Annotated in this window: 47 protein-coding genes (2 of these 47 cut by a window edge); 13 read left to right on the top strand and 34 right to left on the bottom strand. The window is 34.1% G+C overall.

The features are described 5' to 3' along the window. Positions 1–96, top strand: the end of a protein-coding gene (locus LJY09_RS09480; RefSeq protein WP_228307692.1) for a hypothetical protein. The gene continues 150 nt to the left of window position 1, outside the view; 96 of the gene's 246 nt are visible here — the last part of the coding sequence; the start codon falls outside the window, past its left edge; its stop codon occupies positions 94–96. Between the two features lie 10 nt (positions 97–106). Here LJY09_RS09480 and LJY09_RS09475 read toward each other — a convergent pair whose 3' ends face one another. From LJY09_RS09475 to LJY09_RS09460, 4 genes are all read right to left on the bottom strand, one after another. Further along, complete coding sequence (locus LJY09_RS09475) at positions 107–304, bottom strand: hypothetical protein (RefSeq protein WP_014460478.1); 198 nt, start codon at positions 302–304, stop codon at positions 107–109. A 601-nt stretch (positions 305–905) separates the two neighbouring features. Next, positions 906–1,106 carry a hypothetical protein gene (locus tag LJY09_RS09470; RefSeq protein WP_223260161.1) on the bottom strand — a complete coding sequence of 67 codons (201 nt, stop codon included), beginning with the start codon at positions 1,104–1,106 and terminating at the stop codon, positions 906–908. Positions 1,107–1,744: 638 nt separating this feature from the next. After that, a complete protein-coding gene (locus LJY09_RS09465; RefSeq protein ID WP_014460480.1) occupies positions 1,745–1,933 on the bottom strand; it encodes a hypothetical protein in 189 nt (62 codons plus the stop codon). Positions 1,934–2,017: 84 nt separating this feature from the next. Then, the gene (locus LJY09_RS09460) at positions 2,018–2,428 is read right to left on the bottom strand and encodes a hypothetical protein (RefSeq protein ID WP_028413657.1); all 411 of its coding nucleotides are present in this window, start codon (positions 2,426–2,428) and stop codon (positions 2,018–2,020) included. A 160-nt stretch (positions 2,429–2,588) separates the two neighbouring features. On the opposite strand from LJY09_RS09460, the gene LJY09_RS09455 reads away from it, so the two are divergent. Then, positions 2,589–3,320, top strand: coding sequence for a polysaccharide deacetylase family protein (locus LJY09_RS09455; protein WP_028413658.1), 732 nt, complete (start codon positions 2,589–2,591; stop codon positions 3,318–3,320). Positions 3,321–3,784: 464 nt separating this feature from the next. Then, the gene (locus LJY09_RS09450) at positions 3,785–3,949 is read left to right on the top strand and encodes a hypothetical protein (RefSeq protein ID WP_013056680.1); all 165 of its coding nucleotides are present in this window, start codon (positions 3,785–3,787) and stop codon (positions 3,947–3,949) included. 122 nt (positions 3,950–4,071) lie between these two features. Here the strand turns inward: LJY09_RS09450 and LJY09_RS09445 are convergent, their stop codons facing one another. After that, a complete protein-coding gene (locus LJY09_RS09445; protein WP_028413659.1) occupies positions 4,072–4,767 on the bottom strand; it encodes a peptidoglycan-binding protein in 696 nt (231 codons plus the stop codon). 135 nt (positions 4,768–4,902) lie between these two features. Continuing rightward, positions 4,903–5,652, bottom strand: coding sequence for a Cof-type HAD-IIB family hydrolase (locus LJY09_RS09440; RefSeq protein ID WP_154972853.1), 750 nt, complete (start codon positions 5,650–5,652; stop codon positions 4,903–4,905). 245 nt (positions 5,653–5,897) lie between these two features. On the opposite strand from LJY09_RS09440, the gene LJY09_RS09435 reads away from it, so the two are divergent. After that, a complete protein-coding gene (locus tag LJY09_RS09435; protein WP_028413661.1) occupies positions 5,898–6,740 on the top strand; it encodes a sulfurtransferase in 843 nt (280 codons plus the stop codon). A 75-nt stretch (positions 6,741–6,815) separates the two neighbouring features. On the opposite strand, the gene LJY09_RS09430 is transcribed toward LJY09_RS09435, so the two are convergent. From LJY09_RS09430 to LJY09_RS09415, 4 genes are all read right to left on the bottom strand, one after another. Continuing rightward, on the bottom strand, positions 6,816–7,460 hold the full coding sequence (locus LJY09_RS09430; protein WP_228307691.1) for a FusB/FusC family EF-G-binding protein: 645 nt from the start codon (positions 7,458–7,460) through the stop codon (positions 6,816–6,818). Positions 7,461–7,602: 142 nt separating this feature from the next. Continuing rightward, positions 7,603–7,881, bottom strand: a complete 279-nt coding sequence (locus LJY09_RS09425) for a CD3324 family protein (RefSeq protein ID WP_285852074.1) — start codon at positions 7,879–7,881, stop codon at positions 7,603–7,605. Between the two features lie 366 nt (positions 7,882–8,247). Next, positions 8,248–8,376, bottom strand: a complete 129-nt coding sequence (locus LJY09_RS09420) for a YuzL family protein (RefSeq protein WP_013056674.1) — start codon at positions 8,374–8,376, stop codon at positions 8,248–8,250. A gap of 65 nt (positions 8,377–8,441) precedes the next feature. Then, positions 8,442–9,122: a class I SAM-dependent methyltransferase gene (locus tag LJY09_RS09415; protein ID WP_028413664.1), complete on the bottom strand. Its 681-nt coding sequence runs from the start codon at positions 9,120–9,122 to the stop codon at positions 8,442–8,444. Between the two features lie 104 nt (positions 9,123–9,226). On the opposite strand from LJY09_RS09415, the gene LJY09_RS09410 reads away from it, so the two are divergent. Both LJY09_RS09410 and LJY09_RS09405 read left to right on the top strand, forming a co-directional pair. Beyond that, positions 9,227–9,451 carry a DUF3892 domain-containing protein gene (locus LJY09_RS09410; RefSeq protein ID WP_013056672.1) on the top strand — a complete coding sequence of 75 codons (225 nt, stop codon included), beginning with the start codon at positions 9,227–9,229 and terminating at the stop codon, positions 9,449–9,451. Positions 9,452–9,463: 12 nt separating this feature from the next. Continuing rightward, the gene (locus LJY09_RS09405) at positions 9,464–9,610 is read left to right on the top strand and encodes a hypothetical protein (RefSeq protein ID WP_013056671.1); all 147 of its coding nucleotides are present in this window, start codon (positions 9,464–9,466) and stop codon (positions 9,608–9,610) included. A gap of 303 nt (positions 9,611–9,913) precedes the next feature. Here the strand turns inward: LJY09_RS09405 and LJY09_RS09400 are convergent, their stop codons facing one another. The 3 genes from LJY09_RS09400 to LJY09_RS09390 form a co-directional block, all read right to left on the bottom strand. Next, positions 9,914–10,789, bottom strand: a complete 876-nt coding sequence (locus tag LJY09_RS09400; RefSeq protein ID WP_014460489.1) for a helix-turn-helix domain-containing protein — start codon at positions 10,787–10,789, stop codon at positions 9,914–9,916. 249 nt (positions 10,790–11,038) lie between these two features. Further along, a complete protein-coding gene (ribD, locus tag LJY09_RS09395) occupies positions 11,039–12,130 on the bottom strand; it encodes a bifunctional diaminohydroxyphosphoribosylaminopyrimidine deaminase/5-amino-6-(5-phosphoribosylamino)uracil reductase RibD (RefSeq protein WP_033578754.1) in 1,092 nt (363 codons plus the stop codon). Then, a complete protein-coding gene (locus LJY09_RS09390) occupies positions 12,127–12,876 on the bottom strand; it encodes a GTP cyclohydrolase II (protein ID WP_028413666.1) in 750 nt (249 codons plus the stop codon). Before LJY09_RS09390 ends, ribD begins: the two co-directional genes overlap by 4 nt. Before the next feature lie 356 nt (positions 12,877–13,232). Between LJY09_RS09390 and LJY09_RS09385 the strand changes: the two genes are divergently transcribed. Beyond that, complete coding sequence (locus LJY09_RS09385) at positions 13,233–13,556, top strand: winged helix-turn-helix transcriptional regulator (protein ID WP_014460492.1); 324 nt, start codon at positions 13,233–13,235, stop codon at positions 13,554–13,556. 118 nt (positions 13,557–13,674) lie between these two features. Here the strand turns inward: LJY09_RS09385 and LJY09_RS09380 are convergent, their stop codons facing one another. The 4 genes from LJY09_RS09380 to LJY09_RS09365 form a co-directional block, all read right to left on the bottom strand. Continuing rightward, a complete protein-coding gene (locus LJY09_RS09380) occupies positions 13,675–14,886 on the bottom strand; it encodes an MFS transporter (protein ID WP_028413667.1) in 1,212 nt (403 codons plus the stop codon). Positions 14,887–15,159: 273 nt separating this feature from the next. After that, entirely contained in the window at positions 15,160–16,215 is a 1,056-nt protein-coding gene (locus LJY09_RS09375) for a tartrate dehydrogenase (RefSeq protein WP_028413668.1), read from the bottom strand. A 149-nt stretch (positions 16,216–16,364) separates the two neighbouring features. Beyond that, positions 16,365–17,864 (bottom strand): glucose-6-phosphate dehydrogenase, encoded by a 1,500-nt coding sequence (zwf, locus tag LJY09_RS09370; RefSeq protein WP_034268269.1) that lies wholly within the window; start codon positions 17,862–17,864, stop codon positions 16,365–16,367. Between the two features lie 125 nt (positions 17,865–17,989). Beyond that, positions 17,990–18,901 (bottom strand): AEC family transporter, encoded by a 912-nt coding sequence (locus tag LJY09_RS09365; RefSeq protein WP_028413669.1) that lies wholly within the window; start codon positions 18,899–18,901, stop codon positions 17,990–17,992. Positions 18,902–19,157: 256 nt separating this feature from the next. On the opposite strand from LJY09_RS09365, the gene LJY09_RS09360 reads away from it, so the two are divergent. After that, on the top strand, positions 19,158–20,675 hold the full coding sequence (locus tag LJY09_RS09360) for an alpha/beta hydrolase (RefSeq protein WP_228307690.1): 1,518 nt from the start codon (positions 19,158–19,160) through the stop codon (positions 20,673–20,675). A 23-nt stretch (positions 20,676–20,698) separates the two neighbouring features. Here LJY09_RS09360 and LJY09_RS09355 read toward each other — a convergent pair whose 3' ends face one another. Continuing rightward, a complete protein-coding gene (locus LJY09_RS09355) occupies positions 20,699–20,878 on the bottom strand; it encodes a hypothetical protein (RefSeq protein ID WP_081732878.1) in 180 nt (59 codons plus the stop codon). Between the two features lie 119 nt (positions 20,879–20,997). Continuing rightward, a complete protein-coding gene (locus LJY09_RS09350; protein WP_228123063.1) occupies positions 20,998–21,687 on the bottom strand; it encodes a DUF421 domain-containing protein in 690 nt (229 codons plus the stop codon). A gap of 136 nt (positions 21,688–21,823) precedes the next feature. Here LJY09_RS09350 and LJY09_RS09345 point away from each other — a divergent pair, with 136 nt between their 5' ends. Next, positions 21,824–22,453: an NUDIX hydrolase gene (locus LJY09_RS09345; RefSeq protein WP_028413672.1), complete on the top strand. Its 630-nt coding sequence runs from the start codon at positions 21,824–21,826 to the stop codon at positions 22,451–22,453. Between the two features lie 4 nt (positions 22,454–22,457). Here LJY09_RS09345 and LJY09_RS09340 read toward each other — a convergent pair whose 3' ends face one another. The 8 genes from LJY09_RS09340 to LJY09_RS09305 all read right to left on the bottom strand — a co-directional run bounded on the left by LJY09_RS09340 (position 22,458) and on the right by LJY09_RS09305 (position 37,338). Then, positions 22,458–22,856 (bottom strand): PaaI family thioesterase, encoded by a 399-nt coding sequence (locus tag LJY09_RS09340; protein ID WP_098626762.1) that lies wholly within the window; start codon positions 22,854–22,856, stop codon positions 22,458–22,460. Positions 22,857–22,973: 117 nt separating this feature from the next. Further along, on the bottom strand, positions 22,974–25,133 hold the full coding sequence (locus LJY09_RS09335) for a DNA topoisomerase III (protein ID WP_228307689.1): 2,160 nt from the start codon (positions 25,131–25,133) through the stop codon (positions 22,974–22,976). 544 nt (positions 25,134–25,677) lie between these two features. Continuing rightward, positions 25,678–29,196, bottom strand: a complete 3,519-nt coding sequence (locus LJY09_RS09330; RefSeq protein ID WP_228307688.1) for an SIR2 family NAD-dependent protein deacylase — start codon at positions 29,194–29,196, stop codon at positions 25,678–25,680. 268 nt (positions 29,197–29,464) lie between these two features. Beyond that, positions 29,465–30,196, bottom strand: a complete 732-nt coding sequence (locus tag LJY09_RS09325; RefSeq protein WP_221818152.1) for a hypothetical protein — start codon at positions 30,194–30,196, stop codon at positions 29,465–29,467. Continuing rightward, the gene (locus LJY09_RS09320; RefSeq protein WP_221818153.1) at positions 30,189–32,048 is read right to left on the bottom strand and encodes a hypothetical protein; all 1,860 of its coding nucleotides are present in this window, start codon (positions 32,046–32,048) and stop codon (positions 30,189–30,191) included. The genes LJY09_RS09325 and LJY09_RS09320 overlap by 8 nt, the downstream gene beginning before the upstream one ends. Further along, positions 32,029–34,680, bottom strand: coding sequence for a DNA-binding protein (locus LJY09_RS09315; RefSeq protein ID WP_228307687.1), 2,652 nt, complete (start codon positions 34,678–34,680; stop codon positions 32,029–32,031). Before LJY09_RS09315 ends, LJY09_RS09320 begins: the two co-directional genes overlap by 20 nt. Then, positions 34,667–36,016, bottom strand: coding sequence for a hypothetical protein (locus LJY09_RS09310; protein ID WP_228307686.1), 1,350 nt, complete (start codon positions 36,014–36,016; stop codon positions 34,667–34,669). Before LJY09_RS09310 ends, LJY09_RS09315 begins: the two co-directional genes overlap by 14 nt. A gap of 107 nt (positions 36,017–36,123) precedes the next feature. Further along, positions 36,124–37,338 (bottom strand): GIY-YIG nuclease family protein, encoded by a 1,215-nt coding sequence (locus tag LJY09_RS09305; RefSeq protein ID WP_221818156.1) that lies wholly within the window; start codon positions 37,336–37,338, stop codon positions 36,124–36,126. A gap of 122 nt (positions 37,339–37,460) precedes the next feature. On the opposite strand from LJY09_RS09305, the gene LJY09_RS09300 reads away from it, so the two are divergent. After that, positions 37,461–37,697, top strand: a complete 237-nt coding sequence (locus tag LJY09_RS09300) for a helix-turn-helix domain-containing protein (RefSeq protein ID WP_221818157.1) — start codon at positions 37,461–37,463, stop codon at positions 37,695–37,697. A gap of 78 nt (positions 37,698–37,775) precedes the next feature. Here LJY09_RS09300 and LJY09_RS09295 read toward each other — a convergent pair whose 3' ends face one another. Both LJY09_RS09295 and LJY09_RS09290 read right to left on the bottom strand, forming a co-directional pair. Next, entirely contained in the window at positions 37,776–40,499 is a 2,724-nt protein-coding gene (locus LJY09_RS09295; protein ID WP_221818158.1) for an amidohydrolase family protein, read from the bottom strand. 11 nt (positions 40,500–40,510) lie between these two features. After that, positions 40,511–44,020: a hypothetical protein gene (locus LJY09_RS09290; protein ID WP_221818159.1), complete on the bottom strand. Its 3,510-nt coding sequence runs from the start codon at positions 44,018–44,020 to the stop codon at positions 40,511–40,513. 1,209 nt (positions 44,021–45,229) lie between these two features. Between LJY09_RS09290 and LJY09_RS09285 the strand changes: the two genes are divergently transcribed. Then, a complete protein-coding gene (locus tag LJY09_RS09285) occupies positions 45,230–45,814 on the top strand; it encodes a GNAT family N-acetyltransferase (protein WP_221818160.1) in 585 nt (194 codons plus the stop codon). 184 nt (positions 45,815–45,998) lie between these two features. Here the strand turns inward: LJY09_RS09285 and LJY09_RS09280 are convergent, their stop codons facing one another. The 3 genes from LJY09_RS09280 to LJY09_RS09270 all read right to left on the bottom strand — a co-directional run bounded on the left by LJY09_RS09280 (position 45,999) and on the right by LJY09_RS09270 (position 54,205). Next, positions 45,999–52,007, bottom strand: a complete 6,009-nt coding sequence (locus LJY09_RS09280) for an ATP-binding protein (protein WP_228307685.1) — start codon at positions 52,005–52,007, stop codon at positions 45,999–46,001. A 533-nt stretch (positions 52,008–52,540) separates the two neighbouring features. After that, on the bottom strand, positions 52,541–53,839 hold the full coding sequence (locus LJY09_RS09275; protein WP_033578744.1) for an arsenical efflux pump membrane protein ArsB: 1,299 nt from the start codon (positions 53,837–53,839) through the stop codon (positions 52,541–52,543). A 15-nt stretch (positions 53,840–53,854) separates the two neighbouring features. Beyond that, positions 53,855–54,205 (bottom strand): ArsR/SmtB family transcription factor, encoded by a 351-nt coding sequence (locus tag LJY09_RS09270; RefSeq protein ID WP_028413676.1) that lies wholly within the window; start codon positions 54,203–54,205, stop codon positions 53,855–53,857. 292 nt (positions 54,206–54,497) lie between these two features. On the opposite strand from LJY09_RS09270, the gene LJY09_RS09265 reads away from it, so the two are divergent. Both LJY09_RS09265 and LJY09_RS09260 read left to right on the top strand, forming a co-directional pair. Next, positions 54,498–55,184, top strand: coding sequence for a hypothetical protein (locus LJY09_RS09265; RefSeq protein ID WP_228307684.1), 687 nt, complete (start codon positions 54,498–54,500; stop codon positions 55,182–55,184). Between the two features lie 72 nt (positions 55,185–55,256). Further along, positions 55,257–55,958, top strand: coding sequence for a hypothetical protein (locus tag LJY09_RS09260; RefSeq protein WP_155010197.1), 702 nt, complete (start codon positions 55,257–55,259; stop codon positions 55,956–55,958). A 145-nt stretch (positions 55,959–56,103) separates the two neighbouring features. Here LJY09_RS09260 and LJY09_RS09255 read toward each other — a convergent pair whose 3' ends face one another. Beyond that, positions 56,104–56,880, bottom strand: a complete 777-nt coding sequence (locus tag LJY09_RS09255) for a YibE/F family protein (protein ID WP_155010198.1) — start codon at positions 56,878–56,880, stop codon at positions 56,104–56,106. Continuing rightward, positions 56,877–57,671, bottom strand: the 3' portion of a protein-coding gene (locus LJY09_RS09250; RefSeq protein WP_033579521.1) for a YibE/F family protein. The gene runs 198 nt beyond the window's last position; 795 of the gene's 993 nt are visible here — the last part of the coding sequence; its start codon lies off the right edge, out of view; its stop codon occupies positions 56,877–56,879. Before LJY09_RS09250 ends, LJY09_RS09255 begins: the two co-directional genes overlap by 4 nt.

Raw genomic sequence — 57,671 nt, 5'->3', positions numbered from 1 at the left:
TCGGGAGATGATAATCAACTATCCTACAATACACATCTTGTTCTTGGTGAAGATGATGTAAATGACTCTTTTAAGCAGGCTGCAAAAGAAACTTAACTCTAGGATTTTACTCATCATTTTTTTTAGGGGTTTTCGCCACGGTGGTATTATTTAAAATTTTATTAGAATCACCAACTATTTTTCCGAAACCGTCAGAAATTCGACTTTTATGACTCCATTTATATTGAATATTAACGCCATAAAATAGGCCTGAACTGTTTTGGATTTTATTTACTTTGATGGAATGATAGTGAATATTAGACATAAAAACACCTCACAGACAGCAGTTTACTTCATCTGATTCAATATAAAACTGAAAATACATTCTCTTATGTTTAAATTCTTATTTGTTCGTCTCAAATTGAACGTCTCTTTAATCATTTAAGCTTTTACGCCTTTTCTATGATACTTACTCCATTTACTATAAAAGTATTCCTCTCATTCCCCTTGCAGTGTATATTAATAGCTTTCCCTCTAAAATAAGCTAGCAAAAAAACCATCTGTATAAAAGATGGTTTAAGCCTGTTACTCATATATCCTCCCCACTCTGCCAAAATAACCGATTGATAGAATGCCTAATTACTTTTACTTCTTTAACTTTGTGTAACAGGAGCATTGTTGAAATCTATGTGTTCAGAAAAATTGGAATCAACGACGTCATTATCGTTAATAACATTTACCATTTGAGAGGCGAAGTTATTATAGCCAATTATTTCACCAAACCCCGTATTACTTTTCCAATTCACTTCCCAATCTGATTGAGTATTTTCTCCTGTGAAAATACCAGAGTTATTAGAAATATACGTAACATTAAGATTAGTAAATTTTATAATCAACTTTTCTCAACTTCTTTCATCTTCTTTTTCCTAGAACTGAGAAACTGGCTGAGGATTAATATTTTCAGGCTGAGTAATTGGCGTATCACAAACATCCTGATCATTAATGATATTCGTGCTGCCCAATATAGCTGAATTTATAGCAAAACCGTTTCCTAAGTTAAATTTACCTTGGGAATTCCAATCTGGCTGGCTATTTTGACCTGAAGCAATTACTGAATTGGACACCATACTTACCACGTTTATTTGGTTGAAAATGACGGAAACAGGCATTAGTCCATTCCTCCGCTTTCTAAAATTTTAATGTAGTATATGCGTCCGTTTAAAGTATGGTTCAATTGATTTTCTGCAATTAACATGTTCGTTAAATCTATCGCCACTAAATTCATATATGTTCTTCTCGTAAACCCTTTGTACTCCCCTACCTAGTAAGTTTAAAACGGGAGTTTTTTAATCGCCCTGAATAAGGTGAAGCATTCAGGCATCACTTCTTCTTTGTAAGCGGCCATGTCTTGTAGTTTGTATTTAGAACATAGTTTTATCAAATAAAGAAAAGAGATTGAGACATCACGAGATCAATCCAATCCCAGAAGAAACGAACGGGATAAAAAATCGAGTATGAATCGCCTATGACACTGCTGTTGATTTCGGTGCAATACCTTACTTTTTATAGGATGATGTTGAGCTTCCTCGCCGTTTGCGCTCCTGCGGCGAGTTCTTATCTATTTAGCTTTTCTAGACCTTGTCCTTCAACCAATCGCTAGAATCAGCTACATACATAAGGTCTACGTTCAGCCTATCCATGAAAAAAACCGAACGATTCACCGTTCGGATTTTTCTTCAACTAATATACGTTTGTCTCAGCCTCTTTAAAGTTCTTTAATATATTCAATGACCGAATCTGGAAATTCGTTTCGAATTCCGCAATTCCCACAATAAAATCCGCTATATTCGTCTGTCGCAACGTACTGTCTTAAAAGAAACAATGTTAACCTGTTTGGGAGACCGCATTCTGTGCAAAACGCCAGGTATTTGCTGCGCTGTCTGTTTGCTGACATACGTTTCATCCTTTCGATTAACTATAGAAAGCGTTTTCTTATTTATATGGAGCTTTCTTATTAGTTTATGACAGCAATTACGGTCTATCTCCAATTATTGTCGCGACGAGAAGGGCGGAATAAACGCAGAATTAAATTAATTACAAGTACAATAGCCAAAATGTTAATTAATAACCCAAAAATCCCGCCCAGTGCACCCATATGACCAAGCAAACCGCCAAATAACATCCCTGCCAGACCGCCGTACAGCAGTCCACGAGCGAATCCTCCTCGTTTTGAACGGGTAACGCCTCGATTTACAGTTCCATTTCTGCGATTTGAAAAATTAGATCTCGGCTCATTTTGTCTAACGCTTGGCTGTCTATTAAACGACCGCTTCCCCGAACGATACGACCTTGCACTTACGTTATAGTCGTCGTGATAGGAAATATATTCAGCTAAGGGAGATAAACTTAGCGAAAAAATCAATGCTACGGCAATCATTATTTTTTTCATCTGCTTTTTCCTTTCTTCACCTAATAGTAACTGTTTATTATAGTGCGCTGTTTCATGCATATCATACGTTTTGACACAAAAGGGCATTTCAGCTTCATACAAAATTTTTAATCGGGTATCATAACGTTATACTTTGCCCTAGAAAGGAGCGTGCGTGTACATGATACGAAGAATTAGTATACTGCTGTTCACACTGTGCTTCTTATTGAATGGAGCCCTTCCTGCACTATGTAAAGCGGAACAAGTAAAAAATATAGCTGTGCGTGACCGTTTGCTTTATCAAGGTAATAACCACCTAAAGGAAACCGCCCTAACATTTGATGATGGACCAGATCCGCGCTTTACTCCACATGTATTGGATCAATTGAAAAAGCATGGTATTAAAGCAACCTTTTTTCTTATTGGGGCAAAAGCTCATGAACATCCTGAGCTGGTGAAGAGAATGGTAGCTGAAGGTCATGCTGTTGGAATTCATACCTATTGGCACCCCAATTTACTAAAAGAATCGACTGAAAAGTTTCACTGGGAAATTGCCAAAACTCAGGCTATTATTAAAAACATTACCGGTTTTGAAACACAGCTGTTTCGTCCTCCATATGGAAATTTAACGCAAGAAATGATCAGCGAGCTGCCAAATGAAAATGTCTATGCGATTAACTGGTCTTCTGATTCATTAGACTGGAAGCAAATCCCAGAAGCAGAAATCACCAAGAATGTATTTAAGAACATGCACGCCGGAACAATTGTTTTGATGCACGACGGAGGCCATTGGACCATGGACCTTTCCAACACCGCAAAGTCGCTGGATACCATCATTCCTAGACTTAAACAAGAAGGATATCATTTTGTGACCGTCCCAGAACTTTTGCACATCCCTTATCCAAAAAATTAAGCTCCAACGAGTTTCTGATATAGAAACTCGTTGGAGCTTTACGATTTCCCTTAATAGAAAGTAAATATGCCCCTCCTACAAAAAGTGCGTGTCAAAAGATCTAATTCAAATCCATCTTAAAACTCAAAGATATGCCTTATTTCTTCAAAACGTTATCATACTAAAGATACAAAATGAGGCATTCTTTTTTTGTTCCATCGCTCTACAATAGAGGGAATTTAAGGATAACCTCTAAAATAGGTTTTAAGTTGCATGATTAGGAGTAAATATTACTATAACTACTCTCATATTTTTAGACAAGCTGCATATGTATAAAATGAGAGAGTCGAACGCATTCCACATATCCCTAAATTTCTTCTTCTCACAAAAAAATTGACGAACTTTTTTTGTCAACAGGTGCGTATAGATATGATAGAATTCCTATATAATGACCTGGATTCATTTCTAAACAAGGAGTTTTGACTATGATTAATGAACAAGAGACGTTGTTATTTATTAAAGAACTTGGCCGCTTGTTGAAAGACTATCAAAACTGTTCAAACGCCTCTGTAAAAAGTGAAATATATAAAGATATCGTGTTGTTGAGCAATGTTATCCAGTTAGATCACGTGAACGTTTCTTACGCTTAGAAAATCCTTTTTATTTCTTTATAAATTTCAGTTTTTCTACTATAACTACAGAAAAGGAAGAAAAGAGACGATTTCCATCCATCTCTTTTCTTCCTTTTCTCGTTATCGTTTTTTATGGTTATTCAGAACATAGTTTTATTAAAATTGCTATAGAGTTTTTCTAGTGTCTTCGGTCCAACTATTCCATCTACCTGCAGATAAAGTGCTTGTTGAAAAGCTTTTACCGCTTTGAGAGTGGCAGACCCGAATATACCGTCTGCGCCTCCAGAAAGAGAATAACCTAAGTGAATAAGCATACGCTGGATTAACTGTACGTGATTTCCTCGATCTCCGTATTCAATTAGCACTCTTGAAGCCTTTTTCGTCTGTTTCTCAGGTTTTTTTCCACTTCGAAGCTCCGACAAAGATAAACCGAATGTATATTGAAAATGAGGGTAATCTTTTAAGCTTGTCCAATCTCCTCCCCATTCCAACCCGATCCTTTTTCCTACCTCTCCCGCTTTGTTCCATCTTCGATCAATGGTCCAGTCAACTTTTCCGTCGTTATCAAGCAGCGCAATATCAAAAGCTAGTCCATAATTATGATAAGAATAGCCGCCTTTAGCATTAGTCACGATACTTCCTGGTGTTGTTCGGCCTTGTGAATATAGTTTATGCTGCTGCTCTATCGATCTAAATCCTTCAGTGATCACAACAAATATGCTTTCTTTATATGCTTGCCTAATGAGCTCGTACGATTTTTCTTGCACTATTTCATGTACATTCTGCAGCTTATTTTCTGCTTTTTGTAACAGCTTGTCTAATGATAAATCACTCATACTCCCCACTCCTTAACTAGATGGCTTCTCCTTATATATACGTATAAGACAAACTCTAAGGGAGGCATCCAGTATCAGTTTATGCGAGAAGTAGTAAAATGGTGCAACAGTGCCGCCTGCTGTGTAGAGCTGCTGTTATTTCAGTACCCAGTGGCTGATAGCCTTCGCTACTCCGTTGTTGACATTTGTATCTGTCACCCAGTCCGCTGCTTCTTTTACAGCTTCCTGAGCATTTCCCATGGCGATTCCACAACCTGCCGCTTCAATCATAGCCATATCATTTAAGCTGTCTCCCATTGCAATGACTTCATCCATTGAAATGCCCAAACGTTCACATACAGTCATGATCCCTTTTGCTTTGTTAATACCAAGTGCATTAATTTCTAGATTCGTTAAACTAGAATTGCTGATTTCAAAATCTGAAATGCCTGCTATTTGTTTCAGCACTTCTTTTCGTAAAGCATCATCTGGAATATCGTAGCCAAACTTCAGCCATTCCTGTGAAGCAATATCTTCTGGAAATTCATCTCTCCATACTTTATCCGTCGTCACAGCCCAGAAGTTAAGCTTATGCTCTTGCGTTAGATTCCACATTTTCTCAATGTGTGAAGCATCAATTAACTTTCGTTCTACAAGCTGTCCAGATTCATCCCAAATTTCACTTCCGTTTACTGTAATAAGGTAAGAAGACAGCTGAAGAGACTGCGCGTATTCACGGCATGTTAAAAGAGATCGCCCCGTGCTTAATACCACATGAACACCTTGTTCTTGAGCTTTAGCAATGGCCGCACGATTTTCTTCAGAAATTTCTTGCTGATCGTTCAGCAGGGTTCCATCCATATCTAGTGCAATCAGTTTAAATTCTTTCTTTTCATTTGTTTGCATCTTTCTCTCTCCTTCTCATCAATAGTAAGTATGACCTTACGGTGAGCATTTGGCTTATACTATGTAACTCTTACTATAACTGTAGCACAGGAGCATTTCACTCTGCATCAGATAAGCGCTAAAATGGTCAATTATTCTATGGGGAATAATTGAAGGAAAGCAGCATACCTTTGCCGTAATTTATATTTAAAGCTTTTCATTTTTATTTATTTCAACTAGAATTTTGGTAAAAGGATGTGAATGTTATGAACACTATTATTTCACCGGCTGACTTACATACTGCATTACAGCAACCCCAACACTCCATTGTGTTGCTTGACTGCCGATTTACCCTTGGAAAGCCTGAGGCAGGAGCAGATGCTTATCAAAATGAGCACCTCCCGGATGCTCATTATTTGGATTTAGAAAAAGATTTGTCCTCTGTGGCTACTTCTCACGGAGGCAGACACCCGCTGCCCGATGTTCAAAAGCTCGCTCAGAAGCTCGGCAGCTTAGGAATTAATGCTGATTCCAGAGTCGTCGTTTATGATGAACAAAACGGAATGATGGCTTCAAGAGCATGGTGGCTACTGCGATATATAGGAATTGAATACGTACAAATTTTAAATGGAGGTTTTACTAACTGGAAAAAATCGGGATATGAAACAACTAAGAGCGTTCCAGCAGCTTCTCCTCAAACTTTTGTACCTTTCGTTCAACAAGACTGGGGACTTGCAGGAGTTGAATACGTAAAAGAAAACCTTCATAATCCTAATGTCGTTCTTATCGATTCTCGTGAAAAAAAGAGATATCTAGGCTTAGAAGAACCTATTGATTTTATAGCAGGACATATTCCAGGCGCCATTCATTCTTTTTGGCAAGATGTGTTAACTTCAGAAGGTTTATGGAAAACAGATAAAGAGTGGAAGGAGATGTTTTCAGCTATTGATTCTCACGCTGAAATCATTGTATACTGCGGATCGGGTGTATCTGCTTGCCCTAACGTTTTAGCTTTAAAATCAGCAGGTTTTCCAAATGTAAAATTATATGCCGGCAGCTGGAGCGATTGGATTAGCTATCGTGACAATCCAATCGAGAAAAACAGATAGACAAAGAAGGCTCAGTCTCACCAAAAGTATAGAGACTGAACCTTCTTTTTTTGTATTTTTCTTATTAGCCTCATGTTATTTACTAAGCCTCAACATAAAATCATGAAGCCGCTCTAAGGTAAGCAAGTTTTGATTACACGCTTCGCTATCTTGACAAATATAATTTCCTCGTTGGGTAAATGTTCCTTGAACAGTTCCTTTGATTTCAGCAGTGAACATACCGACTTCTTCGTAGCTGTGACAAAGCGTGCATATTCCCTTCTGGTTGATAGGTTTAAACGTTCCTTGAATACCTTTTAGCTTCTGAGTATAGAGATCCTGCGCTACGATAAACTTTTTGTTTGAGCCTTTATCGACCCAGCTAGCATATGAAATGCTCCCTAGATCAATGGTATCAACTGAAGGAATCTTTAACTTTTTCACTTTCGGAAACAATTTTTTCACGCCAGCTTCTGTAAACGATTTAAATGGAATCACGTAAGGCTTTATCGTTTCTAAAAACACCTCTGCTTGTTCTTTATTTTTAACTTCAGCAACCGGTAGCAATAACTCTTCCTGTTCCTCAGTAAGAACTTCAAACGCGTTTAATACTTTTTCTTTTGCAAGAGCTTTTAAAGCCTGCAGCACATCGGAATTGTTCACTGTTCCATACCCATTGATAAGAATTTGCGTTTGGCTTTTGATAAAGTTATATTGATCATTTCTTATAAACGCTTCCACGATCTTCACTCCTTCTTCAGGTAATCAGCTACTTTTTACTTTTTACTTTACCGTATGGATTCCTTTTACGAAATGTAAAAAATAAATCAGAAATAAACTATACCTAAAAAAGCGCGGGCATTCAGTCGCCCGCGCTTGATTTTTACCGTTGCTTTTTATATACAATTTTTTTGATGGTTTCGGTTGATAAGAAGTATTCACGGGCTAGCTCCTCGATTGAAGCTCCTTTTTTGAACAACGTCTTAATCTGTTCGTTTCGCTCGTCAATCAACTTTCTTCCACCAGAGCAAGTGCCCCATTTCTTCCTTGCCTTCTGCGGCTTCGGAATATAAATGGTTTCTCCTTGAATATATTTTTGAATTTCACTAATCAGCTCTTCAGGTAAAATATTTGTTGCTTTTACATACGTCATTTCTGCCAGCTCCTTATGTGATTTTGCTTATACAATAAGGGGCAAAGCCGTATATATTAGAAATGAGATATGCTCGGTTAGGCGATGTCTATTACTAAACCGTCCACCCCATGCAAAGTATCGCCTCTCTAATATCAGGCTTTGCATGAGACGCTGCAGTATCCGGTAAATATCTTTTATTCACCATTTATTACACCTCCGCTTTACATCGAATGGAAACCAAGCTTGTAGAAAATTACAATTATTGGCTCAGATTTTATTATAAGCTATCTGCAATCTTGCAGACAATACCTTCTTACTTATAAAGATGACACCGTAAATAAAACGAACTTGCAGTGAGCTCGTTGTTCTCCCTGCAAGTTCGTTTTATTTTTGTTATGAACGCTTCTGCTTTTTGTTAGCTGAACTGCTTTGAACACCTTGTTCAGAAGTGGTCGTCCCTTGTCCTTCTACATTTGGTGAACCTAGCTCTGATTTTGAGCGGTCTTTTTTAATTTTACTCATGTCACTCACCTCCAGTTTGTAGTGTACCCTTTGTACAGCTACATATAAGGAGACGCGTGCTGTTTTTATTGTTTCTTGAGCATAAATAGCCATAGAAACGTTAAGGCTTGCTTTAATTCATTTGGGAGCTGTCCAATCAGCTTATCAGTAACATTTCGCTTATATACACCTTCGCCATCGATTACTTCCCAACCATTTTCTTTTGCAAGCTGTTCAAACTCCCACGGCATCATCGTATTGCAAATAACGTCTTCCCCATATAGCCTTTGATAACTGTTGGTACGAGGCTGAGCAGTTGGCCCAAGAATACCTACGCATGCATATCCTCCTGGTTTTACAACTCGGTACAATTCCTTCAAAGCTAATCGAGGATGCTCAGTCCATTCTAACGCATTGATTACCATAACCCCTTCTACTGATTCAGAAGACAGCGGGAGCTTCATAATATCAGCTTGAGCGAACGACAAATTTTCACTTTTATGCAGCTGCGATGCTTTTTGAATCATTTCTTCCGATAAATCAAGACCGATTGTTTTGTATCCAGAAGCAGCTAGAAGAGATGTCCCAAACCCATCACCGCAGCCCACGTCTGCCACTATACCACCTGATTTAAGATGTTTTTGAACAAATGGAATCACTGTTTTCCGACTTCCGTTTTTCCACATTTCTTCACTTCGGCTATTCCAAAATGATACTTTTTGGTTCCACTCGTCTTGAGCTTGATCATGCCAATTAAATGTTGTCATTTTTTATCCCCTTTGCACTCTTTTCTTTACCTTATCACTTTTTATAATGAATAAAAACGACTATTTCAGCAACCATATAGATGTAAAGGAAGGTGTTTATTTGTATGAAAGAACGTTTCGTTGCAGTACGTAAAAATGCAGACGGTGACCTCTTAGAATTCCAAACGGCTTCAGGAGACGTTTTAACCTATGAAGAAGCGTTAAAGAAAGTAGAAGCTGGGGACGTTGAGCATGTGAGTACCTTTGTAGGGAAAGACGGCGGTACGTATATTCGCAGCATTCCTGACCATGACAAAACAAATAATCTCGATGCATTGCCATCGTTTTAAAGGAGAATGGATATGACAAAAAAGAATAACAAAGGAAGCGCTAATCAAAGTAATCCAAAAACGCAGCACCACCTTGTTGAAATGGGTGAAGAAATTTCAAGCGGGGATAATTCAAAGGGAAACAAACGCAACAAAGATCAGTCTAGTAAAACACAATAAAAAAAGCCGTGCTTTTTAGCACGGCTTTTTTTATTAATGTTGGCTTGGAAGACCTAATGTTGAAAAATCTCCTGTTGCTACGCTTGTTCCAACTGAAGCAACACCTGCTACTAATGTAAACGCTAATGCCATACCGACTAATACTTTTTTCATAATTATTTCCTCCTCTTTCTTTGATTTGACTCTAGTGTATCACAGGATAAAAGTAGATGAATTCCTTTCTATCAGCATTTATCACCTTAAAACCATGGATTTCCTCCATTTTGATAGAAATTTCTCAAAAATTATAATGATAGGAATATTTTAAACAAATAGAGCTTCAAGTTCTTTTTCTACTAGCTTGACGAATCGCTCGTTTCGCTGCAAGGTGAAAATGGTCATAGACTTTTCCATATATTCTTTACCTTGTTCAATTTTACCTAATTTGATTAAGCTCTCTCCTGCTTGGTAATGAAGTTCTCCAAATAAATACATTGATTCATTACTAATGCACAAATCGATTCCTCGGTTGCTATATATCAATGATTCATCATAGTTACTCATATCTCCAAGCGTTTTGGCAAGTGCATTTAAAATTCTAATTTTTATATTTTCGTCTTTTGTTTGGGGCAGCTCATTTAAGCTTTTGAGTGCTGTTTGATATGTATCTAGAGCCTGTTCATACTCTTTCTCTTCATAAAGAATAATCCCAATGCTATTTAAAATTTCAATTTCTCTTTCTTTATAAAACGTTGCTGATTGCTTAGTAAGCTCGATCGCTTGGTACATTTTAGACAGCGCATCTTCTTTGTTGTGATGAATGTAATACACGCAAATACCTTCGTGCCACATTAAAAACTGCTTGTTCAGCGGATTTTGAAACAGGGGACTTTCTTTTTCTTTTACAATGATATTATGAATAGCATCATAATCTCTCTGACGAATATATTGACGAATTAACGATTGAACCGCATCTACGTAATCAAGTCGAGGTGATTCTACACTATCAAAAAAGTAGTTAACATCTACGCCAAGGCGCTTAGAAATTTTATAGAGGGTAATGCTTGATGGATATTCTTCACCATTTTCAATTTTGCTGATTTGCGCTTGTGTACAAATGTCTCTTGATAATTCTTGTTGTGTCAACCCTGCCATTTTGCGAAGGTCTCTCATAACACTCCCAATTCTATACTCTCTCATCTCTTTTCTCACCCTTACTTTCACATAATATATTCTCTCTATAAACATATAGTGCTTTTATTTAGATAGTCAACTGTAAACACGTTAAAAATTTATACACTGTTTCGAAATTGACCATTCCCTATAATAGCAAATTAATCTATAAGAGTAAAATAGTGTATTATTTTTCTTCTCTAAAAAATCCGAACGATAAATCGTTCGGATTTTCCTTCAACTAACATATTTTTGTTCCAGCCTCATTTACATTTTTCATTTATAAACAGGATATCCAACAAATTTAAAGTCTTTACCAATTGAAGTAACAGAAAGACGCTCCACGTCCACTGCATCCCACATCTTTTCTACGCCTTTTCCTTCTAGAAAAGTAGGAGCTTCTTTTCCTCCTGAAAGCTTTGGAGCCATATACAGCACCAATTTATCAATTAAACGATTTTCTAGAAATGCGGCATTCACTTCGCCGCCTCCTTCAATTAAAAGAGACGACACAAATTTCTCACCTAGTATAGAAAGCATATCTTCAAGATTTACTTTGTCCTCACCGCTTGTGACAAATACTTCGACGCCTTGTTTCTCAAGCTGTTCTTTTTTTTCTTTTGAATAGCCCTGACTTGTAAATACCCATGTTGGGGCTAAAGAATCCGTTGCTAGCTTGGAATCAAGGGGCATACGCAACTTCGAATCCATCACAATACGAATCGGGCTTCGGCCGCCTTCGATGCGAGTTGTCAGCTCGGGGTTGTCCTTAATGACCGTGTTCACCCCTACTAAGATACCCGCCGTTTCATGACGCAGCTGATGTACATCCAAACGAGCTGCCTCAGACGTAATCCACTTGCTGTGAGAAAAAGCAGTAGCTATTTTACCGTCTAACGTAATCGCTGACTTTAACGAAACAAACGGCTTCTTCGTTACAATATACTTATTGAAGACTTCGTTCATTTGACGTGACTCTTCTTCACATACACCTGTTATGACCTCAATGCCTGCTTTTTCTAAAATTTCAACTCCATTACCTGCTACTAAAGGGTTGGGGTCTAAAGTTGCTATGACCACTTTTTTTACACCGGCTTCAACCAGCGCTTCAGCACAAGGACCTGTACGTCCGTGGTGTGAACAAGGCTCTAGCGTTACATAAGCAGTCGCTCCTTGTGCTTGTTCGCCAGCCATTCGCAGCGCATGAATTTCAGCGTGAGGCTCTCCCGCTTTTAAATGCGTACCGATTCCAACGATTCGATTATCGTTTACAATGACAGATCCTACAAGCGGATTTGGATCTGTTTGTCCTTTTGTTGCTTTTGCGTTTTGTAAAGCTATATTCATATAAAATTCGTGATTGATCAAAGAAGAACCTCCTCTTTTAAGTGTCCTGAACGTTTAACTTTGGTGTCTAGATACTTTTCATTAAACTGAGATACATCTCCCCAAAGTGGAACGCGCCCTGATAAAAGTGCGCCGTTTTTCTCAAGTGCGATTAGCTTTTTCGGATTATTCGTAATCAGCGTAACAGGTTTTTGACGCAGTACTTTTAACACACTGATGGCCTCGCTATAACTGCGAGTATCATCTTCAAATCCTAACCCTTCATTCGCCTCTACCGTATCAAATCCGTTTTCTTGAAGAACGTATGCCATTGCTTTGCTGAATAGGCCAATGCCGCGTCCTTCATGATTTGCTAAATAAAATAGCGCTCCGCTTCCATTTTCGACAATCATTTTCATCGATTGTTTTAATTGAAAACCACAGTCGCAGCGTTTGCTTCCGAATATGTCTCCCGTATGGCAGATACTGTGCATACGAATGAGTGCCTCATGCGATTCTTGAAAATCTCCGTACACAAGAACACTCGATTGCTGCATGTCAGCTAAATTAGCTCCTTGCATTTTTTCAATAAGCTCTTCCGTACTTAAAGATCCTTCTTTTACATTATCAGAACGCAACCATGAATACCAACTAAATACTTGTGTCTCTCCATCTAGATTCACCGGAAGCGTGATAGGTCCTACTATATAAATAAAATGATCATCATTTTTTACTACATTAATTTTATCTTTTAAAATTGAAACAACTTTTTCGTTAATCACAGTCATTTCCTCCTCTTATGTGTCTTTCACTTATCTACTCTTTTCACATTGTGCTCAATCTCTCACATGAACAAATATTTTTTCTAGCACTTCACTACATTTATCTTTTTTAATTGATGTATTAGCTTACTAAAAGTAAGTAACTTTACTTGCTTAAAGTATTATATGACGATACATTTATCTTGTAAAGCTTTTATGTTCTCTTTGTTACTTTTAGTAATTAAATTCTTTAATTATATAAATTATATAATTAAAATATAAAAACTTAAAGTAATTTATGTTCTTTAAGTAATTAAATTACACAACACTAGATAAAATGCTGACTTTGTTTTATAATATAGGAAGAGAATGGAGGTAATAACATGGACGGTTTAGCACTCTGCCCGCGTTTTGAAAAGGCTGTTACTATACTAACGAAACGTTGGACGAGTTTGATCATTTTTCAGCTACTTTCCGGCTCACAGCGGTTTTCTCAAATGCAAGAAGCACTTCCAGTAAGCGGAAGGCTCTTATCCGAGCGCTTAAAAGAATTAGAGCATGAAGGAATCGTCATTCGTACGGTTATTCCGGAAACTCCTGTTCGAATCGAGTATTCGCTATCCGACAAAGGATTAGCACTGGCGCCGGTAATTCAGGAAATTCAGACATGGTCCAGTGAGTGGATTACAAAAGAAGAAGTGGAATAAAAGAAATCTCTAAAGAAATCAGGAAGGCTTCAATATCGATGTGCTCACAGCCGTTTTCTTTAGAGCTCCATAAATAAAAAAGGCATGCTCTCCTTGAGCACGCCTTTTTTTATTTATATTATTTTCCTAATGATTCATTTTGAGAAATAATACGCTGTTTCTGGCTTTTTCGGCCGTGCAATACAAGGTATACTGCTATAGCTAAAAGAGCAACAATGGAACAGAATACATACATTCCTTTATATCCGGCTGCTGTAGATAAAATACCTAATAAAAAGGACCCTAACCCCATTCCAGAGTCAAAAAACACAAAAAACGTAGCCGTGGCGACACCTCGGCGATGAGGAGAAGCTTTTTTTACAGCAATGGATTGAAAACTTGATGTAATCGTTCCAAATCCTAATCCAATCAATGCTCCAGCTAATAAAAACACCCAGCTTGTTGTCGCTTGGCTAAGCAAAAAGATACCGATAGCTAGAGATAAAATGGACGGATATACCACGCTGTTTTCTCCGTATTGATCAAACCATTTTCCAGTAAAAGGTCTAGAAGCTAATAAGCACACCGCGTATACAACAAAGAAAAAGCTTGAAGCTTGCGTAAAGCCCATTTCTTTTGCATACATAGACACAAACGAAATAACACTTGCATATGAAAAAGCTACCACAAGGCCAGCAACAGAAATAGGCAGCGAACGGTATTCAAAAAACGCCGCAAGACCTTTAGCTGGCTGTATTTTATTTGTTGCAGAAGAAGCTGGCTCCACCTCAGGTACACGAAGTACTAAACTGCATAATGCCGCTAAAACAGAAGATACAATCGCAACGGTAAAGACCGCTGTATGACCCAAAGTATTTGTTAACGTTAAGCCTACAAACGGACCCACTACCATCGCTAAATTCATGAACGTCGCATAGTATCCCATCCCTTCTCCTTTTCTCTGTTCAGGGATTACATTTGCAACAATTGCTCCTGTAGCAGTTGTGCTCATTCCAAAACCAATACCATGAAGCACACGCAGCAGCAGCAGCGCTGATAATGAGTGGATATTCATATATAAAATAGAACCAATTAAAAAGATGAAGACACCTATTAATAGGACTTTCTTTTGTCCTAATGTTGTCATCCACTTACCGGCTAGCGGTCTGAACACAATGCCGGAGACTAAAAAAATTGTCACAATTAACCCTAAGCTTTGCTTACTTGCATGAAGTTCATCCGTTGCAAACAGCGGCAATGTGACAGTTAACATATAAAAAATGACAAAAACAAAAAAGCTAGTCAGTGAGACCGCTAAAAAATCTTTTGTCCATAATTTCGATTTCTGCATGATTTTCCTCCTTTTATCTTTTCATTCGTACCTATTTATTAAAACAAACTAAAGCATAGTCCATAAATAATATGTATACGAATTATCTCAACTCAAACTATTATAGGGTTCATATATGTAAGTGTCAACATGTATTTATCGATTTCATTTTTCTATAGAAACAAATCGATAAATGAAACCTACATTCACCATCACAATGAAAAAATCCGAACGATTAATCGTTCGGATTTCCCTTCAACTACATTACTTTTATCCCAGCCTCTTTTAGAAGCGTCACTTTTTTAAATGAGAAATAATTTGATCCGTTACTTCACCAGTAGTTGCGCTGCCTCCAACATCTGGTGTAATGATACCCGATTCCGTCACTTGCTCAATAACCTCTAACAAATGACTGCCTAATTCTTGTTCACCGAAATGATCCAACATCATTTTAGCCGTCCAAATCTGTCCGATTGGATTTGCAATTCCTTTTCCGACAATATCAGGAGCAGACCCGTGCACCGGTTCAAACATCGAAGGATATTTTCCGTTCACATTAATATTTGCAGCAGGAGCAACGCCAATACTCCCCATAATAGCAGCTCCGATATCTGTTAAAATATCTCCAAATAAATTGCTTGCCACAATGACATCAAAACGACTTGGATTTGTTACGAAGAAAGCCGCCAGCGCATCGATGTGCTGGGAATCTGTTTCAATATGAGGATAACTCTTTGCAACATCTTGAAACACTTCGTCCCAAAACGGCATGGAATGAACAATTCCGTTTGACTTCGTGGCGCTTGTAACTTTGGCTTTTCTTTTAGAAGCTAATTCAAAAGCATAGCGCATCGCTCGTTCTGTTCCTTTTCGAGAAAAAACCGCATTTTGAATCGAAATTTGATCTTCTCCTTGATATATCCGGCCTCCTACTTCACTGTATTCCCCTTCACTATTTTCACGAACAACAATTAAATCAAAGTCTTTTGGGTTCGTTAGTGGAGATGCGATGCCTTTTAGCCTCTTGGCCGGACGAATATTAATTACCTGCTGAAATTCTCGACGAATCTTAATAAGCAGACCCCATAACGACACGTGGTCTGGCACAAGATTTAAATTTCCTACGGCTCCTAAAAAAATTCCGTCAAAGTCTTGAAGCTGCTGTAGCCCATCTTCCGGCATCATTTGTCCGTACTTCAAATAATAATCACAGCTCCAAGGAAATTCTGTAAATTCAAATTTTAATCCCCCGTGAAGCTCTGCAATCGTATGAAGAACTCTAACTGCCTCTGGAACAACTTCTTTCCCTACTCCATCTCCTGGTATATTCGCTATTTTTAACGTTTTCATCAAAAGTCCCCCTGCGTCTTTTTATATAGATCTATACACAATACTTCATGCATTATACTCTTTTGATTATACGCAGGGAAAATAATCATCTCAAGAAAATTCAGAATATACAAACCGTGAAAAAGACATCCCTCAAAGAGATGTCTTTTTCAAATCGGCAAAAACACTCCAGGTGCTTCCCCATGTTCATCGTCATCGAGCCACCATTTAAAGCCTTCCTGTGCAACTAATTTTTGTGCTTCTTCAGGGCCTTGTGAACCAGATGGATATTCATAAAGCGGCAGCATATCAGCTTCAAATGCATCTAATACTGGCTGTACCCACTGCCAAGATAGCTCTACTTCTTTCCAATGGGCAAAAAATGTGGAGTCGCCGATTAATGCGTCGTAAATAATTCGTTCATATGCCTCCGGCACACTTTCTTCTTCTCTTGAAAACGTAATACGAACCGGCTCAATCACACCATTTTTTAATGGATTTTTGCTATTAAGCTGCAAAGCGACGTTTTCGCTTGGGCTAATTTCAATAATAAATAAGTTTGGCGCTACTTTATCATAAGGAGTTTCATACAGACCTTTTAACGAATCTTTAAATTCAATGACGATACGAGTTGATTTTTCTTTCATTCGTTTACCCGTTCGAATATAAAAAGGAACACCTTTCCAAAATGGATTATCAATCCATAAGCGAGCGGCTACAAACGTGTCATTTTTAGAGTTTGCTTCTACGCCGGGCTCTTCTTTGTATCCTTTAACAGATTTGTGATCAATTTCTCCGCTTCCGTATTGTCCTCGTACAACATCGCGAGCTACTTCTTGTGCTGGAATTTTCCTCAGTGACTCCATTACTTTTTGCTTTTCTTCTAAAATGTTTTCTGAGCAAATTCGTTTTGGAAGATGCATGGCTGTCATCATGAGAACCTGCAGCATATGATTTTGAATCATGTCGCGTATGGCTCCCGTATGATCATAATACCCTGCACGATTTTCAACACCGACTGTTTCACTTGCTGTAATTTGGACATTCGCAATGTGTTTGTTATTCCACAATGATTGCAGTACAGGGTTCGTAAATTCAAGCGCTTCTAAATTTTGCACCATCGGTTTACCTAAATAATGATCAATTCGATAAATTTCTTCTTCTTTAAACGTACTGCTTAGCTTTTCATTAAGCTTTCTTGCAGAAGCAAGATCATGTCCAAATGGCTTTTCAATCATAAGACGCTTCCAGCCGCTCGTTTGGTCTAAGCCGCTTTTTTTTATATGCAGCGCAATTACATCGAAGTATTCTGGTGCTACGGACAAATAAAACAAACGATTTCCTTTACTTCTATGAGTTGTTTCTTGCTCATTCACAAGCTTTAGCAGCTGTTTGTAATCTTCTGTTTTGCTTGCGTCTACTGCTTGGTAATGAAACAGCGACAAAAAATCTTCCTCGTTACTTTCCATTTTCCGTCTTGAAAAATCGTTTATAGATTGCTTTACACGCTCTTTAAAATCCTCATGAGATAGCTGCTCGTATCCTGATCCAATAATAGAAATAGTATCAGGGAGCTTTTTGTCTGTAAATAAATTATAAAGAGCAGGAAAGATTTTTCTTTTTGCTAAATCACCCGTTGCGCCAAATAAAACAAAAGTTAAGGACTCCACGTTTTTTCCTCCCGTCAGGTTGTATGTATGATGGATTTTCTCTTCTCCTAGCTTACCTCTGTTTATTTGGGAATATCCTTTTTTCATCAAAAAGGACGCTCACAAGTGCGAGCGTCCTTTGTTATTCACATTAAAATATTTGTCATTCCCCACAGCAGCAAAAAGCTAAGCAAAATGGTCATATTTGAAACGGTCCCGACAAATTTCTGATCGTATTTGAATTCTACTGCGTAAGGTAAAACGGATCCCGCTACGGGTAGAATGAAACAAACTAAAATTGTATACCGGAACATATCTTCAAATGGAAGCAAGAAAAACAGCGCAATTCCTACGCCAAGTCCGATCACGTAGCGAATGCTTAAAAACATGATAATTTTTTTTAAGTAGCTTTTTTGGAACGAAAAATTTAAATATACGCCTAAAAGCAAAAGAGAAAGCGGCATATTCGCTTTAGAGATAATACCTGAGACGTCTAATACATATGCTGGTAAATGAAGGCCTATAATCGCAAGAAGACAAATGATTACATAGGTCAGAAGCGGCATCGATTTTAATACTTTGTATAAAATCTTTTTAAATTCAATGTCAATATCATCCCCTGAGTAGTAGCTGCCAATTACGTAGCATAAAACAAAAATAACAAAAGCATTTCCGACATCAAACATACCAAAGTATTTAAGCCCTTCTTTTCCCCAAATGCCTTCTACTAACGGATAGGCAAACATTCCAATATTAAACCCTGGAATCATCATCGTCAGCATGCCTTTCACCTTTCGCTCATCTTTTCGAAAAACAAAAATTCCGACTGCAGCTAACAGCAAGCCATAGACAATCCCAATAACTAATAGTAAAATAAGCGATCCATCAATTTTAATACTGCTGAATGTAACAATAATCAAGCAAGGCATTGTAATATTAAAAATAATTCTTGCTAAAGCTTCCCCGTCTTTTTGCTGAAGGAGGTTTGTTCGTTTTAGTATGTATCCTAATAGAATAATTGTAATGGAATACAAAAACTGACTGTTAAAGCTACTCATAGACCTACTCCCTTACCTTCTTTTATACTTATTTAATCGATTGTTTTACCCTGTCTTTTTTAATCCTTGTTTCATTATAATATAAGCAGCCTAAAAAGAAACTAGAGAATTGGATGCAGTTTACCTATTTGTCAGACAAAAACAGCTTAGAAACAAACGCAAAAACTTTCTTCTAAATTGATTTTAAAACAGGACATTTTTCTTTTTTATGGAATTTACTTAAAAGGTATGAGTATTTTCATGAGGAGGAAGAAACGTGAAACGAAAAATGATAGCGCTTACTTTTTCTGCTGCTCTTTGTTTTTCCGCTTCAGGATCTCTTGCTGAAGCTGCTAACAAAACAGATGTCATTCCAAATGCTGATCAATCAGCAGAAACCTATTTTGACGGAGCGAACGGGAACTGGCTGACGACTAAAAACCTGGCTCAATATCAGCAGGCTACGCTCTATGGAAACATCGGGCTTACTCCTTATAACTGGGGAAAAGCTGAAAATGAATCAGGCTGGTATCGAATCAATCAGCCCGCTGCGGTTAAAGGAACGCAAGTAAATGGAATTTTTGAAGACGCTCAATTCGTCATCCGGGTTCCTGATAACTGGAATGGAAAACTTGTGGTAGCCGGCATTCCTGCTACGCGCAACGAAACGTCCACCGATTTATTATTCAGCGATTACGTTCTTAAAAAAGGCTATGCGTTTGCTGCAATTGATAAAGGAACACAAGGAGAAAGTGATCCTACCGATCCTTTTGCTAAAGTAAAAAATGCGCTTGCTAATGAAGACGACAGCGTAGCAGAATGGAATATGCGCTATCGTCAAATGACAAAAGCAGCTCAGCAATACTTGACTACTCATTACTCAGACAAACTAATCAATCCGGCTAATCGAAAAAACCCTGCAAGCGATTTGATTCGAAACGATCATAAAGTACCCACGTATGCAATTGGCATTTCAAACGGCGGATACGTTGTCAGATACGCACTTGAACACGACGATCCAAAACAAACCAAAGAGCCTCGTTTATTTGATGGAGGCGTCGATTGGGAAGGCGTATTGTGGAGTGCAAAAGCGCCAAATTTAATCAGCTCACTAACACCGGTTGTAAACAACGCGGAAGAAGCGCTGTACGGAACGGGAAAAGAGCAGAAAAAAGCTATTAAACAAATGTATAAAGCCGGCCTTCCGAAAGGATCAGAAAAACTGTGGAGTTATCATGATCAAGTGTACTGGGCGGTCACTTTAAACATTTACCGTGACCACTTTGATCCGACAGCTCCAGGAAGAACAAACTGGCACAACTATTTAAACTTTACTTCATCAGGCCTGCGCGACCGTTCATGGGACTACATCTTTGAAAACTATCGCTATCAAACCCGTCCAAAAAGCGTAAAAGAAAATGTAGCAAAAGTAGAAAATACGGGCGATATCGATGTGCCTCTTATCAGTATGACTGGCTCTCTCGATTCACTTATCTTCCCGTCTATTCACGCCGAAGGCTATGAAAAACTCGTTAAAAAAGCTGGCAAGGCAAATCTTCATCGCCTTTATACTGTGAAAAACGGAAATCACGTTGATAGCTTAGTGTGGAATAAACAAACGGATCCAAATCAAGAGCTTCAGCCCCTGCTCCCATATGCTCATCAATCTTTTGATTTGTTAGTAGACTGGGTAGAAAATAAAAAAGCAGCGCCTGCAAGTAAAGATATTAAAGCACCAAAAGACAGCCTTAAAGTCATCGACATAAAATCTGGACGAGAAGTAGATCCCCGCTGAGGCTGAGACATAACGAAATGAATTCAGCCTAAAGGCGAACAAATGAGATACATGAGCTGGACTGCTTGTGACACCGAAGTTGATTTCCGTGCAAGACTTCGCTTTCTGCGGGCGGCCGCTGAGCCTCCTCGTCGCTTGCGCTCCTGCGGGGTCTCACCTGATCCGCTTTTTCCGCAGGAGCCTTTACCTTGCCCTCCAATCAACTGCTAGAGGGAACGAAACAGATAAAACGATATGTACCATCACAAAAAAACGAACCACTATTCAACATGTTGATTAGTGGTTCGTTTTTCACTTGGGCTAAAATACGTTTGTCCTAGCCTCAGTCTTCATAATAATCAAGATAGAGATGACCCGCTGAGTCTGCTTGCCCTAAAAATACTTTGTCGACTGCAGCACCTTTCTCTTTGAGCTGTTCTTTAACCCACGCTACGCTATACCCCAGCTCATGAACCGCTTCTTTCATTATATTTCCGTCCATGATAATCGTTTGAGGTAATCTTGTATGTTCTTCTTTCAGTACTAAATCTTCACGCGTAACGTTCTGCTTTTCTTTTTTTAACAGCACGCTTAATTCGCCGTTTGTTTCGAGCATGGCAAAAGCGACGTCTTCCACATAAAAGATGTCTTTTTTCCGAAGCTGTTCCATGAGCTCATCTACGGTATATTTTTCTTTTTTTACATTTTCCTCAAGAATTTTTCCTTCTTTAATGAGGATCGTCGTCGTCCCTTCCACCGCTTTTCGAAAGCTAATACTTTTTAACGATACGTTTGAGACAAAAATAAGAAACGATGCCCACACTAAAATCGCGACTACCCCATGACTTGCCTGTAAATCTACGTCCATTGAAATGGTTCCCGCAATATCTCCAATCGTAATGCCAACGATATATTCAAAAAAAGAAAGTTTGGATAACTGTTTTTTTCCTAACAGCTTTGTAATAAAAAACAAGCCAAGTAAAATCAGCACCGAACGAAGTACTACTTCCATCCAATGATTCAACGCATGCACCTTCTTTACTAAAATTGATGTATCTTTTATTTTGTGCATATTTGTATGTATCAAAGCAGATTTTCATCTTCCATTATTTACATACCTTTCACGGCAGGTTAGAGTAGAAAGAAGTAGGAAACAAATTGGGGGACTTATGATGAACGATGAAGTGTTAACCATATTTAACAACCAACAGCAGCGCATAGGAACAGCGTCTCGCAAAGAAGTTCATGAAAAAGGCTATTGGCACGAAGCGTTTCACTGCTGGTTTGTCAGCCGCGAAAATGATATAGACTATATTTATTTCCAAATTCGCAGCGAGCAAAAGCAAGATTACCCCGGTGCACTCGATATCACAGCTGCCGGACATTTGCTTCATACAGAAACCGCTGAGGACGGTGTAAGAGAAATTCACGAAGAGCTCGGCGTCAACATTTCATTTGATGAATTGCTTCCTTTAGATGTCTTTAAATACGAAGTATCTCAGCCGCACTATGTTGATAAAGAATTTGCACATGTATTTTTATACTACAGCTCTCACCCTCTTAGTGCGTTTACGTTGCAGCAAGAAGAAGTATCAGGACTTGTAAAAGCGCCTTTTTCTAACTTTTGCGAACTGTGGCTTGGAAATCAAACAGAACTGATCATTGAAGGGATAACAAATGAAAAAGAGCCAATTCACCGTACAGCACATAAAAGTGAATTGGCTCCCCATCCCAAAGCTTACTATAAAACAATTATTGCATGTATTAGTCAGCAGCTGAATTCAGCAAAAAAAGCTTAGAATCCTAAGCTTTTTTTGCTGAAAAAATCATATATGTTGCACTGCCAAGCGCAACAAGCTTGCCGCTGCTGTCTTCAATTTTCACTTCTCCAACAGCAAGCGTTTTGCCGCGGTGAGACAATGTAGACTTTGCAACTAAATATTCGCCTATACCCGGCCTTGTGTAATTTACTTTTAACTCAACTGTACTGGCACTTTCCTCCTCAGAAAGAGAAGAACGCACAGCCGAACCAACAGCCGCGTCGATAAGCGTGGCAATAACGCCTCCATGAACCGTTCCTCTTCCTTGCAGAAGCTGCGGTTGAATCGTAATTTTCAACTCTGCATATCCTTTTTCAAGCAGCGTTTCTTCAATGCCAATATAATCCCAAAACGGAATCATCCCTTTACTCGTTCGTTTCATTAATCTCATCCTTTACATAAATAAGCTATGTAGGAAATTCTAGAAAGGCTGGAAAACTCCTGTTTTTACATACAAAAAGCGCCTGCTCTTTATCTTTAGCAAGCGCTTTTTATTTCTCTACTTTTCAAATAAAAACTGCACTTTGTTTTCTTTCCATTCTAACTTCGCATTAAAGGTCTTATCACCTTTTTTAAAGCCTTCAATCAAGTCTGTCTGCCCTTCGCCTAACAGTTTTTTTAAATTAGCCTGCGTGACTGTTTTACCTAAAATCTTTTTCGATACGGTAAACGTACATTTTGTTTTTACATAGTTTGAGCATCCGTAAAATGAACCTTTATCGACTACTTTTCCGTCGCAAAGCTTACATGGACCAAACGATTTAGAGGAAAAACTTTTACCTTTTCCCTTGCCTATTCGCTGAATGGATTCAGTGTCGTATCCGCTGAAATTCCACTTGCTTTCTGCTTCGACAGCGTCTTCAATAATTTTAGCTGACAGTTTCTTTGTTTGTTCCATAAAAGTAGCGGCCGATGCTGCTCCTTGCCCAATTTCAGCTAGACGCTGCTCCCACTTAGCCGTCATTTCTGGTGAAGCTAAAATTTTATCTCCAATCGCGTCAATCAATACCTTTCCTTTATCAGTCGCAAACACTTGGTTTTTTTTCACATCAATATATTTACGATCTTTAAGCATTGTAATGATTCCAGCGCGCGTAGCTTCTGTTCCTAAGCCTTCTGACTTTGCTAAAATTTTCTCCAGCTCATCATTATCTAAATGCTTACCCGCTGTCTTCATCAATGTAATCAACTGACCTTCGGTGTAGCGTTTTGGAGGCTGTGTTTTGCCTTCTTTTACGTCTACTTTAATAACTTTACCTTCTTCGCCTTCTTGAACATTAGGAAGAATAACGTCGTCATCTTTCTCATTTTGAAAAATTACCTTACGCCAGCCTTCTTGAATTTGCTGCTTTCCTTTTGAAATAAAAGCGGCTCGCTTTTCCACAAGTGTCGTAATGGTTGTATAGTCGAAAATCGCTTTTTCGTAGTGTGCCGCAATTAGACGTCTTACGACTAAGTCGTAAATTTTCTGTTCGTCTCCTGACAGTTTGCTAGGGTCCTTCACTTGTTCCGTTGGAATGATCGCATAGTGATCGCTCACTTTTTTTGCATTTACGTAGCGTTTATTTCCTAAAATTGAAGGGTAAGGAAGCGGAAATAAATGCTCATATTCAGAAAAAGCACTCAGCTTTTCTAAAATCTCAGGAAACGTTTCCGCTTCGCCTTCTGTTACGTAGTTTGAGTCTGATCGTGGATAAGAAACAATTCCTTTCTGGTACAGCCCTTGCAGCACATCAAGCGTCTTTTTAGGTGAAAACTTAAACGCTTTATTCGCCGTTGCTTGAAGTGATGATAAGTTAAATAATAAAGGCGGCTGGAACTCTTTTCGCTCCGTTACGAGTTCATGAACTTCCGCGTCTTTGCCTTCGCAAAACTGAGCAATTTTATACGCCATTTCTTTTTCTTTAAGACGCGACTCTCCGTCTTGATGCCATTTGCCTTCATACTTCTTTCCTTCAATATCAAACTTAGCAAGCACTTCCCAAAAAGGCTCTGATTTAAAATTATCAATTTCTTTTTCACGCTTTACAATCAAAGCAAGCGTTGGTGTCTGCACGCGTCCTGCTGAAAAAACATCTGACATGCCATGCTTTTTTAACAAGATGCTATACACGCGTGAAGCATTCATCCCAACGACCCAATCCGCACATGCTCTTGTATATGCTTCATAATAAAGGTTGCGCGTGTCGCTTTCGTCTTTTAACTGTTGAAATCCATCATAAATGGCTTTTGGTGTTAAAGAAGAAATCCACAACCGTTTCATCGGCTTATGCACACCTGAGAGCTGGATGATATTACGGACGATTAATTCTCCTTCCCGCCCCGCATCTCCCGCATGTATAATTTCTGTGACCGTCGGCTTTTTAAGCAGCTTTTTTACCACTTGAAACTGCTTCGCTTTTGAGCGCGTCACTTCATATTGAAAACGGTCTGGAATCATCGGCAGCGTGTCAATTGACCACTTTTTCCACTCCGGCTTATAATCTTCCGGACTTACAAGCTGACATAAATGCCCCACTGCCCACGTTACATATGCTCCGTCTGTAAACACTTCATTCGGTGGAATCTCTAAATAGCCGTCGTGACGCTTCGGCTTGAACTGTGAAGCGAGCGTCGATCCTTGATCCGGCTTTTCTGCTAGCACTAATACTTTCCCCATTTTTAAGTCAATCTCCTTTTCTACAGAATTTAAAAGGTATAAGTATTGATTGACCTTTCTAAAAGTCAAACAAGTCTCAATATAAGCATCAATAACTGAAAATAATCTCTTCAAGTAATTTATTTTTAAATTTCAAATATTATTTTCTCTCTTCAATAGGAAAATCTTTCATACACGGATCCGTTACAATATCACTTAGAGAAGTATGCATCTCAATTTTCTATTATTGCTTTATTAAAACACTTTCCTAAAATTTAAAATAACCTATTATTACCACATGTAGCGTTTCTAATTTTTTTATCAGCTATAATATTATAAAGTAAAGTAAACAATAATGCTTGTAAATTGTCGATGATTCACTTTATTAAACAAGTATTTTTAAGGATAATATAAGAAGATACATTAGAGATAAAAAGATGTACTTATTTAAATAACCAAAATAAAGAAGCCTTATCTTACAGAAGACAGACTTCTTTATTTTTATTACTGATATATTACTATCGTAACTTCAAAAGCCTTATTCCAAGTTCAACAAAACCTCTATTTATAGCAGACTTTGGAATAAATCTCTATTTGTGTTTACTTCCGGCAAACGATGATTTGAAATATAGTCTCTCCAATCGTTTAACCTTTCACCTACAATCGTAGATTTGTTTTTGGTAACACAAGCAATCATCTTTGCTAAACTAGAAATTAATTCAAAATCTTCCTGTGTTAAAGTCTTAAAGTAGTCTTCTTTGACCTTTTTCAAATAATTATTAACATAATTAATAATGAAATTACAATCATTATCATTAATTACTGACGGAATATTTTTAAATACAAGATAAAGTACGTTAGTCGCTATTTTTAGCACTTCACCTGCACCATATTTCATCATATTGAATAACTCTGTTTTTATAACCGTATAATCTCTTTCAACCTCTCCTCTTTCCATAAATACTAAATAATCATATAAAATATTGCCTAGCATTTCTACCTTTGAAGTGTCACCATCAAAGAAATCAGATAACAAGTCTTTTAAAGAATAGTTGAGATCAACTTTTAACCTATCCAGGCAAGGAACCAAATACGCAGATACGTCAGGCCTTCTCTTATTAATTTCAACATATATTTGTTTCGCTTTAAATTTATCTTTTTCACTTAAATAATTCTCAGGAATAGTGCCCCATATATTATTTTTTAAGACTGTAATTATTGGAATTATGTAATCTCTATCTGGAATTAAAGAATCTGTTTTTCTTGAATTTATTAACACCCCTTCTTTTTGAGAATCCCACCATAAATAAAATTTTTGCAACCATTCTTCATATAATGTAAAATTTGAGATTTCTTTTTCTATAATACCTATATAATCAGGTAGAATCCCTTTTAATTCATTAAAGTAATCTAATAACGTAAAATTATCGCTAATTAAACCGTTTTGATAAAAAGTAGGGATATCCTTATTTATAAATTCATCCTTTGTCTCCTTACTTATTAACCCTTTTGAATTAATAAGCTTATCAAATGTGGCACTGAATACAAAATCACTTATACCTTGATCTTTATCTTTGGGAAGTAGCTGGATAATAGATATGAAATCTTTATAGTATTTTTCTGGGAGACTGTTACCTAAAGCAAGAAAGGTTAACCTAATTAGAGCACTTTCTTTAATACTATAATCACTCTCTTTATTAAGTTTCTTTAATAACTTCAACAATGTTTCTTCAGAAATACTCATCCCATGCACTTTCTCTTTTATTGAAAAAATTTCAATAAAAGGCTCGAAGAAACTTCTTTTATAAATAGATTTATCTTTATGCTTTTGGCTAATAATCTTAGTACTTATTAATTGCTCACAAAACACTTTAGAATCCTCATTACCTTTTGCAAAAATAAACCTTTTTATTACTTTACTTAAAACATTCTTGTCCAACATTTGAAAGCTTTCTCTTTCATTAATAAACTTAATAATTAGTATATCAAGTTCTTTCTGGACTTCTAGTGGGAGCGCAAAATATATTCTAGATAAAACCTCTAAAGACGTATAAATATTTACATTGCTTTTAGTTTCATTGATAAATGTATTTTTAGCTATAGTTACAAGTATATTAAGATTATAGTCACTTAATTTATACACAACTTCCCTTGAATAAATTTTATCTATATTTTTCGCAGTTGCACGTGCTATTCTTTTAATTTGAGAGTATATTGGATGATTTATATCTAAGTTTTCAAGTGCTAAGTTATATCGACTTTCATTATTTATGAATAAATTAAATGCCTCTTGTATTTCGGATACAGCAAATGAATCTAAGATTTCTTGTTTTATAGGGTCCCCAAAACTCGTTAAAGAGCTCTCTACTCCAGGATCAAACTCTCTTTTTTTGCTAGTTCCAAAAGTTTTCTCATATTTTTTTATAGATATAATGGTTCTTTCGAATTCCTTGTTAGCGTTACAATGCTTACTACTTAGATACCTCAACCTATCGTAACCATAATCATCGTTACCTATAATTCTATTACGATGGTATAAAGCTATACTTTCTAGAGAAAGTAATCGAAAATCATTTGACTTAATCGCTAGTAAACTTCTAATTGTTTGTAGATATTCTTCAAACATTTTTTGTGCTTTGCTTTTTTCATTGATTCTATAAAATATTGACCCCTTCTTAATTCCCCACTCTATCTCTTTTGAGCTTACAAGCCATTCATTCATAAGTTCTTCAACTGCACTTATATCATTGAAATTCAAACTGTATAGTATTTGCTCATACGCAAATCTATGTTGCTGCTCTTTATTTAAATTAAGCTCTTTTAACAAACCTCTATATTTATTAAAATCTTCAATATTACAATCTAGCCTAGCTTCTTTCAATAACCGAAGTATTAGTGGAAATAACTCTTCGCATATTTTTTCTTGATTTTGTTGATCAATTATTTGTTGAAATTTCTCATGTATATGCGAATCAAAAGGAATAGAGAACTTCTCGTAACACCATAGAACCTCATTTATAAAATCTGTAACCTGGTTATTCAATTCTCTTATATCACTTATAAAATCATATAAAGATACGCGAATTAAATTAGCATATTTTCTCCTAATTTCATCTGGCATTACTACCCATCCTGGGTAGGTCTCTCGGTTATATTTTAAATCATTTATATTAGTACTTCCGTAACTCATATGTGGCCACTTAGTTTTTTCTTCTCTTTTTCTATACGATAAAAATTCAAACAAGTCAGCGAACATGGAATAAAATGGTCTTTCACAATCTTTGTATAATTCTTCAAAATCTATTAAAGTAATCCCCTTTTCCTCAAGTTCAGATTTGCGATGTTTTTGTCCATATCCTATCATATAGATCTTTGGCATATGTTCCCCTAAGTTCTCTAATACCCAAGTTGTCCACTTATTAAAGTTTGGGTCTTCACCGGAAAATCCAATTAATACAAATGTAGTTTCCATAATGGATTGCTGGACCATATTTACGAAAGGGCTAAATTTTTCAGGGTACTCATTATAGTCATTAGATGTGAAAATAAATGGTCTATGAGCCGGAAAGCTCCCATGTAACTTAATAATACGAGGTTGAATAGAACTAGGGATGTCACTAATATCGTAAATAACTTCATAATTTCGTTCATATATAAGCTTTTTTGCACGTTCTAATAAAGTATCATAATTTGTAGTGTACACATCAGACCAAGGTAACTGTAATAAGTTATAGTGTAGTTGATCTGGCTCATAATTTTCGTCTGGAATTGCCTCTTTTAAAATTTCATCTAAACTTGCTCGGCCGTATTCTTTAACATATATTTGACCAATCTCTAAAACATCCTTATATTCTATATCAAAATGATGTGTTAAGTCTTGAACTAGCCTATTTTTCAAGTCATTCCAGACTGCCATGCCTTCAAAAGAACCTTCAATCTTTTTAGCATTTAAGCTAAAACCTGCACCGACCATCAGTGATACTCCACTTTTTTTATCGTTTGCCCACAGTTTATCACGGATATTTTTTAGATGTGGATACATTACTAAGTTTTCTTCAAATAATTTTTCAGGGTCTTTATTCAACCTTATTCGCTCCTAACCAAAACTGGGTTTATATAATATTAAAAGTAATTCATTAATTGGAGAAATAGAGTGTAAGATTCCGATTACTTTCTATAATTAACATAATAGTGACTAAAGAAAGAACTTCATTACAATCTATATTTTCTATTCTAAACTCCACTTAATACTTCCTTTTTCACTTTCATGTCAAGATTATTTTCTTTAAAATTCAAGAGAAATATTTACTTCTTGGTATTCTATAACCAAAAATAATGTCTTATTAATTTTCTTAATAATCGTAATCATCTTCTTCAAATGCTTGGTTTTTAATTTCAAAATTCACAACATTATTTTTTGTTGTTTCTAATAACGAAGGGCTCTCAAATATACGTTTCTTATATTCTTCAATATAAGCAGCTGGATTTCCAAAGGTTTCGGATAAAGCACAATTTAACATTTCCGATCTTACATCGTTTCCCTTCATAATCTCTTCCAAATTCTTATTATCAACAATAATATTATAAAATAAGCTATCCAATAAAATTTGTTGACTGTTATTAATTTGCTGTAGCTTTTGTATCTCTGTAGTCTGTGCTTCAATTCTATTGATGTAATTTTGACTATTACTATGTAGTTGGTTAATTTTACTTAATATTCTATCCAATAAATCATTATAAGGCGCAAGGTATTTTGTCAGAGAAGGTTTATCACCGTAATGTTTTTCAACAACATCTAGAATATCAAAAACATCTAGCTCTTCTTTTTCTGACAAATAAATTGTTCTTTTTTTCACTATATTATATTCATCTACCAAGTGCTTACCTTTAGTTTTCCACCAAGTATATCCAGGATAGAAGTCTATTTTACCATTATTAAAGTTAGTCTTCACAAACTCATATATATTTTTATATGTTATTTTAGACTTCGTATTAAATTCCTCATCATATTCAACGATTAATTTCCTCAATACTTTTTCCTTATTTACATCATGTAGAATGCCTTTAGTCCCACTCCTATTCAATCTCCCCAACCCCTAGCATAGATTTTAATTTAGCAACTCTTTGAATTCCTTCCTGAATTTCTCTAGACAATGAAGTTAAATCATCTTTCAACTTATAGCTCTCATTTAGCTCATCTCCGAGTTGCTTCTGAAAAAGGCTCTTTAGAAAACCGACCTTATCTTTTGTTTCTTTATACAATGAACGTAAATCATTACTAATAAAATTCCTTTTCTCTTCTAGCTCATCGGATGATATATACCAATGTTTACAAAAATAACAACCTACATGTTTCCAATTCGCACTAGGACAAGGCATACTTTCGTCTGTACAATAACCAAGATTCAATTTTATATAGCTTTCTTCCTCATTTTTTTTCACGTTTGCATTTATATAATTTTTTTTATTCTGATTTTCAAAGAAGTCTTTAATAGATGGATGTATTGCTAATTCTTTTTCATTGTTGGAATTAGAAGAATTATTTCGATATTTCACTAAGTCTGCTTCTATTTTTTTTATTTCAGTATCCATCCAACTATCCATGTGATTATAGTAGCCATATTGAGTATTCTCCGTAATATGCCCAGCCAACCTTTGAATTTCAACTTTATCGTAACCTTGCATCATCATGTTAATAATAGCTATATGTCTTAAATCTCCTGCTTTGATTAAAGTTTCTACCTTACCTTTAGAATCTTCGCACTCGAATGATACTGTGTGATTTAGTTTAGTAGAGTAAGAATTTGTTGATACACCATTTATAGAATTAATATTAATCTTAAATCTTTTGTGCAATATATTCCGGTAAAAGCTCGCCAATGTTCTATTCAAATCATTATAATTAAACATATAATTTTCAATGTTAGGTAGTTTTTTATGGTTAGGAAAATAATGATTGTATGCTCTATACGAAATTAAGTACCTTGAAAAACCATAATTTTCTGATATCTCTTTATAATGTTGAAAAAGATTATATAAATTTTCAGGGATAGGCAACGTATCGTAAGTTGATATAACTCTATATATTCCTTTTCTATCATGCTTCATTCGTGGAAATGTTATATAGTAACTATCTTCTTTATAAAATAAGCAATCTCTATCAATATGACAGAATTCGATTACTCTTAGAGGTATAATTGCAGTTAAGTTCCACCACAAAATTAAGGGATAATATTTTAATAGTTCTTCGCTTCTTTCTTTTAATTCTTCTTCAAACCAATAATCCAAATAACTTTTTATTGTAAGGACATCTTTAAAAGCTGGTAGTTTTTTATACTTTTTTTCTTTTTTTAAGTTGGTTTTTATTTCATCAAGCCTTTTAATAAGTTCTATAGATTCTTTACTATTATAAAAGCGTAAAAAATCTGCAAAATCTGTAACAAATATCAGAGCAGCTGCATTTGATACAATACTATAGTTAAACTGTCCTTCTTTATTAATTCGAATAAGTTTAGAATACTTTAGATTTATAAGTAATTCGTCTGGTTTTTTTAAAAATCTTGTATATAATAAAGCACAAGTTATATTAGTAAATTTATGTTTAGCAATGGAAATGGAAGTCTCATTTAATTTTTTAGCTAGCCAACATTTTAAAACTATCAATACCGTTTTTTCTTCATTTTTTTCAAAAGTAAGAGATTCATAAATCTTGTTGAAATCAAACATTATTAGACTTCGGGTATATCTTTCTTTAAAAACCCACTTATTATTTTCAAAATTAGCAGCCACTTTTTCAACTCTTTGATCTTTATAAGACGTTAATAACTCCTCTGCTTCTACGATGTCCATACCAATATCCGTACTTTTAATTACTATATCTTCTTTTTCTATATTTTCTAGATTAAATATTAATGTATCAGTTTTTCTTTTCCCCATTTTCATCCCCCTGTAACACTCCCTGTGTTATGAATAATTTTAGATTTTTGTTAGCTAATTTGTTACCTAATAACTTTATTCCTGCTGTTCCTCCTTCAACAAAGCCATCTACTGCCTCTCTTCCAAACTTTTTTCTAGCCTGAGTTACAATGCTATGAAGTAAAAAAAATTGATTTGCAAGCTTGTGCTTTTCCCCTATCGAAGCATTCTCAAATTCAAGTGCAATCTTCTCTATCATAAAGATGTAATTATCCATTATATTTTCTAAAGCATATATGTTAATAATTGAAGCAGCACATGAGTTACATTCAGGAATTTCATCAGCATCTTCATATTTACATTCACTATAAAGGCATTGATAATACCTTTTCTTTGAAGGAAGTATACCTATATTAACTTGATAAAATATGTTGTGAATTTCTTTTAAATTAAATTGATTTAAATATTTTATAACGTCTCCCTTTTGACTACTTATTCGATTTATTAATCCTGCAGTAGCTTCAATTTTCACTACATCACCGAAATTCTTATTTACTTCTAACATATTTTCAGTTTCAGCAGATTTATCAGTTTCACCTTCTAAAATTATATTTGTCAATGCTTGAGTGACAAACCCAAATTGACTTCTCGCAAATAGTTCATCTACCAAATTTTTCACTTGAGAATCTGATAGCTTAATATAATGGTTAATAGTTGTTGTATCACGTAAATGCATTCGTGATACTTGAGCCTCTTTAATCCCTTCTCCCATATGTCTAAGAACAGACCAGATCAAGGTACTAACAGTTCTATTCATCTTTTTATTTTCAAATTTAAAATTGGTAATAAAATCTTTAAAGAACTCTTTATGAGGATTGTATCTCTGAACTAAATGGCTAGATAGCTCTATTAAAGTAAGACTACTGTCAAAGGTTTCTCTTCTACGAAACTCACAAATACTTACAGCGGTTGCAAAGGCTATTTTTAATGGATCTCCAATGTTGAAAACGTCTTCTCCACTAACCCCCGTTTTATTAATTTTCGTTACATATCTACCAATTTGATATATTAAATTGTTGGCATCTTCTTTTGAAGGTTCATTTTCCTCTAACCATTCAAGACTTGTGATAGAAGTTGTGGACAGATTAACTCTTGGTAGTTGCGATAATATTGTTCCATGCCTCCAATTATTGGTCAATTGAATTAAAATGTATAACCAACAACTGTCGTAATTCATGTATTTGGTGTAATCTTTAGTAGTTACAAGTCTTTTCACATCATTTATTGCCTTTTTTTTATGATATGCTACACGATTACTGTGGTTATATAGAGCTTGGTACTCTTCTAAAGAATAAATACCTGTCGTTGTTTCTTTAATTCTTTTAAAATCACGTGGATTATTTAGTCTACTTATTTTGTAGGGGAATGGAAGCTTTTGTAGAGAGAATGTGTCTATGATTTGTTTCAAGAATCTATAAAAATACCTTTGGTAACTCCTTCTAATTTGTAATGTATCATTAAGAAATTTTTGATTAATGTCTTTTTCTGAGTAAGAATATATTTCTCTGTCAAATACTTCAAATATAAGCTCAGTACACCTTGCAAACTGGTTGGTTTCAAATACGATCCTTGATTTGTCTGAGATTCTCGTTTTGATAAAAAATCTCTCTACAAATTGATACCATAATTGTTTTGTATTGTACTGCCTTTTTGTGAATTTAACATGTAATACATGTTCTACCTTATATAGAAAATCTTGAAAAGGATCTTCAATGGATACAGAGTTCATATCTCTATATAGTTTATAATCTCTCCAGAGACTATCAATTTGGTCTTTTTTATACAATTTCATCTGAACCCCATAGTAGGAGATTAATAAAGTCGGAGGATTTACCTTATCTATCTTTCTTCGAACCTTGTCCTCACCTCCCTGCACATAGTGAGCAAAAGAATTATTGTATTTTTCTTGGATTTGTTTTGAAGAGTAGTAATTCTTAGTATAGTGTTCAGTTAAGTGGACTTGAATATTTTGTATTATATCTACTTCCTTTTCATTAAAAAGTTGTCTTTCTCCATACTCGTCAGCGACTCCTAGAGAATTTTCCTTTATTAGTTTCCGTACAGTTTCAGAAGTACATTTCAATTTATCCATAACCTCTTTAAAAGATAAATACCCTAATCTCTCTTTATATTGTTCAAAATTGTATGCCCTCATCCCCCAATTTCTACCATCTGTTTTCACTATATCAATCGTAGATTTTAACTTTTCTGCATCTGTTTTTAGAATAAAGACATCTAATTTATTACCCATATTTACCTCAACTAAGTTTAATTTCTTATAATATTTATAAATGGTATGATTACTTACTGATTCCCTTAACTCTTTTATAAGGTCGCTTTTAAATATCCAATCTTGAAAGAATCGCTCTACGTCTTCCTTAAAATAGATTTCTTGTATATTCTTTTTATATTTCTCCTCGTAACATTTATCTGACAGTTTAATAATTTTTATTTTATAGTTAGAAGGTAAATTTAAGATGTTTCTTCTCAAATTATTAATGAAATAACTATTAGAAGGTTTTTGATTAAACCTTTTTTCTGCTATCTCATATATATTTGTGTAGTTATTAGAATCAAAATCACATTTTAACATTGAATTCTTGTATCTCCTTCCACATTTTTGAATCTCGAGGTAATGCTAGATTCTCTATATACTTATAAGAATCTGGTGCTAACATGTTTAATGCTTTTCGAATATTATAGGTAGCTGTTATAACATCAAAATATGCTTCCATAGATTTTGTCGATCTATCTCCTCGTAACACCGCAGTTTGTTTTTCGTTAAATCCAGCATCCAAACACATATTTGTAAAGACTCCTCTTCCAATATGTGAGCGCCATTTAGTTTCAGAAAAATCCAAATAATCTTGGTATCTTCCCGGCGTTCCTAATAGCATCCCTAAATAGGCATTCTTTAACTTTAAAAACCTCTTGTCATAAGTATCTGCTGACATAGCATTTCCTTCTGTATCATAAAATAATGCATTGGAATGCTTTAACTTTCTTTTCTTTTTAAGGATTACTTCAAAATGATATTTATATAAATAATTTAACATAGGATCAATTAAGCACGCCTGATCTCTTGGATTTTTAACTTGAACTGTTGAAACATTATTAAACCTTGAAAACAACTCATCTTGACGATCCCTGATATGGACTATTAGCCCTTCCACCCCATACTTTTGTCCATTCTGGGATGTCAAGGACATTCTATTTAAATTAATTACTTCACCTTTACGTAGCCCTCCAAATATCTGCAAAGCAACTCCAAAAGCAATATCCGGTGTCTCGTGTTTTGCCACATACAATATTTCACGAATATAATGAAGGCGAATGAGATTTTTACTTTCATTAGATGAGTGACTCTGTGGAACTAAATCTTTTCTCTTCACCTTCTCTCTCAATAGCGTTTCATCTGTTTTTTTATAGATAAAATCTAATTTATATACTTGTCGAATATCCTTTCCCGTTCTTACTGTTATCAATCTGAACTGTGGCTTGTTTTTGAGTATTTTTTCGTCCCATAAATATCTGTAAAACTTAGATAAGATATTCTCCTTAATTTCTAAGGTTTTACTTTTATTACCCTTCTCTTCTACGCAATATTTTAGGTACTCATTTGCATGAGTAACACATAGATCATCTAGCCCCTTGACATTACTATATTTACTGGAGTTTACTCCTACTTTACTCAATATGAAATTTAAAAATGGCACAATAATCTGAGCTACCGTTAATTCCGTATTAACAGATCCAGAAATCCGATGGTATTTTTTAAAAAGAAAATGAGTTAAAGGATGCGGAAATATTTCTTTAGTTTCTTTGTTTTGTATTCCAATGATAAATGCAGGAGTATTTATCACATCTCCTTCCTGTTTTCTATGATACTTTATAGCTTTCCACACAAACCTATAATTGTTAGTTTTCACACATCTCACCTCTGGATATAAAAATATTTAAAATTAAGATTAATATATTCAAAAAATTCAGTTTTCCGCAAGCGGATTAGTGTAAACAATTCTATACATCGTGCGTGTTATTTATCTAAACTGTAACCCAATATCTTCATAAATTCAGCATCTTTTTGATATTCTTCATTTATAAAATAGTTGAGTTCAGGTTTCTTCAATAAAAACCATTCTGTGGATTCAAAGAGTGGATGCCGACAATGTTTGAATTTTCTTTTAAGATAAGATTCTAAATTAAGGGCATTGAAACTTTCAATTAATTTTATCTCTTGAAAATCACTAGATGCAAATTTCTTTTCGTAAACCTCCTTGGCTCTTAAATACCGATTTTGTAAGTTATTTTTAGTTACACCAATTTTAAAAGTATCATTTTGGTAGCTACCATAAATATATAATAAATGATACATCCCATAGGTTTTTAGTAATTTGAAATCATAATGAATTTGATTAAATGATTTCAAAAATGTATAAGTCTTACCAGGAAATACTCTATTAATAACAAACTCTTCAAAATTTATGTACTTATGTTTCTCTATAAATTTAATTTCATTACAGAATTTTTTGAAAGAGTACTTTCTTTGAATTTTTCTCTTGTCCTTTAGTATTTGAAAAAGTACCTCTACTTCTACAACTCTTTCTTTATACTTTTCAAACCTTTTGTATAAACTAAGGTAATGTAACTCCTGTAAAATACTTTCAATATAATTTATATCTCCCTCTTCAATTGACTTAGCATTCCAAATATAACCTTCATAGTAATTTTTCCATTTGTCGAGATAATCATTAATTTCTTCTAATATCCTTTTTGCGTCTGTATCAAGTTTAAAATTATTTTTGTAAAAACAACTTTCATATTCAGCTAGTAATATTTTAATTTGATAAATTAGCTTTACTCTTCTTATTTTTTGATTCCCCATTATTAATAATTTTTTAATAAGAACCAAAGTATCTTCTATAAAAACCAATAAATATTTCCTTGACTTATATTTAAAATCTTGATTTTTGGAGCTTTGATAATTAACAAGAATAGATAACCTAGAAATATCAGCTTCCTGTTGAATGACCTTTTCTTTGTATAGGTAGTTTGAACTCACTAAATGTTTATTCCGATCTATCAACAGCCTGCACTTTTCAATAAGTCTTGTATTCTCTAATTCTATTTTCTGTAACTCACTACTCTTACTGTTTAATTCATTTGAAACCAACTCTTTAGATTTTCTCACAGTTATAAGTTCATCTTGTAAGCGACTAATTATGTTTTTCATCTTTGTATAAAGATACATTAACATTCCCCCCCTTTAATAACTATATTTTATTAAATTTCCTCTCTGTAGACTATAGTCTGTAGAAGAAAACCTCCTGCTCTTTAAAAATAAAAATTACATACTTTTAAGGGCGTGGTTTTTTGGAGATTGAACAGGCATTTGGAATTGTAATAAAAAAACATCGTCTAGAACGGTCAATGAGTCAAGAGAATTTAGCTTTTGAAGCAGGTTTAGATCGTACATTTATAAGCCTTTTAGAGAGAGGCAAACGGAGACCTACAGTTAATACACTCTTTTTAATTTCCAGAGTATTTGAAATAAAACCTCATGAAATTGTTAAAGAGGTAGAGAACCTTTTATATAAACATAAAAATTAAAGAAGCCTTTGTATAATTTAAAAAGGCTTCTCATTTTTAATAAAAAAATATTCTTTTCCTAGTTCTAAAATTCTTAATTTATAAATCGTTTAAATTAGCTAATATATCTTTTATTTCCTGTACTAGAATAGTATTGTCAACCTTCCTTGTTTCAATAAAACTACTAGTCATTCCATTATCCCGAATTTTATCAATCCATACGGTTGCTTGCTCTCGAGAAAAACCTTTTTCTAATAAAGAATAAAAGATATAAGCGTATTCATTACTGATGTTAGTGTTAAACACTATTGGGTCATCAGTATTTATAGTTACTTTAATAGAATCTGCACCTGCAATAACCTGATTTAAGTTATGGATGTAATGATCAAAAATGTGCTTTAATTCACCTATAGCTATATTCGAAGAAGGGTTAGTTTCTACTACGATGCCTTCTTTTGAAATTTTTTTCTTAATAAATTCTTGTATAGATTCAATCATAATAACCTCTTCATCGTCAATTTCAATTTGAATTGGTTTATTTAACCGTTCACTATAGTAACTGCAATGTTCCGCATATTTCAAGCTATCTATACTCCAATTTTCTTTATCAGTTGTACCTAAGAGCGGACATTTTACTTGAGAGCAATTATATTCCTCCATGTTTTCCCAATCCAACTCATTAAATTTTCTTTTATAGTTTTTCCATAACATATAGATATCTAACCCATCTAGAGTATTAAAAATAGCCTCTGCAATTTTTAATATCTTAAACTCTAATTTTTCAATATGCATCTTTAAATTATATTCTCGATTAAGTCCCCATATCCATAAGAGATTATCTAAATATTCATGTTTAGGTAGAATTACAACTTTATGTTTATCAGCCCATACCTTTGGTGAAATGCCTAAAACGATACCATGTCCTATTCTATCTCCAGAACGATATTGAAAGTGCTCTATAACTTCATCTATGTGACGCAGGCCCGTTGCCATATGTCTAAAGTCTTCCCCAACATGATATGTAAAACCTAAGTTTCTAATTGGTTTGACTGGAGAGTCATAATAAACTAATTTATGAGAATCGCTATTCCTAGCCCTTTTGTAGATCTTCGAAAAAACCCATGGTTCAGTGTTAGTTTCTAAGTTAGCTGCATCAATTCCGACAAGGTAATCTGCTAGACCTGGTACAGTTTCTCTCAATATATTTATAGCTTCCATTTCCATATGATAACGGTTTTGTAATTCATAGAAGTATATTTTTTTCTTATCTTCTTCTCGACAATTCAAACTTAGTGAGTTATCTTCTTCTTTAATAAAATGTATTACAATTCCTATTTGAGGAGCCGTTCTTCCTTCTAAACTACAATCCTCAATTAATTGTTTATATGCTTCAAAAAATGATTTTAATTTCTTGACCAAAGAGTAAATTTTTTCACTTACTGTTTGCCCTTTTCCTACGGTTATTCTTAATTCTAACTTTTTAATACTTGATTTATGGACTATAGTATGAAGTATTAATCCCCATTTACCTACATCAGATTCATCTATTTCCACTGTATCCGTAGCACGCTCAATATAAGATTTAAAATACTCTAGGCCTTTAATATTATTCTTTTGAATTTCTAGTTTAAATCTTTCATTTCTAATTCGAACATATTGCCAAAATAATTTATGGAAAAGGTGGTCATTTTTGTTTATAAACTTCATATATTTTAAACACTTAAAAATAAATACATTTTCAACTGTTGTATATTCTCCATATGAATCTATAACACTATGAAGAATATCTTTAACAGCAAGATATGTGTTCCATCGCGAATTATCATGAGGCATTCTTAGTTCTATATTTAATATATCCTTTACCCCTTCATATAAATAATAATAGTACTCGCTTCTCTTTCTCAACTTTTCTCCCGTTGCTAGAATGTTAAGGAAAGATAAAGTACTCACCTCTTCTTTTCCATCAACCATTATTTTAACAAAAAAATTATTATAAAAATTATAAAGGCTTAGTTCTTCCGGAACGGTTGCTTGTTCATTATACTTCAAAAAATTACCTAACAATAACCTTAGGGAGGCTACAGCTAGAGTGTACTTGTAGAGATCAAAATCAATGCTCATTAATTCATTTGTATGCAAAGAATTATTTTGAATTGATTCAGATATATATTTTCTTGTAGGTGACATTAAGGTTTGCCAATTTAAAGTAAAATGTCCTCCTGCACTAAAATGCATATGGGTTTCACTCATACCTTTTTGCAAGATTTGATTTAGTTCAATATCTTCCAAACTAACATGTGAATGGTATCCCTTTAAATAACGTTCATCTATCATTCCATTATCAAGTAGGTAAATAATAACTAGAATATCTGTAGTAAAGATACGGTTTAGTGAATTCCATAGTGCCACTTTATATATACCTTTATAAGGACCTAATAAATCTTCCTCTTCTTTACTTTCCCAGTATTTAAGAGAAATTTTTCCGTTTCTGTGGGTAATAAATACTCTACTTAATTCATTCAATAAATTCATATAGAAAAGAGAAGAATTCATCCCGTCTCGATTATTTTCTGAAAATTCGTTATCAGGAAAATAGTACTTTTTAGTAAGTAACTTTACTTCATCAAGATTATTTACCCTATTATTACGTGTAATAATAGGGTAAATAACTTTTAATAGCTTTTTAAAATAATTCTCTCTATGTCTTCCATTAAGGTTCTCTCCATTAAAATATTTTTCAATAACATCATTTTCATAAAAAGCATATTCATTGAAAGGAGTTGTTAATATCTTCAATTGCAATTCAATTTTATCGTTTAGCATTTTATTCCACCTTACTTAAGAGACAACATCTTTTCTAAAAAACGTACAAATCTTGTTTGTTTTTTATTACTTTTTTCACTATCAATGAAATCAGTTAACTCTTTTTTCAACTTCCTAAAATATGCTGTAGCACTTTCTTCATTAATTCTTCTATTTTCTACTAGAATCTTTATATAAATATAGGGAATAGTTATTTCACTTAGGGCTGGGATAGTTATCGTATGAATTTTATTTTCTTCAACACGTTTACTGGACAATGCGTTTACTTGATCTTCTAAACTATCTATGAATCTATGAAGTATATTTCTGTAATTTCTCCCAAGATTTCTCGTGTCGTGAAATTGTTTTAATTCTCTAAGTATTTCTATAGCATTTTCTATACGAATTCCATTATATTTACGAAGAGATAAATTATATCGCTCGAAAGCTTCTCCAATGTCCTCTGCTCTCCGAGAAAGTGCTCTTAAGAAGGTATCCTCTTCTTCATTCAATTTTAAAACTAAATATTCTTCATTAGAACTCTCTTCTGCACCCTCAAAATCATCGTCTTTAATTAAGAAAGCCTTTGCCTCCTCAATCCCTTCCTCATATATCTTTAAAATTTCTGATAATACGTTCGTCTCTGATTTTAAAACTTTCTTTACATCTTTCTTTCCTACAACTGCTTCTATCTGTTGGTAAATAGAGCTTAGCAAATAATCTTTAAATCTTTGTTGTAAAATGTAAGATACTTCAGAAGATTCCTCTCCCCTAAAGTAATTATATTGATTTATAACATTAAGTTGGCTTTCTACTTCATCCTTGTTTGATTGAGTCCTTCTAATCTGTTTATTTAGAAGTTTGACTCTATTATTTAAATCTACAATTTGCTTTTTCCTTCCTTCAATATCCAGTGGTAAATGCGCTTTTAACAGGCTACTTTCTTGTTCTTCTATAAAATATCTTCTGATGAAGTTAATACTATCCTGTCTTGGTAAAGTATGTTTATCTTTTACAAATAGTCCTACTCTCGTAAAAGCATCTAGACTATCTCCAATCAACTCTTCAAACTCCAAAGAGGATTTTTTTGGGTCAAATACTATTAAAGGTTCTTGAGATATTTGATTACCATTGTCATCAACCCACTTTTCTGAGGAGATATTTCTTCCAACGGTAAAACCTAGTTTGAATAATTCCCATTCTTCTTTACGTAACTTATCTTGAGTAAAAGTCTCTAAATCTTTAATTTTGCTTAACATTTTCTTTCTAATCTCAATTAGTCTTTCCTGATTCTTAATATTTTCAAGTTCTTCTTGTGTAACTTTTATTCGATTAATAACGGAACTTAATTCTTCATTAATAGTGTTTAATTGATTATCTAAAGAATCTCTTTCCCGAATCATCTTTTCTAAATTAGAACCTATTTTAACAAGATGCCTTATAGAATCTTGTGAAACACTACTAAAGTCTCCATAAGTTACTTTAAGATTTTCAAACTGTTTATCTAATTCGCCTATTAAGTTCTTCTCGCTTATCAAATTTCCACTGAGCATATGAAGTCTTTGATATTGATTTAAGAAACCTAATTTATTATCCACTGAGTAAATGACGTTGTAATAAATGTCTTTGTATGATTTTCCATTGTTCTTTATGAAAAGTACTTTATCACTTACCCAATGCTCGTCCTTTTGAAATAAAAGTTGAAATAAATGTATTAAATTTAAATTCTCTAAATCATAAGCCCTTACATTAGAATTATCTATATTAGCTACCATTGATTTATTTAAAGTTTCAAAATAGATTTGCTCTAATGCTTTTGTTCCCTTATTATTTTCACTGAACATTTTGTTAGTGTTTAAAGGAAGTTTATTATCAAATGCGGAATACATTCGTAATAACAAGCCATTATCCTCTATATTGGGGAAAAGGCCCTCTGTTTTATGGTTCAGAATTCTAGATAATAAATTTCCAGAAGAATAATTTAAATAGCTTGGCATCGCAATTTTTATTAATCTTTCAAAAAATAAACAGAGTATATATAACGTAGTAAACTCTGTTATTACTAAAGATTCTTCGTTGCTATTTATACATTCATTAATGAACATCTCTAAAAGTAGGTCATAGTTAATATAAACTAAAGACTTTATATCATTATTAACATGACTCATTTCATTTATAATTATAATATCTTCTATATTTTCTTTATATTTTTGGAGCTTAACAGAAGAATTTAAAAGGATTTGTAGAAATCTATTTATATCGCTAATATCCCATGTTTGATTTTCGTTTAAATGAACTTTTTGATATAAATAATAATACGGGTTTATTAATCCCCTTGGATTATCATCAAAAATTTCAAAGAAAGCATAGGGAATTTTTTCATTATTTAAAAGAAAATTATTTTCACTTTCTTTTATGTCCCATGTGAATTTATTACCTTTGTTTTCAATTCGAGCAAGCAAGTTGGATAAACTTGGTCCGTTCGCCTCATTTTCTTGAGAAAATTCATATGAAAAGTTACTTTTATCTGTATTAGTTAGCTTTTTCATGTAAAATCTAAAAGAAGGTGGTAAAACCTTTTTTAGGTATTCTTGACTTCTTTCTTTCCTCAACTCTAATGCCGAAAAAAGCTTTATTTTCTGATTCTGCAGCTGCTGACTAGAAATGAATACTTCATTATAGTCTTTACTTTTTACTCCCTCTTTTCGAAGGAACTCTAGACAAACTATCTCTGAAAACACTTTAAAGTCTCCTGACACAAAGACTACTATGTTAGGATGATTAAGGTAGTTTCTTATGGTTTCCAATACTTCAGGACACCTATGCGCACTTATATCCACATCGTCAAAGAATATTAAAATTAAAGGCTCAATTTCTTTATTAACATTAACCTCCTTCTGAGCTTTTATTAAAGTATTAACAAAAGCATTAAAATCTACTATTAATGACTGATCAGCTTGAGTCATCTTTGCTTTATCATTAATATACTCTTTAGTACCTTCATCCCGTTTTAGAATTTTATTTAAGTATACTTCCTTTCTAATCTCGTAAGTTCTTCTTAATTTCTTAAACTTTTTTTGCAATTCGCTATCTTCGTTATCTATGCATCTATTTAAACCATTATAGACAATATCTCTTCTCTCTCTACTTTTTAACCGCGGATGAAGTCTATCTACATACTCTTCTAAATAAGATATGATCCATCCCAAAGTATCACTTGTTTCTCCCATGTTATCAGGCACAATCAGAGGTAGAGTGATGTCTTCTTCTAAGTTGTGTACTTGTTTTAAAGTTAAGAATACTGAAGTTTTTCCCGAACCTCGTTCACCTAATATAGACATAACATTATCAAAATTTGAATACATTTCGTATTTTTGATAATCATCTATTGTGGTGTTCTCTAATTTCTTATTAAATTTTTTTGCTTCTTCTCTAAACCGGCTAATTTGGTTATTTATTTTTGGATAGTTGGGTAAAAGAACCGTAGCTTGTTTTGAAGTTAGAATTCTAGAACCAATTTTTATATTTTCATCTGAATACATGACTTGCCTCCATAAGATTTCATATAATTTAATTAACTGCCATTCACTACAAGGATTTAGAGCTGATTAAGTAGATACTTTATTTTGATTAGTTAGAGTTGAATTAAGTTGCAAAGCCTGTTTAATAGCGACTATATTCTAAACAGATTGCACGTTTCATTAGGTTTTGACATATTTATCATATATAAAAGAGTTAAATTATTCTATTAGAAAAAAATTCTTCAAACTGACTTTCTATGTTCTCACGGATTAAATTCTTGAATTCAAATTCGCAAAATACTTTTGATAAGTTACCCATAACATTATCACCTTTTTCTATCCATAAAATTGAAAATGTTTTTCTAGGGATTAATTTTATTTAAACTCTCTGCTTACTGGCTACACTCAAGGTGAACTTTTTTAAACTTGTATAACCTTTCAATTTTTTATATTTCAAGCAATTTAGAAGCTTTTCTTAAATGATTTTTTTAGAAAACAAACTGCTCTTTTGTTTCTGCTTATTAAATTACTATGAGTAGTTCCTTTAAACCTTTCTTTTACTAGGCTGTTGAAAAACTTCTAACGCTTGAATATTCTCTCTTGTAAAATAAGAAACAGAACTATTCATGTAGGAATTTAAGTCTATTCTTTTTAGTCATAATCTATTATTTTATAGTATTTTATATTTATTAACTATATTTTCCTCTATATCATATATACCACAACTATTTATTTAAATCTCTATTTTTCACAAATTAACAGTGCTTTTATTGTCAACCTACTCACATGAAAATACCTAAAATTTACATGCTTAAAAATTTTAGAAATCATAGTTTGAATTATATTAAATAAACATTATTTATATTAGTGCACTTTTTTACTTATCAATCCACAGGATACGGGAAGTAAGACTATACTGGAGTTCTTTCTAAACTCATAGACAATTTTAATTAAAAAGTATAAGTAATATAATGACTTTTTATTATCTATGAATTAAATCCATATGCCTGATTGTAAACCTTCAAATAAATAATTTATACTATTTTTTTGGATTATAATGTAATATAAAAGTAACCTCTTTCCAACTAGAAATGCTATCATATGAACTACACAATGTATAATTGTAAAGATTCACTAAAGAAAGGATAATTTCTAGAGAACAAATAGTGGTTGGATTCAATATGCTACAAATAGGGCAATTACAATTTAGAAAGGATGTATAAATTTAAGGTGTTTAGAATATTTAAAAGTAAAAAAAAGTATATCGAAAAGTTAGAATCTGATATTCATAACTCTGACATAACTATCAAGACTCAACTCACAGAGATTATAAGTTTAAGAAATGAAAATATTTTTCTATCAAATCTATTAGAAAATACTATCAATATCTCAAAATCTTCAACAAGATACCAACTATTAAAAACTTTAAATATAACTAAAGACAATATTAATAACCTTGTTCTTATATATATAGAAAATTATAAGAACCATATTACTTTCCATCTAAAGGATGGTTACACAAAAAATCGACAATCAGATTTATCTATTACTATTGTTGTTGATTCTAATAATAATTTTGAAATTCTTTCAATTCCTGATAAGAGAAATTATGGCTCAGGATATGGTTCAGTCCTAATGGAAGAAGTCATAAGCCTTGCTCATCAAACGGGTGTAAAAGAGATATACGGAACATTAACTGCCCCCAAAGACCAAGAACACAAAAAAAGATTAATTGGTTTCTATCAAACTAAATTTAAATTTAATATCAAGTTTAGTAAAGGGACAAACCCAGGAACGTTATATAAAAAATTATAATTTATAGTTCTATATTGGAGTTAATAGCTTTAATTAAAGTTATTACTTACATATTATTTTGTACCTACCGATACGATATATTTCTGCAAAAACAAATAAAAGTCTTCCTACTTATTAGTAAGAAGACTTTTATTTGTAAAATATTCCATCCTATACTAGAACATTCTATAATACTCTTGTCTATTCAGGATTCAGGTAACTGATACACTTTAACATTAGATCTAGGACTATACATCAAATTCCCTGAGTATTTTTTTAGAGCTTCTTCAAATGCTTCTTTCTTTACTACCCATCTTTGCATAAATGGTTGTCGCTCAAATCTATCTCTGACTAAATTTCGAATTGGTCCATGAAAATATTCAAATTTTGCTACATTATTTCCTTCATTATCATTCCATAGTAATGGATTATCCCTTTGGGGGTACCAACCAAACAGATTTGTCCACATATTAGATGGATAACACAAGATGCTTTGATGAACAAAATCACCAATTCCACCAGATTCATAGGTCATACTGAAAATTCCTTCTTCGAATTCTTGAGGGTCAAACCTATTAACATCGTAGAATGAAGACGAACGTCCATTAAATGTGGATAATAAGCTTGCCTTTTCTAAAATTGAAGTACTTTGTCTTATAGCTGTATCATAAATGAATTTTACATCAAACTCCCGGGAATAAGAGAATATTACAGCTCCCAAAACCATCTCATCCTCACTAATTCCAATATTAGTTAAATAATTAAAATGTTTTCTCAACTGTTCATTATTCCCTATTATCCTTTTCAATTCCTCATCAACTAGCCAACTCTCTAAGCCTCGTGCTGGCGAAGGTGATTTTAATAAAACAAACGGGTCCGAACTAGTTGTGATTGCCTGAGCTAAACGTACTTTCGGAACCTCTAACCAACGCCCCTTCGATAATTCTACATATATTAAGTGTTTAAATAAATTTAGTTCAGGCGATAATATTATTCTCATACTACCTTCTTGTTTATGAACCTTTATTAATTGATATTCGGATTCATTAACACTTTCCCTAACATAGGCTATAAATTTTTTTTCTAAATCTTCAAGGTTCTCGTACGTTGCTGCCTCTAGTAATTGAATTTTACTTTCTATTAGTTGTATACCCTGTACAGAATACAAGGATCCTTGAGATAAATGAGGTATACTCATTAATCCTCTTTCAGTCCCTAATTTTAATGAACTAATTCTTTCTAGAAAAGGGTGTGTTTTAAAACTCCAATTAGGTACTTTTTCACCAGTAGTACTTTGAAGTGCAATGAGCACATTATAAGCCTGAAATTTTAAAACAATATCATCAGAATTGTAACACTTCAATACAATATTCCTAAATGGAAGGTAACTAGTTTTACTTGTTCTCGCAGCATATTCAGCCAGCAAAAGAATCCATTCTTTAGCTCTAGAGTGTAATTCATCAAATCTACTGTCTATAAAACTCAATGATGAGGGATTAAATTTTGCTATCCCCCATAAACCTTTTAATGCTCCCTGTACTCTTGTTCCATTATCAGTTTTAATTAAATCAAACAGATAGTACGCTGCAAATTCTACCCATGAAGTTGGGTTATATTTATTTTTATGAAATTCAATTTCTTTCAAATTGGACAAATGTCCATGTCCTTCTATCCATAGCTTTTGAGTATCTAATAATTGTTGTAATCCTTTTACTATAGCCTTTTCGCCTAAAGGGATTGCGCGATATAGACAAATAAGCTCAATGTTTTCTCCTAAACTTTCCAACCATAATCGGTTATTACCTTCAAAATCTGTTTCTTTTATTAGTTTATCTAAGAGTCCAATTCTTCTTTCATCATTAATTAAATAAATGATTTGTTTATAAGCTTCACCTATCCCGTCATAGGACCAGGAGTAAGTATGTTCTCTATTATCTAGAAGTGATATTAATTTTTCTACTTTTTGCTCAAAACCTGTAGGTCTTTCATTCTGAATTCTTTTAGCAAGTATCTGTACTGCTTTCCAAATAGTTCCCATACTATATAATTCATGTTGTTCTGAAAACAACGCCACTTTTGAGATAGCTTCATTCAAAGAATCTTCCTTCGCATGATTTAGCATCATGTCGTCCACTTTATATTCTTGTAGATTAGATCCTTTATAAGTAACTTCTGTAGAGGTGATATAATATTCAGCCGGTGCAATATCTGTCATCTTTTTATATATTGAATGGCTTCCTTTTTTTATAACTGCATTTTTCAAATTTTCTATATCAAAATGACAACTTGTATCTTGCCAAGCTAATACCCCTGTACCAAATGCCCAAAATCCCAAAAGTTCATCATCTTTGAAATTACTGTTTTTAATAATCATTTTTGTTATAGCCTTGATTAAAGCCGTTGGATTTTCTTTTAGTGACGTGTTTAAATTTTCCGCATTATATAGTTTCCATATATGATTTATGCCTGAAAAAACTGCTGAATTTATTACTTCGTCGGTTATACGATAACCCATTAGGTTATCTCCTAATCGAGATGCCTCTTGAGAGACTTCTAAAAGTGTTTTCCCATAATTTATCCAATAGTTTGCATTACATAAAGATAGTTCTTCAAGCCATAAAAGTGGTTTTTCTAGAGCATCCTCTTTATGATTTACGTAGCTTATCTTTCCCCATCTTACTTTGCTACTTAAGTTCACTACCTCTTCTTCAAAGCCTGTGTCCTTTGCTAATTGAATAAACCTATCAATTATATCTAAGCGTGAAGCAATATCCTCTTGCCACACTTGTCCCTCTTCGCCATTCCAATGATGAAACCAATTTAGTAAAAACTCATGTTCACCGTGATCAGAAAGGTATTCCCATCCAAGCTCAAGCATAAAATTAACCGGGTAGTTACTACAATAATTAATTAAATAGTTATATAAAGTTAAATTGAATGGATTACCTACTGTATTAGAAAGATGGATAATCATTTGTAAAATAAGCTTAGTTACAAAATGAGAACCATAGACTTGCTTAAACAGAGACCTTTCCTTTTTTAATAAAGCTTGTAGTAACCTTTCCAGTTGCTTCTCTGTTATAACATTTTTAACCAAATGAGGACTTTTTGTTAAAAACGTTCTATAACAGTTACCCAAGATTGCGCAAATATTATTCAGTACACTTACATGCTCTTTCTTACTATCATCCTGTCTATTTAAAAAATAATAGTAAACGGCTTCATCAGAAATTGTTCCAGTTTCCAGCTGAGGATTTAGCCATCCTTTTACAAAACTAACAATGCAGTACATATAAATCTTCTTTTCTAAATTAAACGTATCTTCCTGAATAGCACTATAACCTTGTTCTTGAATTAAACCACACCAAACACTGTATACCTCTTTTTTTCCTGTTAGTAATGCATAAGCAGCCGCCTTTATTCTAAATGAAGATGGGCATTTTTCTAGTTTTTTTATTCTTTTCTCTACAACTTTTAAAGTATATGCAATTTCTTCCCATCTCATTTCTTCTGCAAAGTAATCAATACAACTCTCTAGATTACTCCAGATAAGGATAGGAGAAGTTCTTAACTTTCTGGCCCAATTAAATTTTTCATAATTCTTTGCTTCTGCTAGATATCCATCAAAAAATAATGCTAAAGCATGTCTTTCATCTTTTCCCATGCTCTCTTTATCTAACGATTCTACACTCCATAAAATACCAGTATATTGAGTAGCTTTTCCCCAATCTTTGAAAAATTCTTTAATGCTATTTTTTAAGTATTTCTTATCTCCTCTCTCTTCGTATTTTTCTTTTTCAGGCATTACCTCTAATAAGTCCAGAGGAGTGAAGTCATGAAACCAACGTCTTAACAATCCCTTGGCTCTGTTTAATTCATTCAAATGAATTAATCTAAGGGAATCGTCTATTGTATTTTTAAGTATATCAACCTTCCAATTTACTACATTTAATACATGCCCCTCTGACAATAATACTGGTGGTACTCCTGTACTAAAGTTATATTCTCTATCAGTATATTCCATTGTTTTGAAATACTGTGACAATGTGGAAATTGAACAAGATAGAGTATGAATAAGATCCCAATCTTTCGATTTACTAACTACCAATAACGCCTGTTTACATTGATCCAGAAGTTCATCTCTGGATCGATTAAGGGCGATTCCTTCAATCACATATTCTGGTGTGAAAACTTTAGCTTTATCTAAATCTCTTTCACTTAGTCCCAATAATCTAAACAAATCTTGGTGCCTAGCGTTTGACTTGCTTGAATTATTCCAATAATAATCAGCAATTGTGCTAGCTATTTCTCTCAACTTCCTTGTTTCTATCTTTAATTGTTTAGACAGATACACCCTTACATCATTGTGCGTGACTCTAAAACCCCCTTTATCCTCTATAATGAGAGGACTTAAAGATCGAAGTATATCATTCCAATCGTCCGATGAAATTGGTATATCTTGAAATATCCCTTTTAAATCTTTTCCTTCTATTCTCTCACTAGGTAACGTTAAACATGCAGCAACCTTAAACCCGAATAATGGAAATTTTTTTTCAAGTTCAAACAGAGTAGATTTCCATATTTGATCATAGTAAGCTGATACTCCGATGTGAAGCTGACGTTGTTGCAAGCTTTTCTGCAGTAGATTTAAGTCTTTAAATTTTCTTGCTTCATGAACTGCAAATATTGCTGATAATGTATTACCCTCAGCAATATGATTAATTAATCTAGCCGATGAGTCTATATCACTTGTTGGAAAGTCAATGCCTTTTAACATTTCTTTAATATCTTCTATTTGAATTCCGTTTACTACCCACCTTGTGATATTTGATACTTCTTTATCTCTTAACCAAAAAGGATACTTTTTATAATCATCTGCCGGTTGACCAACAATAAAAAAACATACACCCTCCGGAATACCCTCTGGGGGTACTAAAGAATTAAGAAATGAATGATTATCCTGCTCTGCTCTTGCAGCATGATCAATTCCATCAATAGCAATGATGGTTCTTCTGTTTCGTTCTTCACCTAATATATTTGCCAAACGTAAAACATGCTCACGCATTTCATCAGTTGTTAAGAACTCATTCTTGATAGGAACATTATTTTTAGCAAGCCTTCCTTTAAAAAAGCTTCGTAATTGGGTTAATAAATCTCCCCACAATACTTCGGCCCTTGTCATTTGCCCAGCATCACTTGGAAGAGTAGTAGTAGAAGGGGTTATAGGATGATAAGCATGGTATCTAAGGTCAATAATTGGGTCATGCCGATTAGCTAGATAATTAACTATACTTGTTTTTCCAATACCTGGACTACCAGATAGGAATAGGATTTTGTTTGGGCCTTTTAATAACTCTTTAGCTAAACTCTCAACAAAGCTTTTTCTACTGGGAAAGAAAGGCTCTGGAGTACATAATCTATGTTGCCCTATAGAACCTTCAGCAGAGATACTTAATTTGTCGTAAACCATTTCTACAGTTATACTCTCTTGTTGTCCTCTAATAGTTGTAGACCAATCGACAAGGGCGTAATACAAAGAAGGTAGTATGCTAATAGCTTTTTCTCTTCTTACTCCAAATACTTCTGACAATTTATCAATCAATTGATCTTCTAATTCTTGCAAACTAGGTTGTTCCACTCTTATTTCTAAAAGTTTTGAAAACTCCATTTTTTCCTCCAGAGTTTCAAGTTCCTCTAATTGGTTATACCATTCATTCCAAGCACTTTTCCATTTATCACAAAATTTTATATCCTCTATTGATTGAACATTATATAGTTGTTCTTTTAAAATCTTCCAAAAATCTTGTAACAACGGTCGAATGAATTTTTCTCCATCTTTATTTTTCACATTCGATGTCTTAGTTCCATATTTCCTATTGGTATAAAGTATTGGTATACTTTGTTGTCCTTTATTTTTAACTTCCTTCCACGCTCTGGCAAGACTCTTTAACAATGACATACCTTTTTTATCTTCTGAAACTAAATAGCTAAAAGTTATGGTATCGTCAACCCTTGTGTGTTTAACCTGGTAGTATTTTTTCGAATTATTAGTATATTCAACTACTACATCATCAAGACCTTGAGCGCTTGTTGCTTGTAAAGCAACTGAATTTATCCCATTATCTGGATTAATCATGTCAATAACATTTAAAAGACCAATCGACCACTCATACCAGTAAGGATCTCCTATACCTGCTGTATCGTTGTTAGCCACAGGATTTCCACCCTTCAATATTATTTGAAATTTATTCAACTGTTTTACAGTTTTTTGAGCATTGTATTTAATATAAATTCTTCTTTATTTGAAGCTAAATATAAAGCCTCCACATTCTTTCAACTATCTTCTATTGTTTGACCTTTTTTCTAATAAAGTCAAATATGTATAAATGTTTTTTCACCTTATATATTAAGGTTACCATTGTTATTTTACAGAAAGAAAAATAGCTTAACCAAAACTATCCATATAAAATAATTAACTTCATGTATTTAATCACCTTACATTTCAAATTTCCATGTGAAACTTAGTCAGTTTTATTATTTTATCATAGAAAGAGCTGTTGGAGTATGAATGGGGAGAAAAGTAGTTTCAATGAGAAATACATATCCCATTTTAAAAGCGTGTCAGTGTCCGTTATACTTTTTCAATAAAAAAGCTGTAGATTATTTTCTACAGCTTCGATACACATCTAAAATTTTCTAATAACAGCGATTATCCTATTGACTGAAACACATCTCTTTTAGGACATGTTATGAAATAATTAATAGCCAAATATACAAACCAACAAGCGTAATAAACAATGTCGGAATCGTTAAAATAATACCCGTTTTAAGATACGTTCCCCAGGAAATTTTCACGCCTTTTGTTGACAGAACATGAAGCCATAAAAGCGTTGCTAAAGAACCAATCGGGGTAATTTTCGGACCTAAATCCGATCCAATGACGTTTGCATAAACGAGCGCTTCCTTGATTGTGCCAGCTGCGTGTGTTGCATCGATTGCTAGTGCATCAATCATAACGGTTGGCATATTGTTCATAATTGATGAAAGAATAGCGGCAGTGAATCCCATGCCAATTGTTGCCGCAAACAGTCCATGACTAGCCGTTGCTTGGATCACATCAGCCAGAATTTCTGTTAAACCAGCATTACGTAAGCCGTATACAACGACATACATGCCGATAGAGAAAAAGACAATCGCCCATGGAGCTCCCTTTAGCACTTTTTTTGTATGAACCGCTCGGCTTTTTTTTGCCATCATCAAAAACAGAATAGCAATAATACCTGCGATGATCGAAACGGGGACGCTAAAGAATTCCCCAATTAAATAGCCTAGCACTAGCAAAACTAAGACAATTCCAGATAGCCGGAACATCTTTTCATCTTTGATGGCATCCACTGGCTTCTGCAAATCTGCTACATTGTATTTCTTAGGAATTCTTTTGCGGAAATACAGATACAAGACCATAATACTTGCAAACAGAGAAACTAAATCTGGAACAATCATGCGTGATGCAAATTCAGAAAAGCTAATGCCAAAGAAGTCGGCTGATACGATATTCACTAAGTTACTAACAACAAGCGGCAGCGAAGTTGTATCCGCAATAAATCCACTTGCGATAATAAACGGAAAAACCATTTTATCGTCGAACTTTAATGCCCGAACCATGGCTAAAACAATGGGTGTTAAAATCAAAGCTGCTCCGTCATTAGCAAATAGCGCTGCTACAACGGCTCCAAGAAGAGATACGTAGACAAACATACGCACGCCGTTCCCTCCTGCAGCTCTAGCCATATGAAGCGCTGCCCATTCAAAGAAACCAATTTCATCTAAAATTAAAGAAATAATAATAATAGCAATAAACGTAAGAGTCGCATTCCACACAATGCTGGTTACCTCAAGAACGTCTTGAAAATCAACAACGCCTGCCAGTAAAGCAAGGATAGCTCCCCCGCAAGCCGACCAGCCGATTGACAAATTCTTCGGCTGCCAAATGACAAAAATTAGTGTTACTAAAAAAATCAATGATGCTAGTACAACCGATGCCACTGTTTAAACCTCCAATTATTCACAACAACTAATACGCAGTCCTTGTTTTTCTAGCTCTTTTAAACGTTCGTCCTGACTTGGTACAGATTCAAGTATACCCAGAACAAATTTATAGTACTGGCTTTCCTTATTAAGAGAATAAAAAACCCATTGCCCTTTTCTTCTTTCCTTCACAAGCTCAGCATCTCTTAATTTTCGCAAATGTTGACTAATTGAAGGTTGGCTAGCTTGATAGATATCTACGAATTCACACACACAGCATTCATTGTTCTCTATTAATTTCACCATCGAAAGCCTTGTTTTATCTCCCAACAATTTTAAGATTTGGGCTGCCTTTTCAATACTATCTATAGATTTTGTACTCATTAATGAACACCTCCTACTCCCTTTCAGCTGATGTATAATAATGGGCTTATGTATTAATGCTTCATTACTATAATTGATTTCTAACTGATTTACAATTTTTTAGTGAACTAAAAGTGATTTAGTAGTTGTTTAAGGATTGGATTTAAGGAAGTATTTTCCCTACTAATTTAAGTCAAATCTAGCATACGATACTATAGGTATGTTTTCTCGTAAAAATGCTCCTAATGTCCTTGGACAAACATACATACTTATTTTGTCTATCTGAATAAAATATAGAGAAAAATAAGAAAGGATGATTACGATTAAAAAACATTATTCCTATTATAATCCGCAAGATGGTAAATATTATGTAGACAAGCCTTACTCTCTTAGAGACGATAAAGTATCCCCCTCTGCTGCCCCTAAAATCCCTTTAAAAAATACAGCCGATAGAGCTTATAAAATCCCTGTATTCCTCAGCCACCCTTCTATGCTTAATGCTACTCAAACAAGATTTCTTAATCGTTTAATTGATGAAATTGAACGTGCTCTTCTTTTCCCTCGTACACTGCCTGATACGGAGCAATATCCTAATAAAACGATTACAAGCGTTCGCCGAATGATCCTCTCTAGCTATGGATTGATTGCGGTGAATATGCAGCAAGTCTTCGCCAATTATACCATGACGAATATTCCCGGCGGTACACCTCCGCCACCATCATGGGAAGGTGCTCCGTTTTTACAAATAGAGCCAAGCATGGGTTACCAACGAGGCCTGCCTTTACTTCTTATCAAAGAATCAGGTGTCAATAGTATAGGCGTATGGAATCCATCAGTAGTTCCGTTCTTTATCATTGAATGGGATTCTTCAAAGCCGCTTGATGAGTTTTTTAACCGTGTTGAATGGAGAGAAATATTTCAAAACTGGATAGCTCAAGTGCGAAATGGCTATTTTATTCAAACACAGCCTTCCTATCGATACGGCCCGGATGATTTATAGAAAGAGTTTCAACCGAAAAGCACTTTCGAAAGCTATTTCTATAAAACAAGTTGGAATGCGAGGTGAATATAATTGACTTTAATTAATAGTGGGACATGCGTAGGAGTTCTATATCGAGCTAATGCCGGTGCCTCTTGCAGAAACGGGTACTGTGTTCATAATGGAAGATTAGTAGGGGGCGTCATAAGCTCAAATGCCGGTATCTTAACGGTTACAAGAAGCATCGATAACACAAAGTTACAGACTTATAACGGTATTCTACTTAGCCACCGAGCCGTAAACCGAACGACAGGGCAAGTCACGCAGCAATATTTGTATTTTAGAAAAAATCAATTGGAAAAAGTAGAAGTTACGCCTTATACACAATATAGTGACCCTAGTTGCCAAAGAGAAAATCATTACAACATTCCCAATGTTATCTACCCCGGTGAATGTGTAGGAATCAGATATCGGTCAGGAGATGAATGGCATATAGGAAACGGGCGATATCTATATTGGACAGGCCAAGTGAATCACTGTATATTTGATGAACGTCCGCAAAGTACAAATAGACAATTTTTACGTCAGATTTGGTACGTACACTGGATACTTGACCCAAAAAACGAACGAAATATTATACCTCAAAAGACCTCCAGAGGACCTGGATCTCCAAGAGGTGAACGTAGAATTTATGCTTTTAAAAATGTAATTCCAGCTAACGGTGAGACCGTCCTTGTAAAAGCTGCTTCTCCTGTAAATTCTGCTTCTTGGCCTTTTCGTATTATCTATCAGTGAGAAAAATAGAGAATAATGCTTCGTTCAACTATAACTTCCAGCCTCCATCAAGTTTCTTTTCAACATTCCACAAATAATGTGAATGCCCATCCAAATATTACTGACTACCAGTTAAATGGGCATTTTCTTATGATTTTTCTGTTTTTTATTTGTACATATGGTTCGCTTTTTCTCTTTTTTGTAAAAAAATAGAGGCACTAATCCAAGAAGTAATTGGAATAATAATGGCTACACCAATACCTCCGCTTAAGATAGAAATGACTTCTGCACAAAAGGTTTTTGAATTGATAATATCTCCAAACGAATACGACAATCTCTTAAACCATATAATTAAAGTCAAATATCCCCCTACAAATGCAAAATACAGTGTATTGGTTGTGGTGCCTAAAATATCTCTTCCAATTTTCAGTCCTGAATTAAAGAGACTTTTTTTAGTTACGGACGGATCATGAACAAATAATTCATTCATAGAAGATGAAATAGATAGCGAAATATCAATAATCGCTCCTATGGCTCCCATAATAATTGTACAAATGGCTATTTTAGCAAAGTCAATTCCCACGTAAAGTGAAAAAGCGTTAATCTCTTCTTCTTGTTCTTCGCCGAACCCTTGAATCATGGCATGATGTTCAATGATAAAAATAAAGAGTACTAAAACGGCCAAGGTAATAATCGTTGAAACAAACGCAGCAAGCGTTTTATGATTGAATTTATTAATATAAAATAAATTAATGCAGCTAATGATTGTACAAGCGATTAACGTAACAACAATCGTATTTTTTATAGACAGCATAAAGAGAATGGTGAGAAAAATAACGCCAAAATTCAAGAACAGCGCAAGGAAAGACCGGATTCCTTTTTTTCCGCCCACAATACTCATCAGAATAAATAAAATAAGAGCAAGCAATAGTAAAACGTTCACTTTCTGTTCCCCTTTCTAAAAATAAAAAGAATCGAAAGATAGAGTGTAATGGGAATCGTTAACACAATACCAATGCTGCCAGTAAGAGCACGGATTAACTCCAAGGAGAAATTCATCGAAAACGTATATCCTAAAGGAGAGCCATTCTTTAAATAAAGAAGAACCATTGGGATTGTTCCGCTTATATATGAAAAAAATAAAATATTCGTCATAGCTCCCATGATGTCTCCGCCAATTTCTTTGCCTGATTTCAGTAAATCTTTGCGCGCAATCTCTTTATTTTTTTCATATAGTTCATAGACAGAAGAAGTAATCGTAATCGCTACATCCATAACAGCTCCTAAAGATCCTATTAATACCTCACTCATAAATATTTTTTGAGGAGGAATCGTTACAAACTCCATTCCTTCATAATGAAGGCCATTAGAATCTGTCAGTTGCATGACACCATACGCGATTAAAAGAGAAACAAATGTACCTATTAAAGTTGAAATAATCGCTACATGCGTTTTTTCTTTATTACCGCTTACTAATAACAAAGAAATAACCGTAAAAAGAACGACAGCTACCATACATACAGCTAGCAAGCTCACATTTCCTAGTGCTAAATATACATTGAGGGCCCCGATTAAAAGAACAATATTAATAAATAAGCTAATGATTGAATAAAAACCTTGTTTTCTTCCAATAGCCAGCAAAATTAATATAAATAAACCAGCGACAGCGGTAACCTGCTTGTCCCGCTTCACTCCTTCAATCGTTCCATTTAGAGCATGCTGTGAATTCTTTTC

This window comes from Priestia sp. J2, from assembly GCF_020790095.1.
Classification (GTDB): domain Bacteria; phylum Bacillota; class Bacilli; order Bacillales; family Bacillaceae_H; genus Priestia; species Priestia zanthoxyli.
Note: the sequence above shows the minus strand (reverse complement) of the source record. Positions and strands in the feature narration are given on the sequence as shown.

What these genes read in the sequence shown, in the direction of transcription:
- LJY09_RS09315 (WP_228307687.1), bottom strand. Translation starts at nt 34,680, where the DNA reads ATGTTAAAATGTGATTTTGATTCTAATAACTACACAAATATATATGAG.
- LJY09_RS09435 (WP_028413661.1), top strand. Translation starts at nt 5,898, where the DNA reads ATGAACACTATTATTTCACCGGCTGACTTACATACTGCATTACAGCAA.
- LJY09_RS09365 (WP_028413669.1), bottom strand. Translation starts at nt 18,901, where the DNA reads ATGAGTAGCTTTAACAGTCAGTTTTTGTATTCCATTACAATTATTCTA.
- LJY09_RS09340 (WP_098626762.1), bottom strand. Translation starts at nt 22,856, where the DNA reads ATGAAACGAACGAGTAAAGGGATGATTCCGTTTTGGGATTATATTGGC.
- LJY09_RS09345 (WP_028413672.1), top strand. Translation starts at nt 21,824, where the DNA reads ATGATGAACGATGAAGTGTTAACCATATTTAACAACCAACAGCAGCGC.
- LJY09_RS09470 (WP_223260161.1), bottom strand. Translation starts at nt 1,106, where the DNA reads ATGGTGTCCAATTCAGTAATTGCTTCAGGTCAAAATAGCCAGCCAGAT.
- LJY09_RS09465 (WP_014460480.1), bottom strand. Translation starts at nt 1,933, where the DNA reads ATGTCAGCAAACAGACAGCGCAGCAAATACCTGGCGTTTTGCACAGAA.
- LJY09_RS09460 (WP_028413657.1), bottom strand. Translation starts at nt 2,428, where the DNA reads ATGAAAAAAATAATGATTGCCGTAGCATTGATTTTTTCGCTAAGTTTA.
- LJY09_RS09405 (WP_013056671.1), top strand. Translation starts at nt 9,464, where the DNA reads ATGACAAAAAAGAATAACAAAGGAAGCGCTAATCAAAGTAATCCAAAA.
- LJY09_RS09420 (WP_013056674.1), bottom strand. Translation starts at nt 8,376, where the DNA reads ATGAGTAAAATTAAAAAAGACCGCTCAAAATCAGAGCTAGGTTCACCA.
- LJY09_RS09475 (WP_014460478.1), bottom strand. Translation starts at nt 304, where the DNA reads ATGTCTAATATTCACTATCATTCCATCAAAGTAAATAAAATCCAAAAC.
- LJY09_RS09270 (WP_028413676.1), bottom strand. Translation starts at nt 54,205, where the DNA reads ATGAGTACAAAATCTATAGATAGTATTGAAAAGGCAGCCCAAATCTTA.
- LJY09_RS09265 (WP_228307684.1), top strand. Translation starts at nt 54,498, where the DNA reads ATGATTACGATTAAAAAACATTATTCCTATTATAATCCGCAAGATGGT.
- LJY09_RS09375 (WP_028413668.1), bottom strand. Translation starts at nt 16,215, where the DNA reads ATGAAAACGTTAAAAATAGCGAATATACCAGGAGATGGAGTAGGGAAA.
- LJY09_RS09385 (WP_014460492.1), top strand. Translation starts at nt 13,233, where the DNA reads ATGGACGGTTTAGCACTCTGCCCGCGTTTTGAAAAGGCTGTTACTATA.
- LJY09_RS09380 (WP_028413667.1), bottom strand. Translation starts at nt 14,886, where the DNA reads ATGCAGAAATCGAAATTATGGACAAAAGATTTTTTAGCGGTCTCACTG.
- LJY09_RS09400 (WP_014460489.1), bottom strand. Translation starts at nt 10,789, where the DNA reads ATGAGAGAGTATAGAATTGGGAGTGTTATGAGAGACCTTCGCAAAATG.
- LJY09_RS09295 (WP_221818158.1), bottom strand. Translation starts at nt 40,499, where the DNA reads ATGCTAAACGATAAAATTGAATTGCAATTGAAGATATTAACAACTCCT.
- LJY09_RS09335 (WP_228307689.1), bottom strand. Translation starts at nt 25,133, where the DNA reads ATGGGGAAAGTATTAGTGCTAGCAGAAAAGCCGGATCAAGGATCGACG.
- LJY09_RS09320 (WP_221818153.1), bottom strand. Translation starts at nt 32,048, where the DNA reads ATGGGGAAAAGAAAAACTGATACATTAATATTTAATCTAGAAAATATA.
- LJY09_RS09415 (WP_028413664.1), bottom strand. Translation starts at nt 9,122, where the DNA reads ATGACAACATTTAATTGGCATGATCAAGCTCAAGACGAGTGGAACCAA.
- LJY09_RS09410 (WP_013056672.1), top strand. Translation starts at nt 9,227, where the DNA reads ATGAAAGAACGTTTCGTTGCAGTACGTAAAAATGCAGACGGTGACCTC.
- LJY09_RS09450 (WP_013056680.1), top strand. Translation starts at nt 3,785, where the DNA reads ATGATTAATGAACAAGAGACGTTGTTATTTATTAAAGAACTTGGCCGC.
- LJY09_RS09455 (WP_028413658.1), top strand. Translation starts at nt 2,589, where the DNA reads ATGATACGAAGAATTAGTATACTGCTGTTCACACTGTGCTTCTTATTG.
- LJY09_RS09390 (WP_028413666.1), bottom strand. Translation starts at nt 12,876, where the DNA reads ATGACTGTGATTAACGAAAAAGTTGTTTCAATTTTAAAAGATAAAATT.
- LJY09_RS09440 (WP_154972853.1), bottom strand. Translation starts at nt 5,652, where the DNA reads ATGCAAACAAATGAAAAGAAAGAATTTAAACTGATTGCACTAGATATG.
- LJY09_RS09290 (WP_221818159.1), bottom strand. Translation starts at nt 44,020, where the DNA reads ATGTATTCAGATGAAAATATAAAAATTGGTTCTAGAATTCTAACTTCA.
- LJY09_RS09305 (WP_221818156.1), bottom strand. Translation starts at nt 37,338, where the DNA reads ATGTATCTTTATACAAAGATGAAAAACATAATTAGTCGCTTACAAGAT.
- LJY09_RS09445 (WP_028413659.1), bottom strand. Translation starts at nt 4,767, where the DNA reads ATGAGTGATTTATCATTAGACAAGCTGTTACAAAAAGCAGAAAATAAG.